The following is a 57,671-nucleotide window of genomic DNA, read 5'->3' on the forward strand; positions in this document are numbered from 1 at the left end:
GATGGCCTTCAACGCCATGTCGGTAGCCAGCGGATCTTTTTCTGTTGTAAGCTGCTGCAAATGACCTAGGCCTGCAACAATGTATTGTGTGAGGAAGCGGTCTTTCCACATACCGGTAAACCAGGGGAAAGCGCCATCCGGCAATTGTTTCGCCGCCAGTTGATTTAAGGAAGATTTTTTTTCCTTTTGCATGCGTTGCAGATCAAAGAGCAGGGCGATATTCTTTTTCTGCTGTGTTTCATTTTTTGCTTCCAGCACCCACGGTGTTTGTTGCAGCAACACTGATTTCAGTTCTTCATTCTTTGCCAGGTTGCTTTGTAACGCAGCGGTATCAGTAATCTTCCATTTATCAAAAATGGCTTTTAAACCGGGTGTGGCGTTGGTAATATGTGTAGCCAATGCGTTGGCATAATAGCGGTTAAATACCTGCTCGGCGCATTCATATGGGAACTCCATCAGGTAAGGCAATGCCTGCACGGCATACCAGGCAGGGTTGCTGGTATACTCCACAGTAACGCCATGCTGTACAATTGTTTGGGAAGAATCGCTGTGCCGTAATTTACCGAAGGTAAAGTCATGTTTGCCATCTCCGCGAACCGGTAATGGGAGCGATTCTGTCACCAGCATCCGGTTGGTTAACACCGGCAATGCGTTTTCTTCTCCATCGCTGAAGTTTCCTGCCTGCGCGGTAACCCGGTATATGAGCGCACTCTGGAATCCGTGCGGGATCTGGATCGGGAAGGTTACCACGGTGCTTTGTCCTGCTTTGGCGGTAAAGTGTTGCAGCGGGAAAATGTTCTGGAACCACCCGTCCACCGGTTGCATGGTAGTGGCATCCAGCAGTTCCAGGTGTGCCTGGCCTATCAGCTGGGAGTCGGACAGGTTGCTCACTTTAGCCGTGAATTCCATTTTATCTCCTTCGCGTACAAACCGGGGTGTATTGGGCTGGATCATTAGCACTTTCTGCGTAACAATACTGGTGCTGGTATAACCGAAAGCGAGTTCTTTTGTATGTGCCAGGCCCTGGAAGTTCCATTTGGTAAGGGCTTCCGGAACAGTAAACTCAAAGGTGATATTGCCATCTTTATCCGTGCGGAGATCCGGGAAGAAGAAAGCAGTTTCCTGGAAGTTTTTACGGATAGAAGGAGCTGTAGGTTCCTCTCCGTGTGCCGGCTCTTTTTCTCCGGCAGTTTTGTTAGCGGGGGCTGTATCAGTAATTCTGTCGTCAGCCAGTGCTGCTGCCGGAGCGGGGGCCATTTCCTGCACTGCTATGCCACCTACCGCTGCAGAGGCCTTCATTCTTTTTGTGCCTGCAGCCCCCCTTATCAGGATCCGTTGTCTGCCGGCGCCATCCATCATGTTCCAGTCGAACAGGTTCAGCATTTCATAAGTCTTTTCCTCAGTAGGATGCGCTTTCCCCTCGTGGTCATACAGTCCTGTGGATACATCCATTTTGAAATTCTCCCTGCCGTTGAACCTCAGTATATTATTTACATAAGGATAGATAGCCGGCTGATACCATTTGTGTGGTATGAATTCATCCAGGGATGCATCATACATAGAGGCCAGCATCTCAGCGGCTGCTTTTTCATTCTTATAACCTGATATCTGTGCGGTCCACTTTTCCTTTTCTCCCGGTAATAATTTATCACGATGGGTGCCCAGCTTTATTTGCAGGTCTTTGTTGTCCCAGATGACCGTTACCGTTGGTTCAACAGTAAATACCCGGTTATCTTTTACAAACACATACGCCAGCGATATATTTCCGCGATCGTTTTCTGTTACAGGAAACTCCAGCTGCTTTACGCCGGAGAGTTCCAATGTGGAAAGTACTTCGGGCGCAACTACCGTTTTCTTTGTTTGAATCACGTGCACATTACCGGCAGAAGACCCCAGCAGGATAGTGGCCGTTTTACCCGGCGACACCACAGCAGAAGAAGGATACGACCATAAATATGCAGGCGCCGGTAATGTTTTCGGATGAACGTCTATCAACTCGAAAGTTGTTTTCTGCACCACCAATTCGTTGTTCTTGTCTTTCGCACTTACCTCCAGTTCATAAAATCCCGGGGCCAGCTTTTTGGTGTCCAGCACTACTTTTCCTTCCGGGTTACCGGCAATGGTTTGCCGGATCACTGCCGCCTGGCGGGGCCAGTTTTTACGGTCGTCTTCTGCCTTGTAAATATCTACCGGGAACGCCTGTACGTAACTGGCTTCGTCCATTACAAACTGATCCGGCGCTTCCCAATAACGGGGACGCAGCAGGCGCTTGTTGGGTGTGAGCGGTTTTATTTGTACGGTAAGGTTCGCAGGTTCAAAGGCGCCGTTCAGGTTGCGGGAATAGATCTTCAGCTCCTTAAAATCGTCTTGTTGCAGGCGGTCCGGCGCATTCACCACAATTTCCATCGACTGGTAGCCCACGCTGATGGATTGGTCACCGCTGCGGGTTTCGCCGTTAAGATCTGTTACATCTGCATGTACTACGTAGGTAAATACCGGTTTGGTGGCCGGGTCTACAGATTTGTCGCTGAGTGCGGGAAACTGTACACGGAAGGCGCCGTTGGCGTCGGTAGTTGTTTCTCCATGAACAATTTCACGGGAGGAACCATACGGCGCGGCTATCTTATAAAATAACCATGGGTAAGGATAACGTACCCGTCGCTCTACGCGGTAGGTTACTTTGGCGCCGTCGATATTGTTACCGGCAAAAGCCAGGGCTTTGGCATTGGCAGTAACGGTGTCTCCTATACGATAAGTGCTTTTTATGGTATCAAACTGCACATAGAATTTAGGGCGCTTGTATTCTTCTACCTGGAAAGCGAGGTATCCGTTGCCATCCTCATCTCTCAGGCTGTAACCTCCGTTCATGCGGCCTTCCGGCAATATAAATTTCCCGGAGTAGGCGCCGAATTCGTTGGTGGTTACTTTAATTGAATCTGCTTTATCACCATTGGCGTCGTACAACGACAAGGTGGTTTTGTAATTAGTGAGTATATCGCTACCGGTTTCATTGATGCGTTTCTTTAAAACAATCCCTTTAAAATAAATGGTTTGTCCGGGGCGGTAAATGCTCCTGTCGGCAAACAGGAAGGTTTGTGCCTTTGGTTCTCCCTCTCGTTCATAGTTGGTATAATAGTAACTGTGTGAGTCGATATACAACTCATCCTGTCCATTTTTCCAATGCAGCCGCAGGTTATTATTTTGCTTGAGTGGAGCAGACTTTACGCGGCCATCGTTACCGGTGGTAAGGTTTTCCACCAGTACCCATTCTTCTGTATTATTGTTATTCTTATTTCTCAGCAATTGCAGGTTGATGCCTGCCAAAGGCTTACCGGTGGTACGATGCAGGGCATAATACGTGTTGCCGTTTTCTATATAGCTTATATTGGATACCCAGGTCATTTGCATGGCCATAGGATTGTTTTTCAGGGCAAACTGCGGATCCGCGCTGGATAACAACATATAGTGGCCGGCAGGCAGGCCGTCTATTTTAATTTCTGCTTTATGGGTGATATAATCCTGCGGATCGGGCAGGGCCTGTTCCCATGATTTTATGGTGGAGCGCGACAACATCAGCTGCCAGTAGGTATTGGCCTGGTCGCGGTAGTTACTCTGTGCCTTGCGCAACAGCTTCAGGAAGGCTTCATCCACTTTAAAAACGCGCAGGTAGATCTTATTAAGATTCTTATATCTTACCAGGGTTCTGAATGGCAGCTCCGGAACATTCACGGTTTCTGTTGCCAGCTCCAGGAATTGCTCGCTGATCTGGTCCAGCATGTAAGCACAGGACACACCTCCGGTAGATTTAGGAGCCAGTGCTACTGCTTTTTCGCAAATGGCTTTCGCTTTCCTGATATTATCTCCTTTGTCGTCCTCAGCAGCCTCTCCTTTCTGCATGTAATAAGAAGCCTGCATTGCCATGACGGAAGTCACTTCTTTTTCACCGGCGTAGGCCAACACCATCTGGTCGAGCGCCTGGAGGTAAAGCACATCTTTATTTTCCGTTACTGCCACCTGGTTCATCCAGGCAACTCTTTCCACATCCACATCCAGCAACGCGGCTTTATTGCCGGCATGCAGGCGGATCAGTTCCTGCAGGATCAGCAGGGCCTGATATTGCAGGGAGGCACTGTCAGTGCTGGTGAAGTGATGCGCGGCAAAAGTAGCGGCAGGCGCAAAGGCGGCAGGGTCGTTAAGTTCAAACTGGTTGGTGGGATTGGTAATGGTAGCTTCTCCCGATTTAAAATAATCCAGGGCGCGGTGGGCCAGCAAATCGTACAGGGTTGGCCGTAGTTGCCGGGTATTCCCTTTAACGATAACGGGTTCAAAGGCCGTGAGGTTTGTTTTTTCCAGCATGTCCCGGTTGGACAGCGACGCCTGGTAGGCGGCAGTAATTTCCTGGTGCAGCCGGTCGGCCCCCCAGGTGCTTACATCCGTTCCTTCATCGCCGGCAATGGCGGTGCGGTTATAAAACCGGTACCGGTTATTCTGAAAATACCGGTACAGCATTTCGGCTTTGATGCTTTGGAGGATGGCCTTCTGTGCGCCGGTAGCAGCAGTGATTTCCCCGCCTATTTTCTGCATATTAAGCAGGGTGCTGCTATCGTTGATCTCCGCGTTGTACTTCATCTGGTAGATGAGCGCTTTGATCTGTTGTGCCGTAGCCTTGTCCTTTACAGCGTGGGCATAAATGTCATTGACTACTTCCAGGGCAGATTTAGGTAATCCTTTTTCTTCCAGCGTGGTAATTTTCTTCCAGGAGTTATCGTAGTTGAACTGGGCCATCATCTTGTTGCTGCTAAAGATTAAAACAATGAATATTCCAATGAATAAACGCATATAGGATCGTTATTTACAGTAAGTTACTTTTTTTACTGAGGATGCCGGTGCGGGCATGGTTTCCATAAAGGGGAACAAAAAAGGTGAAAAGTGTTGGAATAGATCTCCTTCACTTTTCACCTTATATAATTTTACCGGCAGATAATTATGCCAGGACTGCTGCTTTGCTTAATACTTCTGCCATTGTTTTACCAATGTTGGCAGGGCTTTCCACTACGTGAACACCACATTCCGCCATGATCTTCATTTTTGCAGCGGCGGTATCTTCAGCACCACCAATGATAGCACCTGCGTGACCCATACGGCGTCCCGGAGGCGCGGTTTGGCCGGCGATGAAACCAACAACCGGTTTAGTACCGTTTGCCTTGATCCACTGGGCTGCTTCTGCTTCCATGCTACCACCAATTTCACCGATCATGATGATACCTTCTGTTTCAGGATCGTTCATCAGCAGTTCCACAGCGTCTTTGGTAGGGGTACCGATGATTGGATCTCCACCAATACCGATGGCGGTAGAAACGCCTAAGCCGGCTTTTACCACCTGATCAGCTGCTTCATAGGTTAAAGTACCGGATTTGGATACGATACCGATCTTACCTTTTTTGAAGATAAAGCCAGGCATGATACCTACTTTAGCTTCATCTGCGGTGATAACGCCAGGGCAGTTTGGTCCGATGAGGCGGGTAGTTGTACCCTGCAGGAAATTCTTCGCCTTGATCATATCCTGTACAGGAATACCTTCTGTGATACATACCACCAGAGCAATACCAGCTTCGGTAGCTTCCATGATTGCGTCAGCTGCAAATGCAGGAGGTACAAAAATGATAGAAACATTTGCCCCGGTTGCCTTTACTGCGTCGGCTACCGTGTTGAACACCGGGCGTTCCAGGTGTGTGCTGCCACCTTTACCGGGGGTAACACCACCCACTACCTGGGTACCATACTCGATCATCTGTGTAGCGTGGAAAGTACCTTCAGTACCGGTAAATCCCTGAACAATCACTTTGCTATCCTTATTAACTAAAACACTCATCGCGCTTGTTTTATTGGTTTAATATTATATGTCTGATTCTTCTGGACGGCAAAAATAAGCCGATTTCCATAATTCTGCAATTTAGTGCCTTTAAGATAAAGCTACCAATTGGTTTGGAAAATAATTGGCAATAAATAAGGAGTGTTCGCAAGCCAGCAGTACCAATAATAACAGATCTAAATACTATATATTATCTTTTTTACTGATAATCATATACTTTACTGTTCTCCCTGTTCCTTTTTCAGCTGCTCCCGCCACTTTCCGTCTTTAAATAATTCCAGCTGCCGCATTTCTTTTGCTTCCCGCAGGAACTCGGAGGCGAAAATGAAGTCGTTTAATTTCTGGTCCTTGCTGAATACGATATCTTTATTACTACCCTCCCACTGTTTCTGGCCCTGGTACATATATACAATATGGTCGCCGCTTTCCATTACGGTGTTCATATCGTGGGTATTAATAACAGTTGTGATATTGTATTCCTGGGTGAGTTCTGTAATGAGCTTATCAATAAGCAGGGAGGTTTGCGGGTCCAGACCGGAGTTGGGCTCATCGCAGAAAAGATATTTCGGGTTGAGCACAATGGCGCGGGCAATGCCCACCCTTTTCTTCATCCCGCCGCTGATTTCAGCGGGGAACTTTTTAGCGGCTTCTTTCAGCTGTACCCTTTCGAGGCACTCCGCAACCCTGGCTTTTTTCTCTTTCAGCGTGCCTTTGCCAAACATTTCCAGGGGAAACATCACATTCTGTTCAACGGTCATACTGTCGAACAGGGCGGAACCCTGGAACAGCATGCCTATTTCCTGGCGTATTACCTTCTTCTCTTTTTCATCCATCGCGGTAAAGTCCTGTTTATCGTACAGTACTTTACCTTCGTCCACCCCCATCAGTCCTACAATGCACTTCATCATCACGGTTTTACCGCTACCGCTGGCGCCAATGATGAGATTTACTTTACCGGGTTCCATTATTGTTGATACGCCCTTCAGTATTTCCTTATCCCCAAAACCCTTTCTTATGTCTTGCAGTTCAATCATGATTACAGTAATATGGCCGTTAATGCGTAGTCCATGAATAATATCAGCACGCAGCTTACCACTACGGCAGTAGTGCTGGCTTTACCTATTTCCAGTGCGCCACCGGTTACGTTATAGCCGTAATAAGCAGATACGCTGGCAATAATAAACCCGAAAGTATAGGATTTGGCCATCGCAAAAAATACGTTGTATGCCTTGAACTCCTGCCGGAGCCCCTGCATAAACTGCTCGGAAGAAATAATGCCCGAAAGCTCACCTGCTTCCTTGCCACCCCAGATACCCAGGAAACCCGCAATGGCTACCAGTACCGGTATCATCAGCACTGCGGCCATAATTTTAGGCGCTATCAGGTATCCTTTGGTATTGATCCCCATAATTTCCAGGGCGTCAATCTGTTCAGATATCCGCATATTACCCAGTTCTGAGGCTATTTTTGATCCGATTACGCCCGCCAGTACAATACAGGTAAGCGTTGGCGCAAATTCCAGGATAATAGTATCTCTTACCACCTGTGCGATGGTACTTTTTGGAATGATAGGACTTACCAGCTGATACGCCGTTTGTAAGGTAGTTACCCCTCCCATAAACAGGGAAATAATAAATACTATCCCAAACGACCCTACGCCGATATCCACACATTGCTGCATAAATTGCTTCCAGTACATCTTCATGTTTTCCGGGCGGGAAAACATGCCTTTGAGCATGAGCAGGAAGTTTCCGAAATGATAGAAGAATTTGAACTCCATAACTGATCAAAGATAGGAAGGATTTTTTCAATCATATCCTAATTTAAGATTTAATGCAGGGCTTAACGTAAACTACTCACCAGCAAACGCTTCAGGCTACGCTCAATAATCTCCCCCATCGTTTTACAACGGGAAAATACGGCATCATGATAATATTCCGCCAGCTCATCCCCCAGCTGCTGGATCTTTTCGGGGAAAGAAACGCGGTCGGTCATGATCACATCCCGCAGGTCTTTAATGCGGTGCCGCTGCACTTTAATACGACGGGCAATTACCGCACGTTCTTCCTGCTGATACTGTTTTACTACTTCTGCATTGAGATGTTTAATGGCGAGGTCCACAAATACCCGGTTCTCTTTAAAGTACTGCGGCATATATAAAGTACGCCTGCCTTCGTAAAACTGCTGGTCAAAATCAATGGCGCGGATACGGAACTGTACATCATCAAAATCCGGGGTAATATCAAAAATGAAATTATAGGAGCGCATGTCGCCCAGCAGCCGTACAAAGCACCGTTCATTGAACTTTACAAATTCCTTGGCGATACGTTTCGGGTTAAATTCCGGCCTGTTCAGGTAATGCAGAATAAACTGATCACCCGGCACCCCGGCAATATGTTCTTCCACGAGGGTATTACCATCGATCAGGAAGTTCATCCAGTAGGGAGATAGAATATGCTCCAGTTCCAGGCCGTAAATACGGGAGGCATCGGCAATCTTGATATAAAAATAGTCGTATACTTCGTTGTAATTATTGACAATCTTAATCCGGAAAGGATGCGAATTCCCAAATGTACAGTAGTCGATCCGCTCAATATGCAGGTGTTCTTCCGCTGTTTGGTCGCCACCGGCCTTCAGAATGGAGTACACCCGTTTTAACCCTGCGTGGATAGATCCTACCATACTCTGGGGATAAAAAACGGTTTCCCACAAAGTATCTTTCCCTTCCTTGTCGTACACCGATATTGCCTGATCATAATACCGCAACTCCTCGTAAGATATAGGCAGCTTCACTTCCCGCTCATACATTTTAAGGTAATTGCGGAAAGCGGAGTTGATCGGAAAAAATATCTTCTTTCGGGAAATAGTTTGCATAGGATAAATATAGCGGATTTTGTCTTTCTCAGGATTAAACTGATTATACTGATTTAGGGATTTGATCACTTTTGATTTTAAAAGATTCGGGGAGATATAAGCGGGTATATTCGCTTATATCTCCCCAAATCTTTTAAAAATCTGAAAAACAAAATCAGTAAAATCAGTTTAATCCTGAGAAAGACAAAATCCGCATCGCCGAAGGCGATTTACTTCTTTTTCTTCTTCTTGCCCTTCTCTTCTTTCTGCTCTCTGCAGCATTTCTCCTGGGCGTCTACCACGGCGATGTTCACCATGTTAACAATTTGTCTTACCGTACTGCCCAGCTGGAGGATATGCACCGGCTTCTTCATTCCCAACAGGATAGGACCGATGGCGTCAAATCCGGCCACTTCCTGCAACAGGTTATAAGCGATATTACCAGCGGCCAGGTTAGGGAAGATGAGGGTGTTTACTTCTTCTTCCAGTAACTCCGTGAACGGATAATTATCTTTCAGAATTTCCTTATTAAAAGCCATTGCTGCCTGGATTTCTCCATCTACAATGAGGGAAGGATCACGTTGTTTTACTATTTCACGGGCTTTGCTCATGGTTTGCGCTTCCGGCGTCTGGCTGCTGCCAAAGTTGGAATACGACAGCATGGCAATGCGCGGCGTCATATTAAAATGCTTTACTTCCTTCGCTACCATCATGGTGATATCCGCCAGTTCTTCTGCCGTAGGGTTGAAGTTCACGGTGGTATCCGCGAGGAACAAAGGTCCGCGTTTGGTTTGGATGATATACATACCGGCTACGCGTTTCGCACCTTCTTCCATACCAATTACCTGCAGGGCCGGGCGGATGGTATCGGGGTACTTACGGGTCAGTCCGGAAATGAGCGCATCCGCCTCCCCGGTTTCCACCATCATACAGCCAAAGTAGTTACGTTCGCGCATAATTTTACGCGCTTCGTAGAGGTTCAGCCCTTTGCGCTGGCGTTTCTGGAAAAACAGATCTCCAAAGCGGTGACGCATTTCCTTCATCTCTTCACTCTTCGGATCTATGATCACCACATCATCAATTTCGATGGCGTTTTCCAGCATCAGTTCGCGGATACGGGCTTCATTACCCAATAAGATCGGGTAGGCGATGCCTTCGTCATTCACTACCTGTGCGGCTTTCAGCACTTTCAGGTTATCTGCTTCCGCAAACACAACCTTCCTCGGATCGCGGCGGGCTTTAGTACCGATTACCCGGAAGAGCTGATTATCCAGTCCGAGGCGGTGATTCAGTTCATTCCGGTATGCTTCCCAGTCGGTGATGGGGTGATGCGCCACGCCGCTGTCCATTGCTGCTTTAGCTACGGCAGGTGCTACGGTGCTGAGCAGGCGTGGATCCAATGGTTTAGGAATGATATATTTCGGTCCGAAGAAAATATTTCTTTCGTTATAGGCCAGGTTCACGATATCAGGTACCGGCGACTTTGCCATATCGGCCAAAGCCCTTACTGCTGCCAGTTTCATGGCCTCGTTAATCTGTGTGGCTCTCACGTCGAGGGCTCCACGGAAAATGTAAGGGAAACCCAGTACATTGTTCACCTGGTTAGGATAATCGGAACGGCCCGTAGCCATGATAATATCCGGGCGTGCCGCGATGGCTGTTTCATAAGCAATTTCCGGATCGGGGTTTGCCATTGCAAATACGATCGGGCTTTTAGCCATGCTCTTGATCATTTCGGCTGTCACCACATTACCTACAGATAAGCCCAGGAACACATCTGCGCCCTTCATGGCTTCTGCCAGTGATTTAACTTTCGTGCTGGTAGTGAATTGTTTATGTCTGTCGGAAAGATCCTGGCGGTCTTTATTCAATACGCCGTCTTTATCAAACATGATAAAGTTTTCCGGTTTGGCGCCCAGTGCCACATACAGCTTTACACAAGCCATAGCAGCGGCTCCTGCGCCATTTACCACTATTTTTACTTTCTCTATTTTCTTTTTTACCAGTTCCAGTGCATTCAGCAATGCGGCAGAAGAAATGATGGCCGTACCATGCTGGTCATCGTGCATGATCGGAATCTTCAGTTCTTTCCTGAGCCTGTCCTCAATTTCAAAGCACTCCGGACTTTTGATATCTTCCAGGTTGATACCCCCGAAAGTAGGCTCCAGCGCCTTTACAGCGGCCACAAAGGTATCCGGATCTTTTGCATCCAGTTCTATATCAAATACGTCAATATCAGCGAATATTTTAAACAATACTGCTTTCCCTTCCATCACCGGTTTACCGGCTTCAGGGCCAATATCTCCTAAGCCCAATACAGCGGTACCATTGCTGATAACGCCCACCAGGTTGCCTTTCGCGGTATATTTGTAAACGTTTTCTACATCATTGAAAATTTCTTTGCATGGCTCTGCCACTCCGGGAGAGTATGCGAGTGAGAGATCCCATTGTGATTTTGTGTCTTTCGTAGGTATGACTTCTATTTTGCCCGGCCTGCCCTTTGCATGATAATCCAACGCATCCTGCTTATTCAGTTTCTTTGCCATATAAATATAAGATTGTTATTGGGCGTGCAATATACGAAGTATTGAATTAAGGGCAGCCACCCAAATAGTGGGATATCCTCTCATAATTACGCCTGCTAACCATTAAAATTACTTACTTTTACAGCGTTAAACATTCGTAAATATCATGATACAACGCATCCAGAGTCTCTATCTGCTATTGGCTGCCGCCGCAGGCGCTGCTGCTCTGTCTTTCGATTTGTGGAGAGCTACCCTTTCCAATGGCGTAAAACAATCTGTAAACGCTTCCAGCAACTATCTCCTGTTTGTACTGTACATCATTATTATCCTGCTGGCCCTCGTCACTATTTTCCTTTTTAAGAAACGTAAACTGCAGTTCCGGCTGACAATATTTAACATTCTTTTTGGGTTCGGAGCGCTGGCATATCAATATTATGTGGTACAGCAAACGGCTAATAAACTGAACACCGGCGGCATTACCATTACCTCGGCGTCTTATTTGCCTGCATCTTTCTTACCTATCGTTGTCATCATACTTTTATTCCTCGCAGCCAGGGGAATTTATAAAGATGAGAAACTGATCAAATCACTGGACAGACTAAGATAAACAGGATGTAAAGTCCTTCGCATAAAAAAGCCATTGTCTTTACGTGTGTAAAGACAATGGCTTTTTTAATCTATATCTTTATTTCAGGAACTTCCCGGTATAACTTTCTTTTACTTTTTTCAATCCTTCCGGTACGCCGGCATACAGTAAATTACCGCCACCAGCGCCGCCTTCAGGCCCAAGATCAATTACCCAGTCGGCACTCCTGATCACATCCAGGTTGTGTTCAATGACCAGTACGGTATGTCCCTGTTCAATAAGGGCATTGAAGGAGTCCAGCAATTTTTTAATATCATGAAAATGCAGGCCGGTAGTAGGTTCATCGAAAATAAACAGGATGTGTCCCTGGGCTTTTCCCTTACCCAGGAAAGACGCCAGCTTCACACGCTGTGCCTCGCCACCACTCAGTGTATCACTGCTTTGTCCGAGTTTTACATATCCCAGTCCCACACTGCTCAACGGGCGTATTTTGTTGCACACATCTTTTTCCTCTTTGAAAAATTCCAGCGCTTCGTCTACTCCCATTTCCAGTACTTCATAAATATTTTTCCCTTTATAGGTTACTTCGAGTACTTCGTCTTTAAAGCGTTTACCACCGCAGCTTTCGCAGGTAAGATGTACATCTGCGAGGAATTGCATTTCCACAATCACTTCCCCTTCGCCTTTACATGCGTCGCAACGGCCGCCATCAACGTTAAAGGAGAAATGTTTTGGCTGGAAGCCGCGCATCTTGCTCAGTGGCTGTTTGGAATACAGATCCCGGATCTCATCATACGCTTTGATATAAGTTACCGGGTTGGAACGTGACGATTTACCGATTGGGTTCTGGTCAATCATTTCCACCTGTGTAACGTCGTCCAGCGCACCTTTGAGCGCTTTGTGATTTCCTACCCTTTCTGCAAATTCACCTTTCAGCTTCATCAGGGCCGGGTACAGGATTTGTTTAACCAGCGTGGTTTTACCCGATCCGCTCACACCACTGATCACGGTTAATACCTGTAAAGGAAAATCAACGGTAATGTCTTTCAGGTTATGCTGACGGGCGCCTTCAACGGTAATCGCTTTTTTCCATTTACGTACTTTCGCCGGCGGATCAATCGTAAACTGGCCGCTGAGATACTTACCGGTAAGGCTTTTACCATCTTTTAAGATCTGCGGATAGGTGCCTTCAAAAATAACTTCACCGCCCAGGTGACTCGCCAGTGGCCCCATATCGATGATATAGTCGGCTTCCTCCATCATCTGCTCATCATGTTCCACTACCACCACGGTATTCCCGAGGTCGCGCAATTCTTTCAGTACCGCAATCAGGCGGTGGGTATCCCGCGCATGCAGTCCTATGCTGGGTTCATCAAGAATATACATGGAATTGGTGAGGTTACTTCCCAGGGTGCGGGTAAGCTGAATACGCTGGCTTTCGCCACCACTGAGGGTATTGGCCACACGGTTCAGGGTAAGGTATCCTAAACCTACATCCAGTAAGGTTTTAATCCGGTGATTAATTTCAAGCAGGATACGCTTCCCGATCTGTTGTTCAAACTCATTGAGTTGCAGGTTGTCGAACCATTCCTTCAGATTGGACACCGGCATATCTACCAGTTCGGCGATACTGCGGTCGCCTACTTTTATATAAAGCGCTTCTTTGCGTAAACGTCCGCCGCCACAATCCGGGCAAACGGTGCGTCCGCGATAGCGGGCCTGTAACACGCGGTATTGCACCTTGTACAGGTTTTGTTCCACCATTTTAAAGAACTCGTTCAACCCGTAAAAGTGTTCGTTACCCGTCCAGAGTAATTTCACCTGTTCATCGGTAAGTTCTGCGATGGGCTTATGCACCGGGAAACCAAATTTGCGCGCGGTTTTTATGAGCGCTTCTTTGTATTCGCCCATTTTTTCTCCGCGCCACGGGGCCACGGCGCCTTCAAATACGCTTAACCGTTTGTCGGGGATCACCAGGTCGGCATCGATGCCCAGCACCTGTCCGAAACCTTCACAGGTAGGACATGCGCCATATGGATTATTGAAAGAGAACAGGTTGGGTACCGGTTCTTCAAACTGGATACCATCCAGTTCAAAGCGGTTGGCAAAATGCTGCATCTCCTTACCATCAATTTCCACGTAGCAATCGCCTTCACTTTCATAAAAGGCGGTTTGTACGCTGTCGGCTATACGATGTTTATCATCTTCCTCAAAATCCTTTGCTACCAAACGATCTATGAGCACCCATGCATTATCCGGAACCGTTATTTTCTTCTGTTCCAGCAGTTCTTCTATGCGTACCAGTCCGGTACCTTCACTACCGGGCATGTATAAACGGGAAAAGCCTTTCTGCACCAGGATGTTCAGTTCTTCTTTTACCTCTCTTTTGGCATGCCTGCGGAAGGGAGCAAGGAGTAACACTTTTGTGCCATTTTTCAGTTTTGTGATATAATCCACCACATCACTTACTTCATGTTTTTTTACCAGTTTTCCGGAGATGGGGGAATAGGTTTTACCCACCCTTCCATACAGCAACCGCAGATAGTCATAAATTTCCGTCATCGATCCCACGGTAGAACGGGGCGTACGGGTAATCACTTTCTGCTCAATCGCAATCGCGGGACAAATTCCCTTGATGTAGTCTACATCCGGTTTGTTCATCCGCATCAGGAACTGACGGGCATAAGAACTTAAGCTTTCCGCATACCTGCGCTGGCCTTCCGCGTACAGCGTATCCATAGTGAGGGAGGATTTCCCGGAACCGGACACACCAGTAACAACTACCAGCTTACTGCGGGGAATGGAGACGCTTACATTCTTAAGATTATGTACCCTGGCTCCTTTTATGAAAATATGGTCCTGTGGGCTAACTTCCTGAGGATCAATTATGCTTGTTTGTTTCTTTACTTTTGTTGCCATGACGGAACAAATTTAAGGGAAAAGATGTTAGTTCGGCGGCTTGCTTTTTACAGATGTCCGCAATACGCTAAAAGCTAATACCTATGCGCTGAAAGCGATTTTTTATTATTTGTTTTATTGAACTAATCTTTTATATTTGCATAGGACCAGATCTATCTCGCTGGACAATCCAAAAATCATCATTAACTAAAACTGTTCAATATCGCTTAAACTCTACTTAATTAAAACAACCAAACTGGCTGTAAAGTCTGTAATTATTTACTAACCCGCCTAGTTGTAGAAGTTTATGCAAGTAATGTACAAATTGTGCGATGAGCAGTTGATTACCCTCTTTAAAAAGGGGCATTCTTCCGCATTAGAAGAGTTGGTTCACCGTCATAAAGATAAGGTGTTCACTTCTATCCTGTTACTGGTGAAAGATTCATTCCTTGCGGAAGATATTTTCCAGGACACCTTCATTAAGATTATTGACACCATCAGGGCCGAACGTTATACTGAAAAGGGAAAGTTTTTACCCTGGGCGATGCGCATTGCGCATAACCTGTGTGTGGATCATTTCCGGAAGATCAAGCGTACACCAATGATCAGGACCGGAGATGACAAAGACATCTTTGATGTGCTGGGCTTCAGCGACAGCTGTGCAGAAGAAAAGCTCATTACCCGTCAGAGTCATGACCGCGTTCGCAGAATGCTGGACATGCTGCCGGAAGAACAGCGGGAAGTAATTATCCTGCGACACTATGCCGAATTAAGCTTTAAAGAAATTGCCGATCTCACGCAAGTGAGTATCAATACCGCACTAGGTCGGATGCGTTATGGTCTGATCAATCTCCGGAAAATGATGACGGAGAAACAAATCTGTCTATGAGGAACCCTTTTTTTTGCTTGCCAGCAACGAGCGGCCGGATGTAATGTCCGACCGCTCGCTATTTTAGGGAAGGTCTGTTTTTATAAACGTTCAAATATCATAGCAGCGCCCTGCCCCACTCCTACGCACATGGTAGCCAAACCATATTTAGCTCCGTCCCTTCGTTTCATTTCATGCAGCAGCGTAGCCGTAATCCGCGCACCACTACACCCCAGCGGGTGACCAATAGCAATAGCGCCCCCATTTACATTCACGATATCCGGATTTAATGCCAGATCGCGCATACAGGCGAGCGACTGTGCCGCAAACGCTTCATTCAGTTCAGCCAGGTGCAGCTGGTCCGCCGTGATGCCCGCGCGCAGCAAAGCCTTCTTTGATGCCGGCACCGGGCCTATCCCCATAATTGAAGGATCTACTCCCGCTACTGCCATGCTTTTTATTTGCGCCAGCGGCCGAAGATTAAACTGCTTCAATGCCTTTTCAGATACAATTAACACCGCAGCTGCGCCATCGTTGATACCGGAAGAATTACCGGCTGTAACAGAGCCGCCTTTTGCAAATGCAGGACGTAAGCCGGCGAGCTTCTCCAGTGTGGTATCGCGCGGATGTTCATCTTTAGAAAAAATCACCTGCTCTTCTTTATTGGGAGTGATGGGCACCGGGATAATTTCATCCTGCCATTTACCGGCATCCAGGGCTTGCCTGTAAAGCGTTTGACTTTTTAACGCAAAAAGGTCCTGCTCCTCCCGGCCAATATTCCACTGGTTCGCCACATTTTCTGCGGTTTCTCCCATAGAAAAAGGATAATACATATCGGCCAGTTTTTTATTAGTGAAACGCCAGCCAATAGTGGAATCATACATCTCAGTTTTACGGCTGAAAGCACCGTCGGATTTACTCATCACAAAAGGCGCACGGGTCATGCTTTCCACGCCGCCGGCCAGGTACACGTCTCCTTCACCACACATCACTGCACGGGCGGCATCCATGATCGCCTGCATACCGGAAGCACATAAACGATTTACAGTATTACCGGCAACAGTTACCGGCAAACCAGCCAGCAATGCGGCCATACGCGCCACATTCCGGTTATCTTCACCGGCCTGGTTGGCAGCGCCGGCAATTACATCTTCTATTACAGCAGGATCGAGAGAAGGATTTCTTTCCATCAACGCCTTCAGCAGATGAGCCAGCAGATCATCCGGGCGGACGGTACTTAATGCGCCCCCGTAACGGCCTATCGGCGTACGCACCGCATCTACAATATATGCAACTTGCATGTGGTTGTTTTGGTTTATATGCAAATAAAACACATCCCGCCAACTCAACCAATAAAACATAACGCCCCTTTTGCACAGAAATTCGCAAAAACCGCCAGATATAACCGGATTCCCGCCTTTCAGTAATTGTTGCTTGACTCCTCCCCTTGCCGGGCCTAGTTTTGCCGCTGTCATTAATTCTATCAAAAAATAACCCCAAAATGAAACACCTAAGTAGCGTGGTGTGGCTGGCAATCTGTTTGCTCAGCACTACACCTGTAATTGTGAAAGCCCAACAACCCGCGGGTGAAAATGAGGCGAACCTCTCCGAACTTTTGTACAGACCCATTAAACCCACTGCCAAAATCATGGAAGGCCCGGAACCGTCCCGGCAGGTAGCAACGCCCCGTGGCGCCGTAAACGTAAGAAATCTCCGCGCCGCCCCCAGATGGAACCTGGCTGCGGACAACACCACCGCACGGCAAATCAATATCGATAACCTCCAGTTGCTGCCGGACAAAGTGATCACCGTTAAAAAAGTGAACGCACCGCTCTATTGCACGCCTCCGACCGTAACTATCGGCTGCTGCAGCTATTCCATCAAAGATGAAGTAGCCAATAAAAGCCTGATGTACGCCTCTCCTGCAGCGGTGTTCAGCAACGAAAACGATGCACGCACCTTTGCCAGCAGCCTGTCGCCCAAAGTTCCCTTCTTCCTCCCGTATACCAACAGCAAAGTGTATCCGGCAGGCGCCTGGAAGTATGATAACGGCAATGGCCATGGCTCAGTGGATTACCTCAAAACCAGCGACGCCTATGGCCCTGGCATCGATCCAACCTTTGGCGTATACGCTTCCGCCGCCGGAAAAGTAGTGACCGCCATGTGGGACCCCTTCTTCGGAAATGTGGTGATCATAGAACATAAAGCAGCAGACGGAACATCCTATCGCACCGGCTACTTCCACCTCCGTGGCGGTTTTGATCATGATGTGGCGAACGCAAAAGTCATTAAAGTGAATGACCCCAACGACAAAGACGCCCGCGATACCAAGTATAAAAAATTTGCCAACCTCCCCAACCCGTCACAATTACTGTGGGGTACCAACGCCCAAAAGCTGAAAGTAAAAGCGGGAGATTATGTATACGCCGGCCAGCAAATTGCCTGGGCTGGTAACACGGGCTTTGGTGGCGCCGGCTGGGGACTTAACCAGGACGGCACCCCTACCAATCCCAATACCGGCAACAACCACCTGCATTTTATGCTCTGGGTGAAAAGTCCCGGTACTGGCGCCGACTGGATGGAAGTAGATCCCTATGGTGTGTATGCTACTTCAGAAAGCAGCAACAGCTCCTGCTATGAAATAGGCGCCAACGGCGGATTTAACCGCTTCTTTGCACCTTTCTATCCTTCTTTCCACAATGTACCGGTGCAGTATATCACCCAATACTGGGGCTACTATACCGGCATGGGGATGGCACTGCAAACTTTGAGCGTACATAAATCCGGTAACCAGTACCTCGCATCCGGCTCTTTCCAGCAGGGACTTCCCGGCGCCTGGTATTGCCGCATTAACATGAACAGCACCCAGTACCAGCAGTACTTCGACGAATATTATGGCAAAGGATATATTCCCCGGCAGATCTCCGTTACCAACGATAACGCCGGTAATCCATTGTTTACCGCTATCTGGCAGAAAAGAGGCAATGAAAACTTTGCCGCCGTACACAATGCAACAGATGAAGTATATGCCGCCAAATGGAAAACCTACGTGGAACAGCAGAAAATGCGCGTAACCGAGCACGTAGTATACTATGCCGGCGGTAAACGCTACCATGCCGGGGTATTTGGCAGCAGCAATCCCGGAGGGTTTTACATGTATTATGGCATGAATACCAACGACTTTACAAAGAAGTTCGAGGAATTAAATAAAGCAGGTCTGATGACAGTGAATGTAAACATCGAGGAAAACGGGAGCCAGAATAACGTAGGTGGGCTCTGGTGGCCTAAGAACAAGGCGTACTATTCGTATATGAATATGACTCCGTCCGACTACCAGGCTAAGTTCACCGACCTGACGGCCCAGGGATACCGGCTGTTCAGGATCCAGGGATACGACAATTCCTCCCATTTTGCCGCTATCTGGATGAAATAAGCCGAATACGCCTTTATAAGCGGATGCCACAGCTGGAAACGGCTGTGGCATTCAGTTTTAAAGGACATTCTGTCAGTACGCCAATATTACGTATCTTTGCCGTTACTTTCCGACTGCCGTAAGGCAGCCAACTGCTCAATTAATGATAATGAAGTCTGACAATAAAAACATCCGGCATTTAAGTTTACCGGCTTTACAGGAATATTTCGGGTCAATAGGCGAAAAGCCTTTCCGTGCAAAACAGGTATACGAGTGGCTTTGGCTGCGGCATGCCGATAGTTTTGAGGCAATGACCAACCTCTCTAAAGAATTACGACAAAAATTAACGGAGCATTTTTCCCTTCCTGCTGTAAAGGTGGATACCGTACAGCAAAGCAATGATGGTACCATCAAAAGCCGTTTCCGCTTACACGATAATCACCTGGTGGAAGGTGTGCTGATTCCGACCGACAGCCGGCAAACCGCCTGTGTATCCTCACAGGTAGGCTGCAGCCTAAGCTGCAAGTTTTGTGCGACCGGCTACATGGAACGCAAGCGCAACCTCGATTACGATGAAATTTATGATGAAGTGGCGCTGCTGAATAAGCAAGCCCTGGAATCATCCGGCAAAAAGCTGAGCAACATCGTGTTCATGGGCATGGGCGAACCCCTGCTTAACTACAAGAATGTATTACAGGCCATTGAGCGTATCACTTCCCCCGACGGACTGGGCATGTCGCCAAAACGTATTACCGTTTCTACCGCCGGCGTGGCCAAAATGATCCGCCAGCTGGGCGACGATAAAGTACGCTTTAACCTGGCGCTGTCTTTACACGCCGCCAATGACAAGAAACGCAGTGAAATTATGCCTATCAACGATTCCAACAACCTGAAGGAATTGATAGATGCGCTGAACTACTTCTACAAGGCTACTGAAAACGAAATTTCTTTCGAATATATCCTCTTCAAAGATTTTAACGACTCAAAAGAAGATGCTGATGAGCTGATTAAAATATACAGGCAGGTTCCCGCTGATCTGGTAAACATCATCGAATACAACCCGATTGATATGGCCCGGTTCCAGAAACCGGACGCCAAAAAAGCAGAAGAGTTCATGGAATATCTTGCCAAAAACCGGGTGAATGCAAGATTGCGTCGCAGCCGTGGTAAAGATATCGATGCGGCATGCGGACAACTCGCCAATAAAGGCTGATACTATAACAATATTCCTATTGGTCATGCACGCATGATCATCAATCAATAATAATTTATGAAGAAAAAACAACCTGCTAAAAAAGGGTTTGGTCCATCAAGGGATAACAAATTTGGTAAAAGCGACAAACCAGCAGGCAACCGCAACCGCTCCTCCGCTGATGGCGAAAGGCCAGGAAGAGCATCTGCAAAAGATAACCGCAGCGCTGACGACAGCTCCTCATCCCGCAGGCCCCGTTTTGGTGGCGAAAGCGCCGGTGATGAAAAACCTGCTTTCCGCAAACGCACTTTCGACAGCAACGGCAGACCGGCCCGCAAAAAAGGACCCGCTACCGATAGCTTTGGAAATGATAAACCTCAACGCGGCAAACGCAGCACCGGCAGCAGCGAAGAGAAACCTCCGTTCAAACGCAGCTTTGGCGAAAAAGGCGAAGAAAAACGTTCTTTCGGCAGAAGTGATGATAAACGCTCTTTTGGTAAAAGCGACGATAAACGCTCTTTCGGCAGAAGCGATGACAAACGCTCCTTCGGCCGCGATGAAAAACCAGGCGCCCGTAAACGTTTCGACAAAGACGAAAAGCCTTTCCACAAACGCAGCAACGACAACGACTTTAAAGACAAGAAAGATAAACCCGATGGCGAACGCGCATTCAGCGCATTCAGAAAAGATGGTGAACGTCCGGAACGTGTACGCAGCTTCGATAAAGAAGAAAGCCGTGAAAGAGCCCCGCGCAAACGTACCTACGGTGCAGGCGCCGCTAAGAAAACGGACGACAACAGCGCTTTTCACTTCCACGGAGAAAAGAAAAAAGGCGGAAAAGAAACACCAAGTGGCTTCAACCGTAAAAAGTTCTTTGATAAAACCAACGAACGCTTCGCCGATAAACAGGATAAAAAAAAAGGCACAAAAGTAAGAGGCGCTAACGATCACGAACATACGAACGAAGGCAAAGAAAGCATATTTGGCCCCGGTGAAATGCCGCTGAATAAATTTGTGGCCCATTGTGGTCTTTGCTCCCGCAGAAAAGCAGTAGACCTGATCAAGGAAGGCAAGGTAACCGTGAATGGCAAAGTGGTAACAGAACCCGCTACCAAAGTAACCAGCAGCGATGTGGTAACTATGCAGGATAAAAAAATTACCCCGACTAAAAACCTGGTATACATTCTCCTGAATAAACCCAAAGGCTACATTACTACCACCGATGATCCGGAAGGCCGCAAAACAGTAATGGACCTGATCCAGGATGCCGCAGAAAACGAAAGGGTATACCCTGTAGGACGCCTTGATCGTAATACCTCCGGCCTGTTGCTGCTCACCAATGATGGTGAACTGGCACAACGCCTGGCTCATCCCAAACACAACATCAAAAAGATTTACCAGGTAGAACTGGATAAACCACTGACTAAAACCGACTTCGAGCAAATCATTGCAGGCGTAACCCTGGAAGATGGCGTGGCCCTGGTAGACGCGCTGGGTTATGTGGATCCGAAAGATAAAAAACAGGTGGGCATTGAAATTCACAGTGGTAAAAACCGCATTGTCCGCCGCATCTTTGAACACCTGGAATATACAGTGGAAAAACTGGACCGTGTAATGTATGCGGGTCTTACCAAAAAAACACTGAACCGTGGGCAGTGGCGCTTCCTCAATGAGAAAGAAGTAATCCTGCTGAAACACTTTAAAAAATAACTGCCGATTTACGGAATGCGATTATCAGAACATATTATACTCGAAACGCCTGATTTTGTTGTAGTCAACAAGCCTTCAGGAATGCTTACGTTGCCCGACCGTCATGATAATGAGCTTACCTCCCTGATAGCCATCATGAAAAAAGCTTACGGGGAAATATTCACGGTACACCGGCTCGACCGCGAAACCAGTGGCATTATCCTGTTTGCACGCAACGAAGCAGCGCATAAATATTTCTCGCAGCTTTTTGAAAGCAGGGATGTAAAGAAGTTTTACCTCGGACTGGTAAGTGGTCAACCAGTACCTAAGCAGGGCAATGTGAGTGAAGGGATCATGGAACATCCTGTGCAAAAGGGTAAGATGGTGACTAACCGCAAGGGGAAGCCATCCTCTACAGATTATGAAGTACTGGAAGAATTTGGCCTTTACAGCCTGGTAAGGATGCAGATCCATACCGGCCGTACCCACCAGATCAGGGTGCATATGAAGTACCTGGGACACCCCATTGCGGTAGATGAATTTTACGGCAGCGCGCAACCGGTGCTGTTATCTTCTATCAAGAAAAAATTCAAGTTAGGCAAACATACAGAAGAAGAGCGGCCATTACTCAGCAGGCTGGCCCTGCATGCGTCTATGCTGATCTTCAAAGATCCTTCCGGCAAGGAATATACGATTGAAGCACCGCTGCCAAAAGATATGAGTGCCCTGTTAACGCAACTGCGGAAACACCGTGGTAAGCAGCCCGCAGGCGAAGAATAAAATTAAAAGAGCCGTGTATTGTACACGGCTCTTTTAATTTTATTTTACCAGCTCTGTTATCTTCCCCTGATTGGCTGTTATGGTATGACCGTTTTCAAGATAGATCTTACCATCCCTGTAAACAGCCGGGTAAGTTTTTCCATCTCTGAAATAATTCCCGGGAACCGGGATATCTCCTTCTTTCCCAAGCTTTACCGGTTCTTTAAACCTGTCAATGATCCATTCACCGGTGGAAGGCCGAAACACTGCCATTTCTGCTCTGCCATCGCCATCGTAATCACCCGGAACAGGAATGTCGCCGGGGATATGCTTTACCTGCAACGGAATATTACCCAAACTTGTTTGCCACAACGAATTATCCGTACGAAATACGCCTACGTCCAGCATGCTATCTCCGTCATAATCCGCCGGAACGGGAATACCATTTTTATGCCCGAACCGGATACTGTCCAGGCCATCAAAATACCAGGTAAGCGTAGCTGGGCGGTACACTGCCACCTCTGCAAAACCATCGCCGTCGTAATCTCCGCACACCGGGATATCACCTGCTTGTCCAAGTGTAACTACTTCCCCACCCTGGAGATAAAACTTACCTTCGGAAGGCCGGAATACAGCTAACTCCGTTTTACCGTCACCGTTATAATCCGCTGGTGCAGGAATGTCTCCTTCTTTTCCAAACGCTATATCGGGCTGCCCTGCTATCTTCCATACACCATGGGAAAAGAAGGCAATGTCGGTATGCTGGTCATTGTCGTAATCATGATAACGGGCTACGTTGGTATGATGAAACCACGGCAGTGTAAACTCGCTATCTGCATCCTTTTCTTCTTCACCTGTGTAAGGCGAAAAAGTACGTACACTGATCAGGTCTTTCGATTTCGAAAACTTCATCAAACGCATTAACCCATGACCACCATTTGGCCGGCTCTGGTAGTCGGATAAAAATGACCGGATAATATTCCCGGCGTAGCCATCCTGACGATACCCTTCGCCGTTATCGCCCACATGTCCTGATAAGGTTAACATCACGTTAGGGTAACTTTTCAGCCGGTCGAACACACGTTGCGCCTGTTTTGAAAATTTCGGAAACCCCTTCTTGTTAGTACCTGTTGTTTTATTAAAATGAATGATAGAATGACTCACAAGGATCGCCTTCCTGTCGCTGTATTTCTCCAATACCTGGCTGGCCCATTTGTTCATCCCTTCAATATCTTCCCCATAAGAATCATACTCTAAAAAGATGCTGATAAATTTAATACCACCGGCTTCAAAAAGATCGTAGTGACTATCATTATTATCGCCATAGTGCCCCCCGTACCATTTTTTACCCTTAAAATGTTCGATGCCGAAATACTTGTTGTACTGATCTGTTTTACCACTCAGCGGGTATTGACTTTTAGTCTGGTCGTGATTTCCTACGGCCATGCCATACGGAATACCCTGCAGATACCCGGGTTGCGGTTTTTCCAGCAGATACATGGATGCCGCTGCATTGACCCATTGTTGCGGAAATTTTTCACCGTCCTCAGAGATGTCTCCCAGATGGATCACATATCTGATGTTCTCCTTTGCCGCATTTTTTACAATCCACTCCGTTTGTGCAGTAAACATTTCTTTCTTTCCACCGTTCTTCTCTGCAGTGTAATATTGGGTATCCGGAATTACGGCAATAGAAAACTCATCTTCTTCTTTTTGTTGTGCATTGCTAAAGCCACCCATCGTTAACAGTAGCAGTATACAAAAGCCTCTTTTCATCATCATGATATGCTGGTTTGAAAACTATTAAAAGTAGCCGGGGTTCTGGATGATCTTTGGATTGAGTCCCACCTCATTCTGAGGTATGGGAAATAACAGGTGATGCTGATCAATCACGTACGCATCTGAAGAAAGATATGGCAGTTGTTCCCTGATCTTAACGCCAAAGGCATTGATCACAGATAGCGCCTTACCGCTCCTGAGCAGATCTGTCCAGCGATGGTTTTCAAATGCCAGTTCCACCCTGCGTTCATGAAAAATAGCGGCGCGCAGCTGGGCGGGATCTGTATTAGTGAAATCGGCCAACCCTGCTCTTCTCCTTACCCGGTTCAACGGCGTTAGTGCATCGGAAGATTTACCCTGTTCATTTAAGGCTTCTGCCAATAAGAGCAATGCATCAGAAAAACGGTAGATAGGAAAATCATCACCGGAGCCGGTAGGTGATTCCAGCGGAGCATGCAGATACTTTTTTATGTACGGCACACCAATTTTTCCCGTGGCAGGAACGTAATTGATAATGCTTTTTGCGGCTGAATATTTAAAGTAGTTGCTGGCATCATAGGTGCCTTCTGCAATGCCGACAGAGGCTTCCAGGCGACTGTCGCCGGCTTCAAAATCACTGATCAGATCATTACTGGGCGTATTCCATCCACCTGTGCTGGTATTGTCAATAGAAATACCCGTTAGCAGTTTAGTGTCTTTACTTCTTGGTAAAAAATGAAAAGACAACACATTGGGCGTAGCACCTGTTAATGTACCTCCGAGAAACTGGATTTCAAAAACCGATTCCTTACTATTCTTATTCGCTGGCATAAAGGCATCTGCATAGTTTGCATTAAGATCATAGCCCATAGTCAGCATACTGTTTAGCAGCTTCTCTGCATCTGCCCATTTTTTCTGCGTGGCATACACTTCGGCGAGTAGTATAGTCGCAGATCCTTTGGTAGCCTCTCCTGTTTGCGGGAACTTTGCTGGTGGCGCCAGTTCAGCGATAGCGTCCTGTGCATCCGCAATGATCTGGGCATATACTTCTGCTTCGGTGGCACGAGCCTTAAATGCCTCATCTGCCGTAGTCACTTCTTTTATAAACAGTGGAACGCCACCGTATAAGCGCACGAGTTTAAAGTAGTTGAGCGCCCTTAAGAATTTTGCCTGTCCATCGAGGTTTGCTTTTACTTCATCTTTAAGATCAGCGCCTTTCAATCTTTCGATAATGATATTACAACGGGAGATGCCGGTATAACTATGCTGCCAGGTGGCTGCTACATAAGCATTGGTAGAGGTATTGGTAAAGTCGGAAATGTTTTCACGTTCCACAATAGAAGTACCCCTGTTACCTGGTATAGCCTGATAAATGGTGTTATCAGAGTGCATTTCTGAAGTAAAATAATCATTCACCAGCACATCCCGGAGTGGTGCATAGGCGGCCACTACAGCCGATCTGAATTGTTGCTCCGTTTTATAAAATACGTCGTCGGTATATGCATCTTCAGGCGACCGTTCGATAAAATCCTTGCTGCAGGATATTGTCACTGCACACAAAAGGATCATCACTGTATATAGCTTTTTCATATTTTGTCAGTGTTAAATGATTATTTAAATGTGGTGGTGAATCCAAGAGAAAAGGTTCTTGGTATAGGATAGGCATTTTCATCTACACCAACACCCGACGTAGGATCAGAGCCGCCCACATTTATTTCCGGATTCATTCCTGAATAGCCCGTTAATACAAACGCCTGTTGTATAGATGCAAAAACCCTCAGGTTTTTTATCATCGCGTTTCTTAAAGGCACAGTATATCCAAGTGTTATATTTTTGGCAGTGAGATAAGATCCATCTTCTATCCATTGACTGTTTACCTGTCTTCCCATTGCGGTGGTACCTGATTTGGTACGCGGATAAATGCCCGATCCCGGGTTTTCTTCTGAGCGCCAGCGATCGGCAGCAGCGGCCAGCGGAAGACGGGAACCATCCATGTTTGTTTGATAGGCCCATTTAGCCGCGTTCAGGATTTTTCCGCCAACAGAAAAGGTCATGTCAATGTTCAGGTCAAAATTTTTATACCTGAAGTTGTTCACGATACCGCCGGTAAATGTTGGCGTAGGATCGCCAATAAAGGTGCGGTCGTTCACATCATCAATAACGCCATCACCGTTGATGTCCTTCACCTTGATTGTTCCGATATCAGAGTTACCGTTTGGCTTGGCAGTAGTACTTAAATACTTGGGAGAGTTGGCAAGGTCGGCAGCATCTTTATATAATCCTTCAAAAACAAATCCGTAAAACTCACCCAAATGATGTCCTACCTGCTGGCGGTAATAATCTGAACTCACCGTTACATTTCTCCTGATATAACCGGGATCTACGAGGTTGGTAATCAGGTTCCTGTCGAACGATAACGCCAGGCTGGTATTCCATTTCAGGCTACCGGTGAGGTTTTTAGAACTCACAGAAAATTCATGTCCCCACATTTTAAGTTCACCCACATTGAAAATGATTTGGTTAAACCCGGACGATGTAGGTATGGAGCGTTGTTGAATCAGTCCATCCGTTAATTTGCGGTAATAATCGTAGGTAAAAGTGAGGCGGTTATCCAATACGCCCAGCTCCAGACCGATATCGAACTGCTTGTTGCGCTCCCATCTCAAATCCTTATTAGGCAGCCGGTTGATGGTTTGTCCCTGGGTGATTACGTTATTAAAGTTGTAGTAATAAGTGCCGATAGTGGCCTGTGGATCATAGTTACCGGCGAAGAAGTTATTACCTGTGATCCCGTAACTGGCCCGTAGTTTAAGGAAGTTAACGCCTTTTACATTCTTCATAAATGATTCATCGCTAACGATCCAACCCGCAGCTACTGACGGGAAACTGCCCCACTGTGTATTCTCTCCGAATTTTGAGGAACCATCGCGTCTGAGTGCTGCAGACAAAAGATACTTCCCTTTATAATTATAATTCACCCGGCCTATGGTCGACAATAATGAATAGGATCCCGCACCACTGCTACCGGTAACACTGGTGGCGGCACCGAGGTATTCAATATCATCACTGGTGAAACCGAGGCCTGTCAGTGTGTTATTATAGGTGCTGAATTCCTGCGCCGAGTAGCCTACCAATGCCTCTATATTATGATCTTTAAAGAAGGTTCTGTTATACACCAGGTTTCCTTCTGCGGTCCATGAGCCGTTATCAACTGCCGAGCTGGCTCCGATGGTTTGTCCCTGTGTGCCAGTAACCAAACCCGACTGGAAATACTTGCGTGTTTCAGCGCCTTTATCTGCCGCCAGATTGCCCTTGATACTTAATCCCGGCAGGAATTCATAGTTCAGGTAAATGTTACCGAGTATGCGGGTTGTTTTATAATCGTCGTTGGTTAATTCATAAGTAGCGAGTGGATTGATATAGGCCACCATACCTGGAGAAGAAACGTTGCGCGTGTAGGAACCATCTGCATTATAAGGACTTGCCAATGGACTGGCCTCGAAGAACCTTTCAAAGTATCCGCCCACACCGTCACTATTCAACCTGTTGTTATGATCCGTCCGGTAACTCGGCGCCAGGTTGAAACCTATTTTGAGCTTATTGTTTTCGGTGGTAAAATCCTGGTTAAAACGCATTGAATATAACTTGGTGCCGGTATTGATCAATACACCTTGTTGCTCCTGGTAGCCTGCTATTACGGTAGATGAAGAGTGTTCACGCGCCGTTCGCACGGTGAGGTCATAGCTTTGAATAGGCGCCGTTCTGGTTAGCAATTTAAACCAGTTGGTACCTTCTCCATACTGCTCCGGGTTGTCGTAAGCGGCATGATAATCGGCAGAAACGGAATAGCCAGGTTCATACTTTAATCCATCTTCTGCACGCTCTTTCATGAAGGTAGCAAACTCTCTTGCAGTCATCATCTTCGGCAGTTTACCGGTAGGGATCTTCTGCAAACCGTAGTAGCTGGAGAATTCAATTTTTGCGTCGCCTGGCTTTGCATGTTTGGTGGTAATGAGTACTACACCGTTTGCGGCTCTTGATCCATACAATGCAGTGGCGGATGCGTCTTTAAGAAAACTATAGCTTTCTATTTCTGCAGGGTTGATGTTATTGATACTTCCTGTAATGGGGTTACCATCAATCACAAAAAGCGGTTGATTGCTTGAGTAAAAAGATGCCGCGCCCCGGATAATAAACCCCATACCGCGCCCGGGCTGGCCGCTGGTTTGGGATACCTGGACACCGGCTACTTTTCCCTGCAACTGCTGGGCAAACTGGGTTACCGGCATGTCCTGCAAAGACGACGCATCAACGGTTGCAATTGAGCCTGTAATTTCGCGGCTTTTCTGCTTACCATAACTCACCACTACTTCTGTCAGTTTATTATCGGCCAGCTGCATGGAAAAATCAAGCGAGGTGGTTTTTCCTTCTTTTATAACAACATTATTCGATTTCTGCGACCTGAAAGAAACGTAAGTTACTTCAAGTGTATAGTTGCCTGGTTTAAGGTTGAATGTGTAATCGCCGTTAGCGTCACTTTGAACAACCTGGCCGGTTTCCAGCGCCCTGATTGTTGCGCCGGGCAAAGGCGCGCCTTTTTCGTCCACCACTCTTCCTGATAATTTACCGGGCGCTTGTGGAACAGGTTTGGTATCAATCACCACATAGCCTTCTACCAGCTTATAGTCGAGATTGGTTGACTCCAACACCTTTTCAATCAGGTATTTTACGGTTGAGTGGTCTGAATCAATAGTGATTTTTTGTTTGAGTCCTGCCAGCAACTTTTCCGGCAGTACAAACCTGATTCCGCTCTTTGCCTGAATAGTTAACAGGCTTTCTTTCACGCCAGCGTGATCCAACTTAACAGCAATCACTTTGTCCAGTTGCTGCCCACGGGCGTTTCCGGCCAGTAGTACGCCAATAAAAGTAAGTTGCGCGATTAAAAGTATACATGAACATCTCATCATAAACTTAGTTGTGGGATGTAATCCTTTTTGCATTAATTTTTGTATTAAGGTTGGCCGGCGTCAGCCGGAATCGTTGTTAATTTCCTTTCGCTTTATCCTGTTGCCTCTTATGGGCGTGCAGTTTCACGACATCACATGCGACGTCCCTATCCAATGATGGACAGCTTTTTTTAATACATATCGTTTGTTTATTTTAAGTTTAGCGAATAACGATTTCCCCGTTTTTCATTTCGTAGCTGAAATGGCCTGCTGCGGCCAGCACGTTCAATATCTTATCTATTGGCACCCTGGCGTCCAGTGTCAGCGTCATTTTTTCCGCTGATTTTGTGTGTTGTTTAAAAGTGATCTTCACATTGTACCACCGCTGCAATACCTCTGCAATATCATTGAGCGAAGCATTGTTGAATGTTAACCGGGCTTCCTTCAGGTCCTGTACTTCTTCCGGATCAACTGTTTCTCTTTTAATTTCACCGTGATCAAACAGCACTTTTTGCCCTGGCGTTAAAACGGCCAGTGATCTGGAAAAATCGGTGCCTACCTGGTCCACCTTTACTTTCCCGGTAGCTACTTCCACCAGTAAGGGTTTATTTTTAAATGCTTCTATTTTAAAAGAAGTCCCTAATACTTTGGTTTGCACATCGCCGGTATGAACGGTGAACGGCTTATGTTTCTCTTTCGTTACTTCAAAAAAAGCTTCTCCATACAGATAGATATCCCTGGTATCTCCGGAAAAATTCTCAGGATATTTCAAACGGCTGCCTGCGCCCAGGTATACCACGCTGCTATCAGAAAGAATTATTTTTGACCGCTGCCCGTTCGGGTTGTTGCTTTCCACAAAAGCCACCTGCGTTCCCCTTTTATTACTTAAATAACTGATGGTATAAATACCCATAGCTGTCAGGATCAGGCCAATCCAGATGGCAGCATGCCGCAGGTGTAATAAGCTCCTCCTACGCGCAATATTCACATGCCCTATCCTTTCCTGCATGGATTTTTTCAACTCCTGCTGCCGGGGATGAACAGATTTGTCGTTCTCAAATACTATCCAGTCTTTACCAGCATTTGCAGACAGGATGTCCTCCAACAATTTTTCTGATGCAGGATCTTTCAGAAACAGGTTTACCAGTCGCTCCTCCTCGGCTGAACATTTACCTGCTAAAAATCTCTCAATTAATTCCCGGTTTATTTGTCTTGACATGCTGGTTTAACAGAGCATAAAAGGTCCCTGTTAATCATATAGGGACAAAAAAGAAGACGAAGGGCTATCCGATGTTGAAGAAAAAACAGAAACATAATTTACCGGGGGGACCGGGTATTATTATATGTAAAATAATTACTCTGTATGGGGTATAAAAAAAGGGGTAAGTGTATTGGGAGTGTATGGGAAGTGTATTGTGAGTGTATTGTGAGTGTATGGTGAGTGTATGGGAACAGTATGGGGAGTGTATGGGAACAGTATAGGGACTGTATAGGAACTGTATGGGGAATACGACACATACACGACTCCTAAGTATCCGAGAAGTATCAGAGAAGTATGGGAGAAGTATGCAGGAAGTAATGACAACCGCCTGCTTAAATATTATTTTTAATATATTATAAATGCAGAAAAAGCAATAAAAACCCGGTAAGCGCCGGCAACACTGTATCGCTATGGTTATTGAGCTGCTTTCTGAAATGATTCAGGGAGAATTTAATATGGTTCTTAACGGTATTAATAGAAATATTGAGGTCGTTGGCAATTTCGGCGTGGGAGAGGTCGCCTTCCCTGCTCATTTGAAATACAATTTTACGCTGGGGGCTTAATGAATCAAGATGGAAATGATATTTTGCTTCCAGTTCCCTGGTGTCCAGTTGGTGGTCGGCCGGGGTAGCCACAAAGGAAAGGTTATTCTCAATAAATTCTATCGGGGCTATGGAAACGGCTTTTTTACGGATCGCCTTGATGGTAGCGTTTTTGGCTGCTCTGAAGATATATGGTTTAAACTCGCCTTCTATCTGTATGGTATGTCTTTTATCCCATATCCACATCATCAGGTCCATGATGGCTTCTTCTGCAAAGTATTCATCCTTCACATAGCCAAGTGCGTAGTTATACAATCTTCCAAAATAACGATCAAATAAAGTATTAAATGCTTTGAGATTGTTTTTGGTACATTCTTCCAGTAGCTGCTTATCTGATAGTAAACGATATTCCATAAAAATGGATTGAATGTATTTTTCAGCAAAACTAGAGACCAGAGTTTGTTTTTCTGCTACGTGGGATGTTAACTGTGCATTAATAAACTGTTACCTCAATAATAATATCTGGCAGGGGTAGGGGCATAAAAAAAACGGGGAGAAATCCCCGTTTCGTAAAAATCAAAAACCAACCATTAAAAAATCTTTATAAGAAAGCCTTACGGCTCTTTAAGTATTATTTGTTGGGCTGTGGTGTTGTTCTCAGGTAAGGCTTGATAATTTTGTGGCCTTTCGGAAAACGTGCAGGAATATCTGCTGTTGGCACCGCTGCCGTAACGATTACGTCTTCACCATCTTTCCAGTCGGCTGGTGTAGCTACGCTGTATTTAGCGGTCAGCTGCAGGGAATCCAGTACACGGAGCACTTCTACGAAGTTTCTGCCGGTAGAGGCCGGGTAGGTGATGATGAGTTTTACTTTTTTGTCCGGTCCTATGATAAACAAGGATCTTACTGTAAATGTTTCAGAGGCATTTGGATGAATCATATCATACAGGTTTGCCACTGTTTTGTTTTCATCTGCAATAATAGGAAAAGTTACGTCACACTGTTGTGTTTCGTTAATATCATTTATCCAGCTCAGGTGTTTATCTAATGGATCTACGCTGACAGCCAGTACTTTAGTATTACGTTTTGCAAACTCTTCCTTTAATAAAGCCGTTTTTCCCAATTCGGTAGTACATACCGGGGTAAAATCTGCCGGGTGGGAAAACAAGATACCCCAACCTTCGCCGAGGTAATCGTAAAAATCTATTTCCCCTAAAGTGGTATTGGCTTTGAAATTAGGAGCAACATCTCCCAGTCTTAAACTCATAGTTCTACGATTTAATTGACCAAAAATAGCATTTTCCTACAAAATTTATAGACTTTAAGGGATTTTTTTCAGAATTTTGCGCTTTTTTTTTCCGGGGCAAAGGTTTTGGGGGCTAACAAACAATGGAAATTGGGGGTTCATTCAAACGGATACCAGGGGCTAACACCAATGGGTATCAGGGGTTAACATAAATGGATGCAAGGCTTGGCGGTTAACGTAAATGGATACCGGGGTTACATAAACAGATGTCCGGGAATTAACATACATGGACACCGGGGCTAACATAAATGGATTCTTTTTCATCTTTGTGTCTTTCAGGGTTAACATAAATGGATCATCAGGGTTCATCAACGGATAGAAATATGGTTATAAGTATTTATGTATTTGAGGTGTACAGCTGCCAGGCATAATATGCCATACTGAACTTGTTATCGTCTTCCAGGGCGGCCATTACCCGGGCAGCGTCTTCCCCCAATTCTAATTCGATAAAACCGAGATACAGGTTATAGGCGTCATGAAGCATTTGAATGCAATACTCCATTTTCTCATTGGCGTCGTTTGAGTTGTGCCGGGCGGCAGGCGGTAATGTAGGCACGGTGGGTACCGGCATCTGGATCACACGCTCTATATAATAACATTCTTCATCAGCATATGCCTCCCAGTTATCGTCCTGCTGCAAACAGGGCCTCCTCATGTGAAATACGAGGTGATCAAACACTACGGCGCCACCCAGTTCTGCCTCCAGGTCAATAATGTCCGGTGTGCGGCGCATATCTTCCAGCTTTTTCACAATCGTCATCTGCACTGCATCGTGCTTGTCCTGGCTGAAACGCAGCATCGTGTTCATTACTTCGTAAGTAGTTACAAAATCGCAGGGATACCACACCTCATCCAGTAGCGCCTGGCCCCAGAGCGTCAGGTAATTGGAATCATCCATAATGATCTGCCCAATTGAAATGGCCTGTACCTGCGTAATTGCTGTAGTTGTATTTACCTTATTCATAACCATCAGGTTTTAATAACACTACAAATTTATCGGCGCCGCACGCAAGGGATTTGCGTAGTGATCTTTTGATGATAATTTTTTTAATCCTCGTCGCAAAAGCGGGAATTGTTTATTTTTATTATCTAAATTTTATCTTTTGCCAAAGAATAAAGACGCGGTGTCGCGCTACCGCTGGATCGACGAGCGGTTGCGCAATAAGCAGAAACCCAAACCTACCCTGGATAACCTGATTGAATATGTATCGGACAAGATGGGAACTGCAATTTCTACCCGCACTATCCAGAAAGATATCCAGGATATGCGCCAGGACCCTGAACTGAACTATATGGCGCCTATCGTATATGAGCGCAGCAGCGGCACCTACCGCTACTCAGACGATAGCTTCTCCATCAGTAATTCCCCTATAGAAGAAGCAGATCTGCAGGGGCTGGAAATTGCCATTGGCATACTGGAACAATTCCGGAGCCTCCCGGTAGTACAGCAGTTTGAAGATGCCATCCTGAAAATTGCTGCCAGTCTCAAAATGAACAGGGAAGCCCTCCAGCATAAAGGACTCATCAAATTTACCCGGGCATCCCACTACAAGGGCGCAGAACATATCCCCGAAATAGTAGACGCCATCAAAAACCTGGAAGTGATCCGCATCGCCTACCAGAGCTTCGACCGCGATGAGCCTAAGGAACACTGGGTGGAACCCTATCACCTCCGCGAATACCAGCACCGCTTTTACCTCATCGGGAAAAGCCAGAAAACCCGCGGTGGCGCTGTAGTTACCTTTGCCCTCGACCGCGTGGTGAAACTATGGCCTACCAATAAACATTTTGATGAAAAGAATTTCGACGAAGCCAGCTACTTCCAGCACGCAGTAGGCATCACCGTACACGACGGAGATCCCGAAAATGTATTGCTGAGCTTTACACCAAGACAGGGGAAATATATTAAGTCGCAGCCCATCCACACTTCCCAGGAAATAGTGGAAGACAACAGCGAGGAATGCCGTATATCCCTTAACGTTGTTATTAACCCGGAACTGACCATGACACTGCTGAGTTATGGCGCCCAGGTAAAAGTGCTGAAACCCGCACACCTGGCTAAGAAAATGGCTGAGGAAGCCAAAGCGATGGCGGCGTTGTATAAATAATACCGTATTCCGCTATTGCGCCACAGGAAATATATCCTCCGGCACAATAGCGGAAATGTTTCTTAAGGATTTGGTTTGGTAAACAAACTATCTGCTACCGGCTGATTCATTTCTATCTTCAGGATATTAACTTTAACCCCACCCGGGTCCTGCTCTGTAACACCCGGATAAGTAAGTCCCTCCGGCGTTTTCTTATAATCAGACAACAACGTTACCAGCTCCATATCCTGTCCTTGTACGTTCATATGATTGGTAGCCTTCACCAGCAGGTAAGTGTTGGCATCCAGGTAAGCAATACCCGATGTGCCATCCGCAGCAGTGATCTTCAGCTTATATGCCGGCGACCCGCTCACGGTATCCTTTCCTAATAATTCTATCTTTTTCCCCTTGCTCTTGTAATCATACAACTCTCCTCTCACATCCAGCTGGGTTTTCATCAGCTTCAGCATTTCCGGGTTCATTTCCTGCGGCGTTGTTTGCTGCATCACCGGCATCAGGCTCCAGCCTGCATTACGGGTTACTACCTGCACATTGCTGGTACCATTCACGGTAAACTCCAGCCGCATCGCTTCATCCTGCTTCACCCACCGCTTAATGGGAACAGTTTGCCCCTGCACTTCCATATTTCCCTCTACATACTGCGATTTAATTCCTTTTAACTTCGCCTCACCTCCCATCGCTACAATATTCTTTGCTATCAATTCATCGGCAGATTGTGCACTGGTGCAATAACCAGCAATCAGAAAAGCTGTTAACAGCGTATAAAACCTGGTTCCTGTCATCATAAAAAATAATTTTCCGTTGATAAATAAGATATCCTAAAACAACTCCGGCATCTCTTTTCAAAAAATACGCCAGCATTGAAAATACGACCTATTCCTTAGCTTTGCAACATGAATACATTCCAGCTCTCAGGCAACCTGGTAGATATACTGCAACAGGAAATATATCCGGCCACTATACATATCACAGATGGCTATATCAGCCGCATTGAACGCAACAACAATCAATACACCACGTACCTGCTTCCGGGCTTTACGGATGCGCATGTACACGTGGAAAGCTCCATGCTCATCCCTTCAGAATTCGCCAGGCTGGCCGTTGTGCACGGTACTATCGCCACCGTGAGCGATCCGCACGAAATAGCGAATGTGATGGGCGTAAAAGGAGTGGAATATATGCTCGAAAATGGCAAAAAAGTTCCCTTCCGGTTTAACTTCGGCGCCCCATCCTGCGTACCGGCCACCGTTTTTGAAACCGCCGGGGCAGTAGTAACCGTGGCCGATATTGAAGCTTTACTTCAGAGAGATGATATCAGGTACCTCACAGAAATGATGAACTTCCCCGGCGTGCTGCACAAAGATCCGGAAGTACTCGCTAAAATAGCCGCCGCCCAAAAAGCCGGCAAACCCGTGGATGGCCACGCTCCCGGCCTCCGGGGCGAAACCGCCGCCGCATATATTGCTGCCGGTATCAGCACCGATCACGAATGCTTTACCATCGAAGAAGCACTCGATAAACTGCAATACGGCATGCATATCCTCATCCGCGAAGGAAGCGCTGCCAAAAACTTTGAAGCATTGTACCCGCTGCTGCACGACCATGCTTCACATATCATGTTTTGCAGCGACGATAAACACCCCGATAACCTCGTGGAAGGACATATCAACCTGCTGGTGAAGCGCGCCCTGGCCTATGGTGTTGATCTGTTCAAAGTGTTAAGAGCCGCCTGTATTAACCCGGTACTGCATTATAAACTCGATAATGGATTATTGCGGGTAAATGATCCGGCAGATTTTATTGTGATAGATGACCTGCAAAACTTTAACATTCTCGCAACATATATCAACGGCGTGAAAGTTGCGGAAAACGGACATACGCTGATACCTTCCATCCCTTCATCTCCCGTAAATAATTTTATAGCAGATCCTGTAACGGCTGACGATTTTCGTATACCCGTTAGCGATAGCAATGCAAAAGAAATAACGGTGAAGGTAATCGGCGCGATGGATGGACAACTGATCACCAACGCCCTCACCGCGGTACTACCCGTTGTCAATGGCGCTATAGAAAGTAATACACAACAGGATATACTCAAACTAGTGGTAGTAAACCGCTACAAAAAAGCGCCGCCGGCAGTGGCATTCATTCATGGCTTCGGCCTGCAACACGGCGCTATTGCTTCTTCTGTGGCACACGACAGTCACAACATCATTGCGGTGGGCACTGACGATGAAAGCCTCGCAGCTGCCATCAACAGCGTGATTGCCGCACAGGGCGGCATCAGCGCAGTGGGGAATAACAATGTGCAGGAACTGCCATTACCCGTAGCCGGACTAATGAGTAACCTCGACGGATATACGATAGCAGCCCGGTACAGCGCGCTGGATAAAGCTGCAAAAGAGCTGGGATCCACGCTGGCATCGCCTTTCATGACATTATCATTTATGGCGCTGCTGGTAATACCGCATTTAAAACTGAGTGACCTCGGGTTGTTCGACGGAGATAGTTTTCAATTCACGACAACTCACTAATACATAAAAAAAGCAGCGGTTACATCCGCTGCTTTTTTTATGATTGTAGTAATCTATTAATGGGTTGTCCACAACGCACCGTTAATAGAGTCGCGGGAAGCCCCGGTAACCCCGCTCAGCACATTATCTTCCTGTCTCCAGCGCAATGTTCCGATAAGCGCCATGATCAACGCCTCTTTGAAACTAACGGTTTGCTCATCCGGCACCTCCACCGTAATGTCCAGTGGCTCCAGCTGTTGCCGGATCGTATTCACCAGGAAAGTATTAAACGCGCCGCCACCGGTTACCAGCATCTTGCCAGGCCCTTCCGGCAGCTGTGCTTTCAGCGCTTTTACAGCTTGCGTGATTTGTATCGCAATATGCTCTACATAGGTGCGGAGCTTGCCCTGTACAGAAATACGCAAAGGCGCTATCAGTGGTAATATGATATCGGTACCAAAATCGTTGGCCAGTGATTTCGGCCAGGGTTTGGTGTAATAATCCAGTTGATTCAGTTGTTCCAGCAGGTTGCTGTCGGCCACTCCGCCCGCCGCCAGGGCGCCGCCATCGTCATAAGGTTTATTCAGTGCGGCTGCCAGGGCATTCAATACCCTGTTGGCCGGGCAAATATCAAACGCCACAAACTGTTCGGGCAGCTGCGCCGAAATATTGGCGATACCGCCCAGGTTAAGCCAGTACTGGTATCCGGGCAACAGGTACTTTTCTCCGATAGGAACAATGGGGGCTCCCTGCCCGCCCAGCGCCACATCTACCGCACGGAGGTCGCTGATAACGGGTAGCCCTGTTACGGCAGCAATGGCTGCACCATCTCCCAGCTGGGCGGTCATTTTCTGCGCGGGTATATGAAAAGTAGTATGACCATGTGAGGCGATAAAATGAATTTTATGATCCAGCTGGTTCTTTTCAATGAAATTCAGGATACGCCGGCCGGTGTAATGCCCGTATGCGGTATGTAACAACAGGTAGTCCTTTGCCGGCAGGGAAGTGGCCTGCGACAGCTGCTCCACCCACTCCGGCTCGTAAGGCAGGCTTTCCGACGCCCTGATAACATAGGTCCATTGTCCGCGTATCTCGGTCAGTTCTGCAAAAACTATATCTAATCCGTCTAATGAGCTACCAGACATGGTGCCAATCACGTTATATACCATCGACAAAAAATTTCAGCAAAGGTAGTTTTAAAATATTTTTTTTACGATTTATGGAAACGGGACCGCCCGGCACATCCTGCAGGTAGAAAAACTACTTCGCCATGAAAAAATATCTCTCTTTACTATTGCTCAGCTGCCTGGTGGCATTTACTGCCTCCGCCCAACAGGTACGGGTTATTACAGGTATTGTAACAGACAGTTTGCTTAAAAGCCCCCTCGCCAACGTGGTAGTACGGGTAAAAGGTACAGATGTATTAACGGCCACCGATAAAAAAGGGCAGTTCAGCCTGAAAACCGCCACAGGTGCGCTAATCCTGGAAGTAAACGCTGCCGGCTACCCGGCGGTTGACGTAGCAGTGAAAGACGGGCAGAATAAAATAACAGTACAGCTTACCAAACTGCAGCCACTCGATAAAAAAAGGAACCAGTATGTGATGCACGGCAATACCAACGATGCGCTGCAAGGCAAGGTGGCCGGGGTTAGTAGCTCCGCGCTGTCTGAAGTAGTGGTGGTGGGCTATGGCGCACAGCATCGGAAGTCTGTAACCGGTTCTGTTACCACTATCAGGGGTACCAGCAAGAACTACGCCCCCTCCCCGGTTTACAACACAGAAGACTACAGCCCCATTAACGAAAACATTTTCCACACAGCTACAGACCAGCCCCTCAGTACTTTCAGCATTGATGTGGACAGGGCCTCCTACAGCAACGTACGCCGTTTCCTGAACCAGGGCATGATGCCGGAGGCGGACGCAGTGAGAGTAGAAGAGATGATCAATTATTTTGATTACCAATACAAAGCACCCGAAGGAAAAGACCCGGTGGCTATTTATACCGACATGGCGGTTTGCCCCTGGAATACTGCCCATCAGCTGGTACGCGTGGCCCTGAAAAGCAAACAGGTGGATACCCGGGAACTCCCTCCTTCCAACCTGGTTTTCCTGATAGATGTGTCAGGCTCCATGTATGGTGAAAACCGGTTGCCGCTTGTTAAGCGTGCGTTTGCGGTTTTAACGGAGCAGCTCCGCGCAGAAGATAAGGTAGCCATTGTAGTATATGCCGGTGCAGCAGGCGTAGTACTGCCAGCCACCAGCGGCAGCGATAAGAAAAAGATCCTGGCCGCACTGGATCAGTTAGAGGCCGGCGGTTCCACTGCCGGTGGTGCAGGCATACAACTGGCCTACACCATTGCCGGTGAACTGTATTCCCAAAACAGCAATACCCGCGTAATACTCGCTACCGACGGCGATTTCAACGTAGGTGTTTCCAGCGACGGAGAACTTACCGGCATGATCGAAAAAGAAAGGGAACGAGGCATATCTCTTTCTGTACTGGGTTTTGGTATGGGTAATTATAAAGACAATAAATTGGAACTGCTGGCAGATAAAGGCAATGGTAACTATGCCTATATTGATAACTTTGAAGAAGCCCGCAGAACCTTTGTAACCGAATTTGGCGGAACCCTTTTTACCGTAGCAAAAGATGTAAAACTGCAGATAGAGTTCAACCCGCAGTTCGTGCAGTCGTACCGGTTAGTGGGCTATGAAAACCGGGTGCTCGCCAATGAAGATTTCAACAATGATAAGAAAGACGCCGGGGATATGGGCGTAGGCCATACCGTTACTGCCCTGTATGAAATTATCCCTGCCGGCACAAAGGGAACCGCCGTTAACTGGGTTGATCCGCTGAAATACCAGGAAGGCAAAGTGATTGGCAATAAATCCGAAGTGCTCACCGTAAAATTGCGATACAAACAACCGGATGCCAACAAGAGTTTATTGATGGAGAAAGTGTTGCCTTACAGCAACCAGGAGATCACCGCCGCGCCGGAAGATTTCCGGATGGCCGCTGCTGTAGCCGCTTTCGGGCAGTTGTTGCGTAACTCGGCCTTCAAAGGCACCGCCACCTACGACCAGGTATTATCCTGGGCCGGCAATTCCAGAGGAACGGATACAGAAGGCTATCGTGCTGAATTCATCCAGCTGGTCAAAAAAGCGATGCTGCTGGACAAAGAGTAGTTCCACTATTTTTCGGTAATTTGCGGCCTCAAAGGGATAGCTCATGATTATCAATTTAAGTGAAACCAATTCATTGGTGGGAGAATGGTTAAGCGAGATCAGGAATATAGATGTTCAGCAGGACCGTATGCGCTTCCGGCGTAATATGGAACGGCTGGGAGAAGTAGCGGCATATGAAATCAGTAAAACACTGAGTTACGAAGAAAAGGAAGTAACTACCCCTATGGGTATTGCTACCTGCCGGGTGCTGAAATCACAACCGGTGCTGGCTACTATCTTACGCGCAGGACTGGCACTGCATCAGGGATTGCTGCACTACTTCGATAAGGCAGATCATGCCTTTGTTTCTGCCTACCGCAAACATAATCACGACGGTTCTTTTGATATCAGCCTGGAATATGTAAGCACTCCTTCTATCGACGGGCAGGTGCTGATCCTTTCCGACCCGATGCTGGCTACCGGCTCTTCATTGGTGAAAACCATAGAGCACCTGGAAGAAATAGGCAAACCCAGTCATATACACCTGGTAGTGGCCATTGCCTGTACCGTAGGAATCGAATATGTATTACGCAATACCAAAGCGAGTCTGACCATCTGGGCCGGTGATATTGATGATGAATTAACCGCTAAAGGCTATATAGTACCGGGGCTTGGAGATGCCGGCGACCTGGCTTTCGGAAATAAATTACAACAATAACCTGGAATAATCGTTTTACGGATAGCAGTTTTGTATCTTTAAAGAGAACAAAGCTGCTATTTGTTTTTTGCTAAGCCGGATCGTTTATACATGAATTTAATTTGAGATATGATTTAATTGATGTACCTTCACCCGTATTGCATAAACCCTATGCTATAAGCTTAATGATATGAAAAGAGCTTTACTATTCCTGGCCATATTACTTTATTTTAATCCTTTGCGGGCGCAGGACCCGCACTTCTCGCAGTTTTTTGCGTCGCCGCTAACCCTTAACCCAGCGTTTACAGGTTTATTTTCAGGAGATTATCGTTTATCCGGTAACTACCGGTCGCAATGGAGGAGTATTTCTACCCCCTTCGTAACAGGTACCGCTGCCATTGATTTTGGCATTTTGAAAAACGTAATTTCCTATACCGATATCTGGGGCGTGGGTCTTATGGCGATGTACGACAGAAGCGGCGGCGGTGCGCTCACCTCCAGCTACCTTTCCTTTAGTACCGCGTACCACAAAGGACTGGACCCTGAAGGTAACCACACCCTGGCCATCGGCTTACAGGGTACGCTGGTGCAGAAAAGAATAGACAATACCAAACTGCAGTTTGAAAACCAGATCGATAACAACGGGTATAACCCAATGATTCCCAGCAATGAAACACTGGTAAATCCTAAAATATCCTACTTCGATCCCAACATCGGTATCTTATACAACGGCTTAATCGGCGAAGCGTCCAATATTTACATGGGCGCCTCCTATTATCATATTACCCAACCTACCGAATCATTCATGAACCTTACCCAGAACAGGCTCAGCTATCGCTGGACCGTACACGGAGGAGGTTCAGTTCCGGTAAACGGGCAAGACAGGTTTCATGGCAGCATCCTCTACATGAAACAAAGCACTGCTTCTGAATTCACCTTTGGTGGCGCCTATGGCTTCATGCTCAACGACATGGACGATAATCCCACCACTTTTTACCTGGGTAGCTGGTATCGCCTCAAAGATGCCATTATCCCTTATGTGGGCCTTGAAATAAAAGGCTTCCAGATTGGCCTTACCTACGACACCAACGTATCCAGCCTGAAACCAGCCTCCAACTACCGCGGCGGCCTGGAAATTTCACTCATCTATATCCACACCCGGAACGAAAACAATAAATATAAAACGCTCTGTCCACGTTTCTAGGACAATGGCTTTTGTGATATAATAATTATCCTGATTTAGGAGTTCATAACATCTTATGATCTCCTAAATCAGGATAATCATTTAAAATCATGATAATCATTGTTAATTTTGCGTTAGTTTCGTTACTCTTTCATAAAACCAGGAAAAACACACATTCAGTTACAATAAAATATTCAGGCGTTGTTTTCATTCAGAGAAGTACTGTCGGCGATCCAGTCTTACGGAAAAGCCCACCAATTCATACTACAGCATAAATTATGGAAATGGATACTGATTCCTGGAGTGATCTATTGCCTGTTATTTTTTGCAGGATTTTACTTTGTATGGGGCTACTCCGGCGACTTTGTGGAATACCTCACCCGGCTGATGCATATCACAGAATGGGTACAGGAACTGGAAAGCAGCTGGCTAAGTTTCCTCTTTATCCTCGTCGCATTTTCCATCCGGATTGTATTTGTATTCTGGTACTTTTCCTATTTTAAATACCTGTTCCTGATAGTAGCTTCCCCCGTGTTTTCTTATTTATCTGAGAAGACAGAAGCCATCCTGGATCATAAAGACTTCCCGTTCAGCTGGTCGCAGCTGGGCCAGGATATCCTGCGCGGGATCAAAATGTCGTGCCGGAATATTGTTTATCAAACCGCCGCCCTCCTCATCCTCTTACTGATCTCTTTTATACCGGTGATCGGCTGGCTTACCCCGATGCTCGGGTTCTTTATTGAATCCTATTTTTATGGCTTCTCCATGATGGACTATAGCTGTGAAAGACATCGTTTAAACATGTCGCAGAGCATCGACTTTATCCGCCAGCACCGCGGCATGGCTATCGGTAACGGCATGGTGTTTTACCTGTTCATGCTGATCCCCATACTGGGCTGGATGCTGGCCCCTTCTTACGCAGTCATTGCAGCTACCATTGACTTACAAACAAAAAGACTGAAATAATGAATACCACCGGCAAAGTGTACCTGGTTCCAACTGTTTTGAGCGCCGACGCCCTATTCAGCATTCCCGCTTATGTAACCGCTATCGTGCAGCAATTGTCTGTTTTTTATGTAGAAAATGAAAGAACAGCCCGCAGGTATCTGAAGTCGCTGGACAGAAACATCGTGATAGATAACCTGCAGCTCCTGCTGATGAATGAAAACCAGGCGCCCGACCTGGTTCTTGCAAAAAAATTATTACTCGAAGGAAAAGATATCGGTATTCTCAGCGAAGCCGGATGCCCCGCTATCGCCGATCCCGGCCACCTCATCGTAAAGCTGGCACAGAGCATTGATGCCAGGGTGATCCCGATGATTGGCCCCAACTCCATGCTGCTGGCCCTCATGGCCTCCGGTATGAACGGGCAGAATTTCCAGTTTGTGGGGTACCTCCCCATTAAACCACCCGAAAGAACAAAGATGATCCGGGAACTGGAACAGGAATCGGAAAAGAAAAAGCAAACCCAATTGTTTATTGAAACGCCTTACCGCAACAACCAGCTGCTGAAGGATATACTGGATAACTGTAAGGACTATACGCAGATTTGTATTGCAGCAGATATCACTGCTCCCACGGAGTATATTAAAACAAAAACGGTAAAGGAGTGGAAGAAACAATTACCTGATCTTCATAAACGACCGGCTATCTTCCTGCTGTACGCAGGCAACGAATAAAAAAGGGGAATTACGGCTTTCGTAATTCCCCTTTATATTTTAAGGCAGCTCCGACTTCACCGGATCCTTGATGGAAATAATACTATCTACAATAAATGCGCTGTATCCCCTCCATGGAATGGCCCCCAGGTACTCTTTGTAGTGCAGTTCCACCATCTTTCCGCTGGCCGTCATCAGCTGCTGCGCAATCCGTTCGCTGCTCACGGAAAATTCAAATTCGTTCGACTGGATAGTACCGGCTACCTTGCCCCGGTAACCCGACTGGATCACTTTGCCTTCATAGGTTTTAAAAATGTATCCCTTCTGCACAAAATAATTCAGCTCCCCGGCTTTAACGCCCTGTCCGAAAACAAAATAGTATTTATAGAAGAAAATACCTCCCAGTACCAGTATAATAACAGATACAATGATAAAGACAAACCGACCCATAGTTAGTTTTTAGTGATGGATGATCAGAAATTCTGATCTACAAGATAAATGAAACCTGCCATACCAAACGCACCCAATTCCAGTTCTCTTTTATTCACCGCTTCAAACACATCGTTCGCGGCATGATGAATATCAAAATAACGCTGCGAATCAGGAGAAAGTTCAGCCATCGGCGTACCTATTGCCTCATTTAACTGCCCTACATCCACCCCGCCGCCTGGTTCGTCAAAGTCGTAAATGCCATAAGGCGCAAAAAGTGGTTTCCAGCTGTTCATTTTTGCTTTGTGGACTGCGTCCATTGTGGTAGTGAAGCCGCGTGGCGTAAAGCCGCCGGCATCGCTTTCCAGGGCAAAAACGTGCTTCTCCTGGCGGGTTTTAGCTACTTCGGCGTATTTCTTGCCGCCGCGGGTACCGTTTTCTTCATTGGCAAACAACACCACGCGAAGGGTATGCTCCGGCTTCATGCCCAGTGCCTTAAAGGCACGCAGCACTTCTATGGACTGTACACAACCGGTACCATCATCATGCGCACCTTCCGCCACATCCCATGAATCAAGATGCCCGCCAACAGTGATGTACTGATCCGGGTATTTGCTGCCTCTCAGTTCAGCGATCACGTTATGCCCGATGGTGTCTTTCTTCATTTCGCAATTGGTGCGCAGAAATACGCTGGCGCTGTTATCATCTTTTAAGCGTTGGCTCAAACGGTCAGCATCTTCCAGCCCGATGGCCACCGCCGGAATTTTGGGGTAGGCGCTGTCGTACTGCATAGCCCCGGTATGCGGGAAGTTATTGGCGCCATGCGTCATGGACCTTACAATAACTGCCACCGCACCGTATTTGGCGGCCCGGCTGGCCCCCTGGCCACGATACTTTACAGCATCGCCATAGGAATAAAATGTTTTTATGAACGTAGGATTGAAATGATAGTTATAGAAAACGATCTTTCCTTTCACCTGGTCCTTTTTGGCTTCGAGATCGTCGAAAGAGGCCACTTCCAGCACCGGTGCGTTTACGCCATCCGGTCCGCTGCCCACCGAGTTGCCCAGGGCCAGTACTTCCAGCGGCGGTATAAAGTCGCGGCGTTTGGAGATAATACGGGCTTCTTCTTTGGCGCCCCTTATCCAATGCGGCACCATACACTCCTGGAGATAAACGGTATCCGCACCGGCGGCTTTAAGCGCCTTTACGCCCCATTGCTCGGCTTTCACCATTTGCGGGGACCCGGCCAAACGGCCGCCTATCTGCTTCGTGAGGATCCGCAGGTTTTCGTAGGCAGTGCTGTGGGTTAATACCTCATCAGCGAGTTTTCTCAATGTTACTGAATCCTTCTCCTGTGCCACCGCCAGGGCCGGCAGGGTACAGGCTAACAAAATTGGCATTATATAGTTTCTCATGCAGCAGGTTAATTTATGGTTAAAACTACTAAAAAAGCTGAAGGAGAAAAGCATAAAGGTATCAAGTGGCCAACTCTTTTGCCCGGCAGCCCTCCCGGCTACCGCTTATCCCTCTCCTCAGGCATTATGCGATATCGTTCTGCTTTTTAGTACCTTTGCAGAATGCAAAAAATTAACTCATGCGCATAGGAATAGTATGTTACCCCACTTACGGTGGTAGTGGGGTGCTGGCCACAGAGCTGGGGAAAGCCCTGGCCGACAAAGGCCATATGGTCCACTTTATTACATATCAACAGCCGGTAAGGCTTAATGCATTTCACGCTAATATATATTATCACGAGGTTCAGGTTCCTACATACCCGCTTTTTGATTTTCCACCTTATGAATCTGCCCTCAGCAGTACTATGGTAGACGTTATCATTAATCAGAAACTGGACCTGCTGCACGTTCACTATGCCATTCCACACGCATCTACCGCCTATATGGCCAAACAGATCGTAAAAAAGCATGGCAGAACAGTGCCTTTTATCACTACACTTCACGGTACAGATATCACCCTGGTGGGTAAGGATAAAACCTACGAACCGGTGGTTACCTTCTCCATCAACGAATCAGATGCTATTACCGCCGTTTCCGAGAACCTGCGGGATGAAACCTATAAATCGTTCCCGATAGAAAAGGATATCACGGTGATCTACAATTTTGTGGATACCCAGCGCTTCAGCCGCCGGGAACTGCCTCATTTCAGACAGGCTATTGCTCCCAACGGTGAAAAGATCCTCCTGCATGTATCCAACTTCCGTAAGGTAAAGCGGGTACCGGATGTGGTAAAGATTTTTGCCCAGGTACGCAAAGAAGTGCCAGCCAAACTGCTGTTGGTAGGCGATGGCCCGGACAGGCCGGCTATTGAATGTCTTTGCCGGGAATTAGGTATTTGTGATGATGTAAGATTTGTAGGTAAACAGGAGCAACTGGAAGATGTAATGTCTATCAGTGATCTGTTCCTGCTGCCATCGGAATATGAAAGTTTTGGGCTTGCAGCGCTGGAAGCAATGGCGGCACGTGTGCCTGTGATCTCCTCCAATGCAGGTGGTTTACCGGAAATCAATATCCCCGGACAAACCGGTTATATGAGCAACGTAGGCGATGTGGACGGAATGGCTGCCCATGCGATCAAACTGCTGAAAGACGAAAAGTTACTGGAGCAGGTACGGCAGGGAGCATGGGAACAGGCACAACGCTTCCATATCGATAATATCATTCCACAATACGAAGCTTTATACGAAGAAGTGCTGCAAAAACAAGTGCAGTTGCTTTAACGGGCACGTATCCATTTTTCCGGATTCTGTTTCACCATATTGCGGTATATCTGTAATTCTATCTCCCCGGTATTGCTACCTGCACCCGGTGCGGCCACACCAAGTGTTTGTCCACGTTTTACAGAAGCTCCTTTGCTGACACGAACATCCAGTAATCTCACATAATTGGTAAAATATTTTCCGTGGCGCAGGGTTACCATATACCCTGCGCCCGGTACCATAAATACCATAATTACTTCCCCGTCGAAAATGGCCTTCACTGCGGCGCCCCTTGCGGTAGCGATGATAGTGCCGTTGTGATCCACTTCAATTTTACCAACCCTGCCAGCGCCGAAATGACCCGTAACACGGCCTGCATCTACCGGCCAGGGCAAGCGGCCACGGTTGGCTTCAAAATCGCGCGACAGGGAGAGCGCCTCCGGAGTGGCTACCAGCGCATCTTCACTGGAAGTTTTAGCTTCCGGCGCATCGTCTTCTTCCGCTTCTTCTTTCTCCACTTTTGCAGGCGGTTTCTTACCTGCTTTTTTTGCAGCAGCAATAGCAGCTTTTCTGCGGGCAGCTGCCTGTTCGCGCCGACGGGCATCCGCAGCCTTTTTACGGGCCAGCGCCTGTGCGGCCGCCTTCTTCTGCGCCGCAGCTATTTCCCGCCGGATGGCATCCTGGATAGCCTGGTCTACCTGCCGCGCTTCCGCTTTACTTTTATTGATACGCTGCTGTAATTCCTGCTCCTGGTCTTTCAGCTGGGCAATGGTTTTATCTGTCTCTTTCTTATCCTCCAGCAGATCTGTCCGCTGCCGTTGTTCTGTTTTCAATACACCCGTTTTCTGCGCCCGTTGTTGCTCCAACACTGCCAGCTTCTCTCCCAGCAATGCTTTGGTAGATAGCAGGCTTTCTGCTTCCTTGCGCCTGTTTTCACGGTATTGCTGCAGGTATTGATACCGGCGGATGGCGTCATTAAAGCTGGTGGCAGAAAAAAAGAAGTTCAACACCTCGTACGAATCCCGGGTTTTATAAGCGTATACTACCAGCTGTGCATACCTTGCCCTGAGAGAATCCACTTCTTTCTCCAGCGTTTGTACGTTGCTGTTAGTATGGCTGATATCTCCTTCTATTAAACTGATTTCGTTGTTAATGCTAACGATCTGCGCGTTGCGGGTAGAAATTTTCTGGAGTAGTTCCCGCTGCAGGGCAACATTTTGCCGGGTGGATTTCCTGGTTTGCAGCAGGGATTTGTTCGCTTCTTCTATTTCTTTCAATAGCTCCTGTTTACGGTTTTCAAGTGCCGCGCGCGATTGCTTACTACCCCGCTGAGCATACAACAGCGCAGGCAGTAGCCACAGAGCCATCAAAAGAGGGATCAACTTTCTCAAAAAAAAATGCATTTGGTTAGTAAGCGCAAAGCTGAAAGCACCCTTAAAATGCTTTCAGCTTTATCTCGTATAGTTTCAGCTATGTTTATCTTCTCCGGATCCACTGTTCAGGATTCTGTTTGGTAATGCCTTTCCATATCTGCAGCTCCACTTCACCGGTATTTTCAATATCGTTGGTGCTGGCAGTACCAATTACCTGCCCTGTTTTCACATTATCGCCTTTCTTCACACGGGTAGTTTGCAAACGTACATAAGTAGTAAAGTATTGTCCGTGACGGATAATAATTACATATCCTGATCCCGGCATTACCACTACCGATTTCACTTCCCCGTCGAAAATAGATTTTACGGCGCCGCCCTTATTGGTGGCAATCACAATACCATCTGATGGTACCTGTATATGTTCCATTACCGCATGCTGGTGTATACCAAAATGCTCAATGATATTACCTGCATCCACCGGCCAGGGCAATTTACCCCTGTTGGCTTCAAAGCTCTCCGACAATGCCAGCGCTTCTGGTGTTGCTTCCAGCACGTTTTCAGTACGGGTTACTGTTTTTTCAGGTTCCGGTGCGGGCTCCGGTGCTTTCACAGGAGGTGGTGGCGGTGCCGGCGTATTGTTGGCAACGTTGTTATTGTTATTATTGGCGGCAGCAGCTTTTGCTCTTTCTGCAGCAGCCAGTGCAGCGGCTTTACGGGCTTCTTCTTCACGGCGGCGTTTTTCTTCCGCTGCTTTACGGCGGGCCGTTTCTTCTTCTATTGCTTTACGACGCGCTTCTTCTATTTCCCTGCGGATTACCGCTCTGATTGCCAGCTGTACTTTCTGGGCATCTTTCTTACGCTGGTTAATATCCGCTACCAGCTCTTTCTCACGCCCCTTCAGCTTATTCAGCACTTCATCTTTCTCTTTCTTATCCACTTCCAGCGTATTGCGTTGCTCCTGCTCTGTTTTAAGCGCATCAGAACGCCTTACCCGCTGCGACTCCAGGTTCTGGATCTTCTGATTCAGCTGCTCCTGTGTAGACACAATGTTATCTGCCTGCCGGCGACGATACTCACGGTACTGCTTTAAATACTGAAAACGTTTTACTGCATCGTTAAAATTCTCTGCAGAAAATACGAAGTTCAGCATATCATAAGAAGAACGGTTTTTATAAGCGTAAATCACCAGCTGTGCATACTGGGCCTTCAGGGTATCGAGGTCTTTCTGCAGGGTTTTAACATCCCTCGCAGCGGTATTGATATCCCCGTTTATAAAGTTGATCTCCTCGTTGATGTTGTTGATCAAACGGCTGCGCAGCGTAATCTTATCGCGCAATGCACGGAGTTGACCAAGACTTTCTTTGGTAGATTTCTTGGTTTCCTTCAGTTGTTCGTTTGCCTCATCTATTTCCCTTTGCAGCTCCTTCTTTCTTCGCTCCAGTTCTTCCCGCGACTGTTGCTGCTGCCCAGTATTCTGAGCAACCAACATGGCTGGCATTAACCATAGCACCAACATAAACGGGATAATCTTCTTCAAATACAACATGACTAAATTTAGTAACTGCAAATTAAATAAATATACAACGTTTATTAGTTTAATGAATACGACATTTACTCAATTAACATTTTACATACGTTTATAGCTGGCGGGCATGCTGAATGGAAAGGTGAGCGGCACATCAAAATCATAGCGTGTAAAGTCCAGTGCAACTTTCGTCACATTCTTTTCTTCTATGTAAATACGACGTGTAGTAGGGAATTTGCGGCCGGCTACTTTTGTGTAGTCGCCGTAGGTCAGCTCACAGGAACGTTTCGCAGCACCGGTACTGTCTTTATCCATCACTTTGCTTTGCTGCAATCCGTAGTCATCCGCAAACACATTAAAGAGACTGATAAACTTTGCATGATCGCAGCTGAAAGAAATAATGGCCGGCGTTTTCACTACCTGGTACACGGAATCCGTAAGATATACCGGGTTACCGATCAGCATGTCCTGAAGGGTATTAAAATCAAAGGGGATATTCAGCAACTCTTCAGCGTCCGACATCCTCCGGAGAAATAACTGTTTATCCAGGCGGTTATACATTTTAAGACTATCCGGTGTGATCACAGCCCTTATCACTTCGTCTACAATCGGCGCCGACACGGATATCCATATGATGCTGTCTTTCTTAATACGGAAAGTAGCATTCAGGTTATTATGGCTCTTCTTGTCTGTTTCAAATGCCAGCTTCATTTTGCCTGAAAAAGTATTAAACTCAATATGATTGGCATGAATACCTTTCAGCATTTCGCTGGTAAAACGGGTCAGTTCCTCGTTTGTGGAACTATCTTTTCCCAGGGTTACTTTGTTGGTATCGGCGGCCGGGAAAGACGTACGGGCCAACTTTTTAGGATGGCGGCAAGCCATCATTCCCAAACCGACAGTTATAATTAAAAGTGTGACTTCTATTTTTCTCTTCATTGAGCGATGACTTATAGCAAATGCTTATTGAATATATCTTTTTTCAGCGATCTTTCGGGCCAGGTCTACAGAGGATGCTCCCTTGTCTTTAGCCATCTGCCAGTATTCCACCGCTTTTGTAACTTCTTTCAGATTAAACAGGATATCACCGTAATGCTCCAGTACGTTCGGATTTTTCTGTGCTTCCGGGTATTGCAGCGCTTTCTCAATCCACTCTTTTGCTTCTGCAAATTTTTCCTGCCGGAAAAGGATCCAGGCGTAGGTGTCCATGTAGGTTGGACTTTCCGGTTCCAGTTCCAGCGATTGTTTCGACATTTCTGCTGCCCTCTCGAGGTTCTCTCCTCTTAACGAAAGATAGTAGCTATAATTGTTCATGATCAGTGCATCTTTCGGACGGAGCAGTAAAGCGCGTTCGTAGCTGCTGTCCGACTGCCGGTGCTGCCCGGTAGCATGATAGGAATCTCCCAGCAGGGAATAAATATCTCCCAGGAATTTCTTCTCTCCATTACCTATTTCCAATGCAGTATTCAACGAACTGATCGCCGCAGGATATTGTTGCAAAAGAAAACTGGCTACCCCTTTAAAGTAGTAGCCCATAAATTCTTTCGGGAACTTGCCGGTTACATTGTTGCTGAGTGCCAGTAACGCAGTGGGATCATCTTTGCGGGAATAAATCCACATCAGCTGATACCATACCGAGAAACGGCTGTCATCGAGGCTCAGGGCTTTTTTATAGCTTACTTCTGCACTGTCCAGCATATCGGCCTGTGAAAACATATCACCGCGGAGGGCATATGCTTTTGCATCCGACGGGTGTGCTTTAATGATGAGGGAAGTAAGCTGCAATCCTTCTTCCAGCTTGGTAGTATCCATGTTCATCATCTGCAGGTACGGATATACATACGCTACTTTTTCATCGATGCTGTAACCTGGATTGGCAAATGCTTTGGTAAGATTTGCCCAATAAGTAACGGTGTCGTTATTTTTCTTTGCGTAAGAAGCCAGTGCAATCAGGGCTCTTGGATTATCAGGATCTTTGGTAAGAATGGTATGATACACCTGCGCTGCTTCCTGCACACGGTCGTTGGCATCATATATTTCTGCCAGCAAATAATAATACCTGATTTCCTCCGGCTCCTGGTTGATGAGTTTTTTTATTTCTGTTGCCGCTTCATCCACCATGCTCATTTTCAGCAGCAGTTTCTGTTTCTGGTAAATGAGTTCTTCCACTACGCCTACCTTTTTTTCCAGCTGGTCAAATGCAGCAAGTGCGGAGGCAGGTTTATTGGCTTTTGCCAGTAAAATTCCTTTGTTATAAAGATAATCTTCGTTATCGGGGTATCTGCTGGTAAGGCCCTCAAAAACATAGGCAGCGCTGTCAAATTTTTCATTCACTGCATAGGCATCTGCAAGGGTTACCTGGAACCAGTGATTCTGCGGGTCCAGCGCCGCAGCGCGACGGGCAAAGATGAGCGCATTACCGGCATTTTGTACTTCTATAAAAAGACGGGCTAATTCGTAATTAACGGTAGGATTATTTTTATTCAGCCGCAGATAGTCTGCATACTGGGTGATAGCCGTACGGTAGTCACCCAGCATTTTGGAACGCTGGGCGGCAAAAAAGAGGCTATCTGCCCGCTGTGACAGCACAGCGGCGTTATTAATGGTTGTGTCTTTACGTGATGCTGATGATTTGGCACCACTACAGGCTCCCATTAATAAAATACCAGCCAGCCCTATAACGGTGAAGTATATCCGCATTTATCAGGATTTACCGGTATGTCCAAATCCTCCTACACCTCTAACGGTTTCTGTCAGCACGGTTACCGGTTCTATGACCGCCTGAACAAAAGGAGCGATGATCATCTGAGCAATACGGTCGCCAGGTTGTATGGTTTGCGGTTCGTTGGATAAGTTGATCATGATAATCTTAATCTCTCCACGATAATCTGCATCTATCGTGCCAGGCGTGTTCAGGAGCGTAAGTCCCTGTTTGATAGCCAATCCGCTACGGGGGCGGATTTGCGCCTCATAGCCAGCCGGCAGTTCCATGAATAAACCGGTAGGGATCAGCATCCTTTCCAGTGATTGCAGGGTAACTGCTGTTTCCAAATGTGCGCGGAGGTCCATTCCTGCCGCATCTGCCGTTGCATAAGCAGGTAATTCATTACCCGACTTATTGATTATTTTCACAATGATATCCGCCATTGAACAAAGATATTTTAAAATAATTATGAATGGTGAATTACTGGGTGATATGCTCCAGCAATACCACTGCGTGCGCTGTAACTCCTTCCTCGCGGCCTACAAAGCCCAGTTTTTCTGTAGTAGTTGCCTTTACAGACACGTCTTCTGTACTCACATGCAGGATTTTGGCAATCACGGCCTGCATTTCGGGCACATATGCTTTTATTTTAGGCGCCTCCAGGCACAGGGTGCTGTCTACATTTACCACCTGGTATCCCTTCTCGCCGATCAGCTGCGCACACCGGGCTAATAATATTTTACTGTCGATATTCTTGTAAGTGTTATCGGTATCCGGAAAATGTACCCCGATATCTCCCAGGGAAAGCGCTCCCAGCATCGCATCACAAATGGCATGTAACAATACATCGGCATCGCTGTGCCCCAGCGCTCCTTTATGATGTGGTACCAGTACGCCTCCAAGCCAGAATTCACGTCCTTCTGTCAGCTGATGGAAATCTACTCCCAATCCTATACGTATCCTACTCATATTTGTAATAATTTAATCATTTTGCCAATCCGCAAGGTAAGCCAATAAATATAAAAATCCCCCCGTTTTGCGGAGGGATTAAACCAGATAATTATTTAATGCTTCAATCATTTATATAATTAAACGACTAAATATGTGTTACCATCCTGTACGGCTTTCCTCATCTCTTGGCCCGAGGTCGAAAGTAAGGGTGAAGCGCAGCGTATTGGAAAGCGGGTTACGCTGTATCCCTGATCCCGAAGGAACCAGGTAAGAGAAATTAAGACCGAAGATATCGTACTTAACACCGATACCTGCAGTAAAATATTTGCGGTTTCCTTTGTTCTTGTTTTCGTTGAAATAGCCGGCTCTCACTGCAAATTGCTGGTTGTACCAGTATTCCATACCCACGGAGTACATCAGTTCCTGTATTTCTTCCTTGAGAGGAGCGTCGCCAAAGGAACTGAACATTCCTTCCAGTGTGCTTTTCTCTTTATACAATCCGGCAGAATCCGGGGTAGGTACCAATAATTTATTGATATCCAGTGCAAAGGTCAGCTGATTGGCCTCATCCAATGATACCGTATAGGCGGTACCGATACCCAGGTTGGTGGGAAGGAAGTCTTTATTGGCGGCAGAACTGGTGTAAGAAATCTTGGTACCGATATTCGTAATAGCCATACCAATATTCAGCCTGTTTACCAGGCCATCATCTTTCTCAAAATCCTTGGTATAAAATCCTGATAAATCGGCAGCAAAGGCTTTGCCCGGCTTAATGCTTACGCTGCCATTGCTTTGTCCGCCTGCCAGGTTGGAGTAAATATAACGGGCGGTTAAGCCAATACCAAAATGATCCGACAATTTACGGGCATAACCCGCATCCAGTGCAAATTCGCGCGGACGGAAATCGCCGGTAGGCGTACCGGTTATATCTGTGAAATTGATTGTTCCGAGAGAGAAATATCTCAGGGAACCGGAAATAGCCTGTTGCTCATCCAGCTTGGTATACCCAGACACAGTAGCCAGGAAAACGTCGTTTACCAGTTCTTTTAACCAGGGAGTATAAGTAACTGCCAAACCGCCATTTTTTTCCGCAAAGGGAAGTTTGGAGAGGTTGTTATAAATGGAAGATGCGTCCGGGGATATGGCTACTCCCACGTCGCCCATAGCTCCACTGCGTGCATCCGGTGTAATTCTCAGAAAAGGAACCGCGGTATTTATTGCATTTGTACGCCCGTCTCTTTCACCGGAATTCATTTGAGCTGAGGTTTGTAAACTTATGAAAGTACCGTAAATGAACACAAGGCCCATTGTTACCTTTCGGATCATGCAGATTTTGTATTTGATAAGGATGTAAAAATAATCTTATTTATTAATATAACACAGAAAGGGGTTTATTTGGGATAATGGTAAAAATTATTTTCCTGCATAGGCTATAATAACACCAGCTTACCGCCCTTTATCTTCGTACCTGTGGAAGTCCTGATTATTAACCTGTACACGTACAGTCCTGAGGACAGTTTTGCTCCCGAATCATTACGACCATCCCAGGGCATGCCCTCAAAACGGCCGGCTGTGGAAATTATTGTGCTACGCATAGTTTTTACCAGTCTTCCTCCCAACGTAAACACCTGTAATGTAAGTTCCAGTTCTTCTCCCTGCCGGTTATGCAAAAAGGAAAACCGTGTTACATCATGAAAAGGATTCGGAAAGTTCCTTACTTCATCTACAGTCAGTATTCCCTGCTCCGCTACTTTAAAATAAATGGTTGTAGTAGCCCCATTGTTCCGGGAATCCCATGCTTTGATTGTAATCCGGTGTTCTCCTGTTGACAATCCCTTTAACGGGAAAAGTACGTTACCTTTTTTATAGCTATCCAAAGATGCCCCAAAATAATCATTTAACACAATATATTCTGTACTATCCAGAATTGCCGTGAGCTGGTAAAGCCCGTTATTCCCCGAAATATTAATACCGCTGCTATCTGCCAGATCTACTATCAGCAAGGGATCAGGGCCTGTAATATCTCCACTCCGGAAACTGCGGCTATCGAGCCAGGCATTTACCGACGGCCCGCTCACATCAGCTACCGGCGGGGATGCCTGCCCTCCGGTGGTGAAATTATCAAAATAACCGTTACCATCCAGCTGCTCATTACTGGTATAATAACTGATTTTCCCTCTACCATCACCTTCCCTGATATCCACGGGGGCCACAAATGTAAAAGAAAATCTGCCACTATTCACAGTTTGTGTACCCTGGAACAATACATTGCGCTGCAACTTATAGCCCGCCACCTGGCTGCCGGCATCGTTACCACGGGTTTTTAACAGGGCCGGCTGATCATATACGGTTGTATATAAAACACCATTATAGGCTGTTACCCGGTTGCCCTGTGCATCTTCTATATGGCCTTTCACGGTGTACATACCCAGTCCTTTCACGGTATCGGGTTGCCCTGTGGCAGCCCTGCCGTTAATAGAATCCGTGATCACCCGGTAAGTTGGGAACGCCAGGGTGAGCGCCGGATCTCCCAGCAGCTGGAACTTCCGGTTATTCACCGCATCGCCGGAACTACTATAGGTAAGGTTCTTGGCCAGCATCGCAGCTGTTCCGAGTGCAGGCATGCGCCCATCCGCTAATGGTGTGAACGCCACCTTCATATAATTGGCGTTCATCAATTGGTTCGAGGCCGAAAAAACCGCGCGGGTAGTGGTCATCAGTGCAATAGCGCCGCTGGTGTGCTGCAGTAATACTTTATGCCCCAGTGAGGTGATACCCGGATCATCATATGGTGCAAAATCGCAGGTGGCAGTAATAAACAGCGGGAGTTTATTTTCATTATGCCAGTCGCTGATACTGCCCGCATCCATAATATTTTCCGCGGCCAGGCGCGAGTTGCTGCCATGACCGGTATAATTCAATACCAGCGTTCCTTTATTAATTTTCCGGGCAATTGCTTTGTTTACTTCCGGGTAGATGGCGCCGGAGCTGCCCGTTTCCTGCGGATAGGCATCTGCATAGATCTTATCTGTATTCAGCAGCTTCGCGTCAGCAGAAAGAATGGCGCCCATTTTTTCTGCATCTTCAAAATGCAGGTTATCATCTTCATCATCTGCCAGTAGCGTTACCTGGTTACGCCAGGCGCCGAATGCAGCAGGTTGCCGGTACCGCAGGATCTTATCCACTGCCAGCCGGGCTTCCGCTTCATTACGCGCAGGAATGCGGCCAATACCAATATCCAGCAGATCGGGTTTAGCCGTTCCCGTGATATCCCCCTCATCTTTCAGTATGCCAAAGTAATCGTCGGATACATACGACCGGATAGCGTCAAGGGAAGCCTCGCTTTGCCAGGAGGGGATGTCGTTGGTATTATTTTTTACCCGTTGCCGGTAATCATAGGAGGCGGCTCCAAACAACAACAGGTAGCGGGGCGCGGGGCCCCGGTCATAAAACATTTTTACATAATCCCGCAGGGCAGTGGGATCAGGCGTTCCGGATGCAAACTCCTGGTACACCTGGTCGATGGTGGTTACCTGCACCGACAGCTGATCAGCCGCCCTGTGCATGGCCGCCAGCCGCTCCGCCTGTGGCAGGAGCGTGCGGGTGGTAACAATAAGCATATCTGCCGGACCGCTGCTATGCAGGTCCTGGTTAGGTACTGTTCCGGCGAAGTCCGGCCGGCCTGCGGCAGCGGCGCGGAAAGCGATGTATTCATGCAGCCGGTCGTTTTTGCCGGTAAAGAGCAGGGAATCGCCCTGCAGGGTTGTTTTCATCACCACCGGGTTCAGCGGATCCGTAACGTCCCAGATATACGTTTGCGCGCTGGCGTTATGCACCGCAAAACGGCCGGGTTGCCCGCTGCCGGCGTAACGGGTACTGCGGAAATCCAGCACCCCGGCCGCCGGCAGTACCGGCGTGCAACGCGTCTGCACTTCCAGGTAGTCCAGCCAGCCCTTGTCGTTGATATTTCCCGGCAGGAATTCTACCCCTATTTCCAGGTCCGGCTCACCCGCATCCGCCCCGCCGGTGGCGGCGGCAGCGGTAGCCACTCCCTCAAAAATATTACCGGTAACCGGCAGCAGGTACATATTGGTTATTGCCGGCACTTTATTTACAGTGGCATTGAAGTTACTCCCGGTGCTGCTCCGTGCGGCCGCCCGCATAGTTACCCACACTTTTCC

General features: G+C 47.0%; 41 protein-coding genes (2 of these 41 running past the window's edge). 14 read left to right on the forward strand and 27 right to left on the reverse strand.

Translation table 11 applies throughout. The features are described 5' to 3' along the window. From V7S65_RS26250 to V7S65_RS26275, 6 genes are all read right to left on the reverse strand, one after another. Positions 1-4,839: the 5' portion of an alpha-2-macroglobulin family protein gene (locus tag V7S65_RS26250; RefSeq protein WP_336389019.1), read on the reverse strand. It extends 1,185 nt beyond the left edge of the window; 4,839 of the gene's 6,024 nt are visible here — the first part of the coding sequence; it begins with the start codon at positions 4,837-4,839; its stop codon lies beyond the left edge, outside the window. A gap of 145 nt (positions 4,840-4,984) precedes the next feature. Continuing rightward, positions 4,985-5,872, reverse strand: coding sequence for a succinate--CoA ligase subunit alpha (sucD, locus tag V7S65_RS26255; protein ID WP_079471030.1), 888 nt, complete (start codon positions 5,870-5,872; stop codon positions 4,985-4,987). Positions 5,873-6,090: 218 nt separating this feature from the next. Next, positions 6,091-6,906: an ABC transporter ATP-binding protein gene (locus tag V7S65_RS26260; RefSeq protein ID WP_079471031.1), complete on the reverse strand. Its 816-nt coding sequence runs from the start codon at positions 6,904-6,906 to the stop codon at positions 6,091-6,093. A gap of 2 nt (positions 6,907-6,908) precedes the next feature. Beyond that, entirely contained in the window at positions 6,909-7,652 is a 744-nt protein-coding gene (locus tag V7S65_RS26265) for an MlaE family ABC transporter permease (protein ID WP_079471032.1), read from the reverse strand. 62 nt (positions 7,653-7,714) lie between these two features. Next, entirely contained in the window at positions 7,715-8,746 is a 1,032-nt protein-coding gene (locus V7S65_RS26270; RefSeq protein ID WP_079471033.1) for a hypothetical protein, read from the reverse strand. 209 nt (positions 8,747-8,955) lie between these two features. Beyond that, entirely contained in the window at positions 8,956-11,271 is a 2,316-nt protein-coding gene (locus tag V7S65_RS26275) for an NADP-dependent malic enzyme (protein ID WP_079471034.1), read from the reverse strand. A gap of 145 nt (positions 11,272-11,416) precedes the next feature. Between V7S65_RS26275 and V7S65_RS26280 the strand changes: the two genes are divergently transcribed. After that, complete coding sequence (locus V7S65_RS26280; RefSeq protein WP_079471035.1) at positions 11,417-11,857, forward strand: DUF4293 domain-containing protein; 441 nt, start codon at positions 11,417-11,419, stop codon at positions 11,855-11,857. 78 nt (positions 11,858-11,935) lie between these two features. Here V7S65_RS26280 and uvrA read toward each other — a convergent pair whose 3' ends face one another. Further along, positions 11,936-14,755 carry an excinuclease ABC subunit UvrA gene (uvrA, locus tag V7S65_RS26285; protein ID WP_336389018.1) on the reverse strand — a complete coding sequence of 940 codons (2,820 nt, stop codon included), beginning with the start codon at positions 14,753-14,755 and terminating at the stop codon, positions 11,936-11,938. A gap of 286 nt (positions 14,756-15,041) precedes the next feature. Between uvrA and V7S65_RS26290 the strand changes: the two genes are divergently transcribed. Next, positions 15,042-15,623 carry an RNA polymerase sigma factor gene (locus V7S65_RS26290; protein WP_235015960.1) on the forward strand — a complete coding sequence of 194 codons (582 nt, stop codon included), beginning with the start codon at positions 15,042-15,044 and terminating at the stop codon, positions 15,621-15,623. A gap of 80 nt (positions 15,624-15,703) precedes the next feature. On the opposite strand, the gene V7S65_RS26295 is transcribed toward V7S65_RS26290, so the two are convergent. Continuing rightward, complete coding sequence (locus V7S65_RS26295) at positions 15,704-16,903, reverse strand: thiolase family protein (RefSeq protein WP_336389017.1); 1,200 nt, start codon at positions 16,901-16,903, stop codon at positions 15,704-15,706. Positions 16,904-17,103: 200 nt separating this feature from the next. On the opposite strand from V7S65_RS26295, the gene V7S65_RS26300 reads away from it, so the two are divergent. The 4 genes from V7S65_RS26300 to V7S65_RS26315 all read left to right on the forward strand — a co-directional run bounded on the left by V7S65_RS26300 (position 17,104) and on the right by V7S65_RS26315 (position 22,675). Next, positions 17,104-19,035, forward strand: coding sequence for a M23 family metallopeptidase (locus V7S65_RS26300; RefSeq protein WP_111579917.1), 1,932 nt, complete (start codon positions 17,104-17,106; stop codon positions 19,033-19,035). Between the two features lie 148 nt (positions 19,036-19,183). Beyond that, a complete protein-coding gene (gene rlmN / locus V7S65_RS26305; protein ID WP_079471037.1) occupies positions 19,184-20,227 on the forward strand; it encodes a 23S rRNA (adenine(2503)-C(2))-methyltransferase RlmN in 1,044 nt (347 codons plus the stop codon). A gap of 57 nt (positions 20,228-20,284) precedes the next feature. Beyond that, positions 20,285-21,916, forward strand: a complete 1,632-nt coding sequence (locus V7S65_RS26310; RefSeq protein ID WP_336389016.1) for a pseudouridine synthase — start codon at positions 20,285-20,287, stop codon at positions 21,914-21,916. A gap of 15 nt (positions 21,917-21,931) precedes the next feature. Next, complete coding sequence (locus tag V7S65_RS26315) at positions 21,932-22,675, forward strand: RluA family pseudouridine synthase (RefSeq protein ID WP_079471038.1); 744 nt, start codon at positions 21,932-21,934, stop codon at positions 22,673-22,675. Positions 22,676-22,714: 39 nt separating this feature from the next. Here V7S65_RS26315 and V7S65_RS26320 read toward each other — a convergent pair whose 3' ends face one another. From V7S65_RS26320 to V7S65_RS26350, 7 genes are all read right to left on the reverse strand, one after another. After that, a complete protein-coding gene (locus V7S65_RS26320) occupies positions 22,715-24,436 on the reverse strand; it encodes a metallophosphoesterase (RefSeq protein WP_336389015.1) in 1,722 nt (573 codons plus the stop codon). A gap of 21 nt (positions 24,437-24,457) precedes the next feature. Next, complete coding sequence (locus V7S65_RS26325; RefSeq protein ID WP_336389014.1) at positions 24,458-26,002, reverse strand: RagB/SusD family nutrient uptake outer membrane protein; 1,545 nt, start codon at positions 26,000-26,002, stop codon at positions 24,458-24,460. Positions 26,003-26,022: 20 nt separating this feature from the next. Next, entirely contained in the window at positions 26,023-29,379 is a 3,357-nt protein-coding gene (locus V7S65_RS26330) for a SusC/RagA family TonB-linked outer membrane protein (RefSeq protein ID WP_336389013.1), read from the reverse strand. 199 nt (positions 29,380-29,578) lie between these two features. Further along, positions 29,579-30,577 carry a FecR family protein gene (locus V7S65_RS26335; protein WP_336389012.1) on the reverse strand — a complete coding sequence of 333 codons (999 nt, stop codon included), beginning with the start codon at positions 30,575-30,577 and terminating at the stop codon, positions 29,579-29,581. 395 nt (positions 30,578-30,972) lie between these two features. After that, positions 30,973-31,575 carry an RNA polymerase sigma-70 factor gene (locus tag V7S65_RS26340; RefSeq protein WP_336389011.1) on the reverse strand — a complete coding sequence of 201 codons (603 nt, stop codon included), beginning with the start codon at positions 31,573-31,575 and terminating at the stop codon, positions 30,973-30,975. A gap of 217 nt (positions 31,576-31,792) precedes the next feature. Then, positions 31,793-32,428, reverse strand: coding sequence for a peroxiredoxin (locus V7S65_RS26345; RefSeq protein WP_079471044.1), 636 nt, complete (start codon positions 32,426-32,428; stop codon positions 31,793-31,795). Positions 32,429-32,804: 376 nt separating this feature from the next. Then, positions 32,805-33,431: a hypothetical protein gene (locus V7S65_RS26350; RefSeq protein WP_336389010.1), complete on the reverse strand. Its 627-nt coding sequence runs from the start codon at positions 33,429-33,431 to the stop codon at positions 32,805-32,807. 139 nt (positions 33,432-33,570) lie between these two features. Here V7S65_RS26350 and V7S65_RS26355 point away from each other — a divergent pair, with 139 nt between their 5' ends. Then, positions 33,571-34,575, forward strand: coding sequence for a helix-turn-helix transcriptional regulator (locus V7S65_RS26355; protein WP_336389009.1), 1,005 nt, complete (start codon positions 33,571-33,573; stop codon positions 34,573-34,575). Between the two features lie 62 nt (positions 34,576-34,637). On the opposite strand, the gene V7S65_RS26360 is transcribed toward V7S65_RS26355, so the two are convergent. Next, positions 34,638-35,360: a LolA family protein gene (locus tag V7S65_RS26360; protein WP_143313644.1), complete on the reverse strand. Its 723-nt coding sequence runs from the start codon at positions 35,358-35,360 to the stop codon at positions 34,638-34,640. A 108-nt stretch (positions 35,361-35,468) separates the two neighbouring features. Between V7S65_RS26360 and ade the strand changes: the two genes are divergently transcribed. Beyond that, a complete protein-coding gene (ade, locus tag V7S65_RS26365; RefSeq protein WP_336389008.1) occupies positions 35,469-37,109 on the forward strand; it encodes an adenine deaminase in 1,641 nt (546 codons plus the stop codon). A gap of 56 nt (positions 37,110-37,165) precedes the next feature. Here the strand turns inward: ade and V7S65_RS26370 are convergent, their stop codons facing one another. After that, on the reverse strand, positions 37,166-38,257 hold the full coding sequence (locus V7S65_RS26370) for an anhydro-N-acetylmuramic acid kinase (protein WP_336389007.1): 1,092 nt from the start codon (positions 38,255-38,257) through the stop codon (positions 37,166-37,168). 101 nt (positions 38,258-38,358) lie between these two features. Here V7S65_RS26370 and V7S65_RS26375 point away from each other — a divergent pair, with 101 nt between their 5' ends. The 5 genes from V7S65_RS26375 (at position 38,359) to V7S65_RS26395 (ending at position 43,813) form a co-directional block, all read left to right on the forward strand. Then, positions 38,359-40,275: a vWA domain-containing protein gene (locus tag V7S65_RS26375; RefSeq protein ID WP_336389006.1), complete on the forward strand. Its 1,917-nt coding sequence runs from the start codon at positions 38,359-38,361 to the stop codon at positions 40,273-40,275. A gap of 43 nt (positions 40,276-40,318) precedes the next feature. After that, positions 40,319-40,972: a uracil phosphoribosyltransferase gene (upp, locus tag V7S65_RS26380; protein WP_079471051.1), complete on the forward strand. Its 654-nt coding sequence runs from the start codon at positions 40,319-40,321 to the stop codon at positions 40,970-40,972. A 169-nt stretch (positions 40,973-41,141) separates the two neighbouring features. Next, entirely contained in the window at positions 41,142-42,155 is a 1,014-nt protein-coding gene (locus V7S65_RS26385) for a PorP/SprF family type IX secretion system membrane protein (RefSeq protein WP_111579907.1), read from the forward strand. Positions 42,156-42,335: 180 nt separating this feature from the next. Next, the gene (locus tag V7S65_RS26390; RefSeq protein ID WP_336389005.1) at positions 42,336-43,100 is read left to right on the forward strand and encodes an EI24 domain-containing protein; all 765 of its coding nucleotides are present in this window, start codon (positions 42,336-42,338) and stop codon (positions 43,098-43,100) included. Further along, positions 43,100-43,813, forward strand: a complete 714-nt coding sequence (locus V7S65_RS26395; RefSeq protein WP_079471054.1) for an SAM-dependent methyltransferase — start codon at positions 43,100-43,102, stop codon at positions 43,811-43,813. The genes V7S65_RS26390 and V7S65_RS26395 overlap by 1 nt, the downstream gene beginning before the upstream one ends. A 39-nt stretch (positions 43,814-43,852) precedes the next feature. Here the strand turns inward: V7S65_RS26395 and V7S65_RS26400 are convergent, their stop codons facing one another. After that, positions 43,853-44,242, reverse strand: a complete 390-nt coding sequence (locus V7S65_RS26400; protein WP_079471055.1) for a hypothetical protein — start codon at positions 44,240-44,242, stop codon at positions 43,853-43,855. 23 nt (positions 44,243-44,265) lie between these two features. Continuing rightward, positions 44,266-45,639, reverse strand: a complete 1,374-nt coding sequence (locus V7S65_RS26405) for a M20/M25/M40 family metallo-hydrolase (RefSeq protein WP_336389004.1) — start codon at positions 45,637-45,639, stop codon at positions 44,266-44,268. A 179-nt stretch (positions 45,640-45,818) separates the two neighbouring features. On the opposite strand from V7S65_RS26405, the gene bshA reads away from it, so the two are divergent. Beyond that, positions 45,819-46,958 (forward strand): N-acetyl-alpha-D-glucosaminyl L-malate synthase BshA, encoded by a 1,140-nt coding sequence (bshA, locus tag V7S65_RS26410; protein WP_079471057.1) that lies wholly within the window; start codon positions 45,819-45,821, stop codon positions 46,956-46,958. On the opposite strand, the gene V7S65_RS26415 is transcribed toward bshA, so the two are convergent. The 8 genes from V7S65_RS26415 to porU all read right to left on the reverse strand — a co-directional run. Then, positions 46,955-48,304 (reverse strand): murein hydrolase activator EnvC family protein, encoded by a 1,350-nt coding sequence (locus V7S65_RS26415; RefSeq protein ID WP_336389003.1) that lies wholly within the window; start codon positions 48,302-48,304, stop codon positions 46,955-46,957. The genes bshA and V7S65_RS26415 overlap by 4 nt on opposite strands. Before the next feature lie 109 nt (positions 48,305-48,413). Beyond that, positions 48,414-49,847 (reverse strand): murein hydrolase activator EnvC family protein, encoded by a 1,434-nt coding sequence (locus tag V7S65_RS26420; protein ID WP_159454358.1) that lies wholly within the window; start codon positions 49,845-49,847, stop codon positions 48,414-48,416. A 90-nt stretch (positions 49,848-49,937) separates the two neighbouring features. Continuing rightward, the gene (locus tag V7S65_RS26425; protein ID WP_079471060.1) at positions 49,938-50,774 is read right to left on the reverse strand and encodes a DUF4292 domain-containing protein; all 837 of its coding nucleotides are present in this window, start codon (positions 50,772-50,774) and stop codon (positions 49,938-49,940) included. Between the two features lie 24 nt (positions 50,775-50,798). Beyond that, positions 50,799-52,535, reverse strand: coding sequence for a tetratricopeptide repeat protein (locus V7S65_RS26430; protein WP_336389002.1), 1,737 nt, complete (start codon positions 52,533-52,535; stop codon positions 50,799-50,801). A 3-nt stretch (positions 52,536-52,538) separates the two neighbouring features. Then, the gene (gene dut / locus V7S65_RS26435) at positions 52,539-52,982 is read right to left on the reverse strand and encodes a dUTP diphosphatase (protein WP_111579902.1); all 444 of its coding nucleotides are present in this window, start codon (positions 52,980-52,982) and stop codon (positions 52,539-52,541) included. A 37-nt stretch (positions 52,983-53,019) separates the two neighbouring features. Next, positions 53,020-53,508, reverse strand: a complete 489-nt coding sequence (gene ispF / locus V7S65_RS26440) for a 2-C-methyl-D-erythritol 2,4-cyclodiphosphate synthase (protein WP_079471063.1) — start codon at positions 53,506-53,508, stop codon at positions 53,020-53,022. Positions 53,509-53,646: 138 nt separating this feature from the next. Then, positions 53,647-54,816, reverse strand: a complete 1,170-nt coding sequence (gene porV / locus V7S65_RS26445) for a type IX secretion system outer membrane channel protein PorV (protein WP_339546670.1) — start codon at positions 54,814-54,816, stop codon at positions 53,647-53,649. Positions 54,817-54,920: 104 nt separating this feature from the next. Further along, a protein-coding gene (porU, locus tag V7S65_RS26450) for a type IX secretion system sortase PorU (RefSeq protein ID WP_336389001.1) crosses the window boundary here: on the reverse strand, positions 54,921-57,671 show its 3' portion. It continues 654 nt past the right edge of the window; the window shows 2,751 of its 3,405 coding nt (coding positions 655-3,405); the start codon falls outside the window, past its right edge; the stop codon is at positions 54,921-54,923.

Source organism: Chitinophaga sp. CCNWYY40 (genome assembly GCF_037483205.1).
Taxonomy (GTDB): Bacteria; Bacteroidota; Bacteroidia; order Chitinophagales; family Chitinophagaceae; genus Chitinophaga; species Chitinophaga ginsengisegetis.

Coding starts and splice junctions, on each gene's coding strand:
- sucD (WP_079471030.1), bottom strand. CDS start 5,872: ATGAGTGTTTTAGTTAATAAGGATAGCAAAGTGATTGTTCAGGGATTT.
- V7S65_RS26260 (WP_079471031.1), bottom strand. CDS start 6,906: ATGATTGAACTGCAAGACATAAGAAAGGGTTTTGGGGATAAGGAAATA.
- V7S65_RS26265 (WP_079471032.1), bottom strand. CDS start 7,652: ATGGAGTTCAAATTCTTCTATCATTTCGGAAACTTCCTGCTCATGCTC.
- V7S65_RS26270 (WP_079471033.1), bottom strand. CDS start 8,746: ATGCAAACTATTTCCCGAAAGAAGATATTTTTTCCGATCAACTCCGCT.
- V7S65_RS26275 (WP_079471034.1), bottom strand. CDS start 11,271: ATGGCAAAGAAACTGAATAAGCAGGATGCGTTGGATTATCATGCAAAG.
- V7S65_RS26280 (WP_079471035.1), top strand. CDS start 11,417: ATGATACAACGCATCCAGAGTCTCTATCTGCTATTGGCTGCCGCCGCA.
- uvrA (WP_336389018.1), bottom strand. CDS start 14,755: ATGGCAACAAAAGTAAAGAAACAAACAAGCATAATTGATCCTCAGGAA.
- V7S65_RS26290 (WP_235015960.1), top strand. CDS start 15,042: ATGCAAGTAATGTACAAATTGTGCGATGAGCAGTTGATTACCCTCTTT.
- V7S65_RS26295 (WP_336389017.1), bottom strand. CDS start 16,903: ATGCAAGTTGCATATATTGTAGATGCGGTGCGTACGCCGATAGGCCGT.
- V7S65_RS26300 (WP_111579917.1), top strand. CDS start 17,104: ATGAAACACCTAAGTAGCGTGGTGTGGCTGGCAATCTGTTTGCTCAGC.
- rlmN (WP_079471037.1), top strand. CDS start 19,184: ATGAAGTCTGACAATAAAAACATCCGGCATTTAAGTTTACCGGCTTTA.
- V7S65_RS26310 (WP_336389016.1), top strand. CDS start 20,285: ATGAAGAAAAAACAACCTGCTAAAAAAGGGTTTGGTCCATCAAGGGAT.
- V7S65_RS26315 (WP_079471038.1), top strand. CDS start 21,932: ATGCGATTATCAGAACATATTATACTCGAAACGCCTGATTTTGTTGTA.
- V7S65_RS26320 (WP_336389015.1), bottom strand. CDS start 24,436: ATGATGATGAAAAGAGGCTTTTGTATACTGCTACTGTTAACGATGGGT.
- V7S65_RS26325 (WP_336389014.1), bottom strand. CDS start 26,002: ATGAAAAAGCTATATACAGTGATGATCCTTTTGTGTGCAGTGACAATA.
- V7S65_RS26330 (WP_336389013.1), bottom strand. CDS start 29,379: ATGATGAGATGTTCATGTATACTTTTAATCGCGCAACTTACTTTTATT.
- V7S65_RS26335 (WP_336389012.1), bottom strand. CDS start 30,577: ATGTCAAGACAAATAAACCGGGAATTAATTGAGAGATTTTTAGCAGGT.
- V7S65_RS26340 (WP_336389011.1), bottom strand. CDS start 31,575: ATGGAATATCGTTTACTATCAGATAAGCAGCTACTGGAAGAATGTACC.
- V7S65_RS26345 (WP_079471044.1), bottom strand. CDS start 32,428: ATGAGTTTAAGACTGGGAGATGTTGCTCCTAATTTCAAAGCCAATACC.
- V7S65_RS26350 (WP_336389010.1), bottom strand. CDS start 33,431: ATGAATAAGGTAAATACAACTACAGCAATTACGCAGGTACAGGCCATT.
- V7S65_RS26360 (WP_143313644.1), bottom strand. CDS start 35,360: ATGATGACAGGAACCAGGTTTTATACGCTGTTAACAGCTTTTCTGATT.
- ade (WP_336389008.1), top strand. CDS start 35,469: ATGAATACATTCCAGCTCTCAGGCAACCTGGTAGATATACTGCAACAG.
- V7S65_RS26370 (WP_336389007.1), bottom strand. CDS start 38,257: ATGGTATATAACGTGATTGGCACCATGTCTGGTAGCTCATTAGACGGA.
- V7S65_RS26375 (WP_336389006.1), top strand. CDS start 38,359: ATGAAAAAATATCTCTCTTTACTATTGCTCAGCTGCCTGGTGGCATTT.
- upp (WP_079471051.1), top strand. CDS start 40,319: ATGATTATCAATTTAAGTGAAACCAATTCATTGGTGGGAGAATGGTTA.
- V7S65_RS26385 (WP_111579907.1), top strand. CDS start 41,142: ATGAAAAGAGCTTTACTATTCCTGGCCATATTACTTTATTTTAATCCT.
- V7S65_RS26395 (WP_079471054.1), top strand. CDS start 43,100: ATGAATACCACCGGCAAAGTGTACCTGGTTCCAACTGTTTTGAGCGCC.
- V7S65_RS26400 (WP_079471055.1), bottom strand. CDS start 44,242: ATGGGTCGGTTTGTCTTTATCATTGTATCTGTTATTATACTGGTACTG.
- V7S65_RS26405 (WP_336389004.1), bottom strand. CDS start 45,639: ATGAGAAACTATATAATGCCAATTTTGTTAGCCTGTACCCTGCCGGCC.
- bshA (WP_079471057.1), top strand. CDS start 45,819: ATGCGCATAGGAATAGTATGTTACCCCACTTACGGTGGTAGTGGGGTG.
- V7S65_RS26415 (WP_336389003.1), bottom strand. CDS start 48,304: ATGGCTCTGTGGCTACTGCCTGCGCTGTTGTATGCTCAGCGGGGTAGT.
- V7S65_RS26425 (WP_079471060.1), bottom strand. CDS start 50,774: ATGAAGAGAAAAATAGAAGTCACACTTTTAATTATAACTGTCGGTTTG.
- V7S65_RS26430 (WP_336389002.1), bottom strand. CDS start 52,535: ATGCGGATATACTTCACCGTTATAGGGCTGGCTGGTATTTTATTAATG.
- dut (WP_111579902.1), bottom strand. CDS start 52,982: ATGGCGGATATCATTGTGAAAATAATCAATAAGTCGGGTAATGAATTA.
- ispF (WP_079471063.1), bottom strand. CDS start 53,508: ATGAGTAGGATACGTATAGGATTGGGAGTAGATTTCCATCAGCTGACA.
- porV (WP_339546670.1), bottom strand. CDS start 54,816: ATGATCCGAAAGGTAACAATGGGCCTTGTGTTCATTTACGGTACTTTC.